The sequence below is a fragment of the Bacteroides ovatus genome (assembly GCF_001314995.1).
Taxonomy (GTDB): Bacteria; Bacteroidota; Bacteroidia; order Bacteroidales; family Bacteroidaceae; genus Bacteroides; species Bacteroides ovatus.
This window is the reverse complement of record NZ_CP012938.1, coordinates 5186857-5244527: the sequence shown is the minus strand read 5'-3', so window position 1 is coordinate 5244527 and position 57671 is coordinate 5186857. Positions and strand designations below refer to the sequence as shown.

Genomic DNA, 57671 nt, shown 5'->3' with positions numbered 1-57671 from the left:
TTATTTCCTGGCACATCCTGATCCGGTAATCAGTAAATTGAGTGTAGACTTGATTAATGTGCGTTATCAGCTTAGTAAGTATCACTCCAAGTCCCAAAAGATTGTGACGGATGAAGAGCGGCTCTATGAAATGGTTCCGATGTTAATGATTAACTTCAAGTATGCAATCGTAACAGAGGAATTGAAGCACATGCTTTATGCTCTCCAAGATCCTGCTCTTGCCCATGATAATGAGAAATGCGACTCACTTATGCAACGCTATAATGAGTTGAGAACCGTACAAAGCATCATGGCAAAGCGGTTGGGAGATCGCGTCGTTTTACGATAAACTTATTTGTTTAGTGAGCAGAAAATAGATTATACTCTTCCGTGTTGAATCAGATTCATAAACTCTTCACGAGTCTTTGCCTGATTGAAAGCTCCGGTAAAGTCAGAAGTAGTAGTAATAGAGTTTTGTTTTTCTACACCACGCATCTGCATACACATGTGTTTGGCTTCCACCACCACCATTACTCCCAGTGGATTCAGCGTTTCCTGAATGCACTCTTTGATTTGCAGTGTCATGCGTTCCTGCACTTGCAGACGATGAGAGAATATATCGACTACACGGGCAATCTTACTCAACCCTGTGATATAGCCATTAGGAATATAAGCCACGTGCGCCTTTCCGTAGAACGGCAACATGTGATGTTCACAAAGAGAGAAGAAATCGATATCTTTCACAATCACCATCTGGCTATATTCTTCCTGGAATTTAGCGGAGCGAAGCACTTCGTGAGGGTCCATGTGATACCCTTTCGTCAAGCTTAACATCGCCTTAGCCACCCGTTCCGGAGTTTTCAATAACCCTTCCCTTTCGGCATCTTCACCCAACAAAGTTATAATACTACGATAATGACTCTTTAACTCCTCCAGATTCGGAGAAACAATTTCTTCTTTTTCTAACATGATACAATTATAAAGGAATATTGATCTGGTCTCTTACAATAGAAACCTCTTTAAACACACCGGTAGCTTTCAACCGACGCATCATTGCGTCCGCTTCTTCAATGCTACGGAAATCACCTACACGACAAAGCCAACGAGGCGGATTGAACGAAGTATATACCGTCAATTCAGGAAAATACTCTTTCACACGCGATGCTACATGATAAGCATCATTCTTCGCCTGACGAGTATTGTTACCGGCATACGCCTGGATTCTGAATCCGGAAGTCTTTATTACTTTCTGTTCACCTGTTGCAGGACGTTCCATACCTATCAGAGCCTCGATGCGGGGATCTTGATGGATAGTCACCTTTCCTTGCCCCGGAATGTTACGTTCCAAACTCTTGATAATACTTTGCGCTTGCGCAAAAGTAGCTGTCAAAACAAACAATAGGGTAAGTAAAACTTTCATTATTAAACAGTTGATTGTTGATAAATGATAAATGACAGTTAGAGAATGACAGTCGGAAAATGATAGTTGAAAAGATAAACGATAGTCGATAGCAGGCTATACTACATAGCAACTATCAACTATCATTTATCAACTATCATTTAATTGAAGGCATCAATGATACCTTTGAAATCAGATACTTTCAAAGCAGCACCACCAATCAAACCACCATCAACGTCCGGGTTAGCGAACAGTTCTTTAGCGTTAGAAGGTTTGCAACTACCACCGTAAAGGATAGAAGTATTGTCTGCGATTTCTTTACCATACTTGTTAGCTACGATAGAACGGATGAAAGCATGGATTTCCTGTGCTTGTTCAGGAGAAGCAGTTTTACCTGTACCGATAGCCCAAACCGGTTCGTAAGCCAATACAATCTTAGAGAAGTCTTCAGCAGACAGAGAGAATACAGATTCCATCTGTGCAGCTACCACTTCGTTCTGCTTGTTAGCTTCGCGTTCTTCCAACACTTCACCGATACAGAAAATCGGAGTCAGACCGTTAGCCAAAGCCAATTTTACTTTTTCTTCCAGGATAGCAACTGTTTCACCGTAGTATGCACGACGTTCAGAGTGTCCCAGAATTACATATTTTGCACCTGTAGAAGCAACCATTTCAGCTGAAACTTCACCTGTATATGCACCTGAAGCTTTGTCTGCACAGTTTTCAGCACCTACACCGATCTTTGCAGCGTCTACCAACGGAGTAACAGAAGCCAGGTGGATAAACGGAGTACAGATGATTACATCACAGTTAGGCTTTTCGTTAGCCAATGCTTCGTTCAATTCTTTAGCCAAAGCGATACCCTCTTGAAGGGTTTTGTTCATTTTCCAGTTTCCTGCAACAATGTTCTTTCTCATTTTGTTTTTTATTTTAAAGGGTTAATAAATTTACGATTTCACGATTGACAATTGAACGATCGGAATTAGCGTTCGTTACAGAGGCCGCTCGTTATCATTTATTTTTTTTATTCTTGTTCTTCTATTTTCGGATTCTCCGTTTTTAATTCTTTGCTTTTCATCTCTTCCTCTTGTTGCTTCCGCTTCGCGTTTTTCCGTTCTCTGCGGCGAACGACCAAAACATCCACCCCAAGCACTAACAACAATGGAATAACAAACCATAAGAATACATATCCTACCGTATGAGTGTCACTGCTCACCTTCTGCTTTCCTAACGACAGATTTTCCAGTTTGTCCGTCAGCACATATTCATCCGGTATATCCTCATCGCTCCATTTATTCAAAATTGTTCCGTTCTTAATCAGTATCAATCCCGGATTGGAACGAACCATCGTCTTTAATGTAATATCATCCATCTGACAGAAAGGATATTCGGCTCCCGTCTTGTCCTTCCACAATTCGATCTGTTCTTCCGGTGAAGAAGTGAGGCAATAAAACTTATAGCCATGCTCCACCGAATAGTCATATATCTCATTAATCAAATCAATGTTACTATCATCCGCCTCTTCAATCCGATGGGCAACCAACAGGAAGGTGTATCCTATATCCGTCAATACATCGTCTGTTATATCCTCGCCCGTATTCAGATCAATCATAGAGAAATCGTGAATAGCCGGTTCATATCCTTTTTCCTTCAGGATTGTCCGTGTGTCGACAAATGTCCAGGTACTATCCGGATAGTTATCCAACGTAAATTCTTTCTTCTCTCCGTTCTTTTCCAAGATAAAGATGCTTTCATATACACTCGGTTTCGCTCCTTCGGGCATTGTCATTCCTTCCAGAATATTCTTTCCGATCTTGTAAGGACGAAAGTCTAAAACAGGCAGACGGTCCAGACAATAGAACGACAAAGTAAATACAAAGAACAACGTATAGAGAGAAACCAGCCACTCCATTTTCACACTGATAAAACGAACCAGCATCCTTCTGTGACGGAAAGCCATCATTGCTGCAAACAGCAGAACTATATTCTTACCGAATGTCTCCCAGTTCGTCAACACCCAGGCATCTCCAAAACAGCCACAGTCCGAAACCGGATCAAAGATGGCAAGATACAAGGTCAGTGGTGTCATGAAAATCATCAGCATCAAAGCCAACGAAGTAGCCAATGTTCTTCTGGTAGCAAAAAATAAGGAGATACCGATAAAAAACTCAACGGCTGACAAGATGATGCCTCCCAATAAAGGGAAGAATGAAGGGAACCAGGAAGCCATTCCGAATGCGGTCAGATAATCCTGGATCTTATACTGGAACCCCAGTGGATCAACTGCCTTTACAAATCCGGAAAAGATGAACGATGCCGCCAAAAGAAAGCGACACGTATTCGCCACTACCTCCTGAATGATATGTAAGTTCTTATCCTTCAAATTCTATCTTAATCAGTCCGAAAACAGAGTAATTAATCATATCCATATAATTGGCATCAATTCCCTCTGACACCAATGTGTTGCCGGCCAGGCTCTCAATCTGCTTGGTACGGTAAATCTTCATCAAGATCAAGTCTGTGTAAGAGCTGACACGCATGCTCCGCCAGGCTTCATCATAATCATGGTTTTTGGCAAGCATCAGGTCTAATGCCTCTTTTGCATACTTATCGTATAAAGCCATCGCTTCTTCATTGCTGATGTCGGCAGACTCGGCATAACCCAATTCCAACTGGATGAGCCCGACAATGCCATAATTGACAATCGCAATAAACTCAGCACGGATTCCCTCATCAATCAAGGTCACTCCTTTGGTTTCAATACTACGAATCCGATTGGCTTTAATAAAAATCTGGTCAGTCACCGAAGCCGGACGCAGGATACGCCATGCAGGCCCGTAATCGTGCAGCTTCTTGGAAAATAAGTCACGGCACAAAGCGATGACATGTTCAAATTGTTGCTTGGTATCTTTCATCTTCTTCCAAATAGTGCGCAAAGGTAACAATAATTAAGTAAAAACAGAAAGAGGGCACTCTAAATTATATTAAAGTGCCCTCTCCTAAAGATATTGTATTACTGTTTTATAAGCTATATTTTTTATGAACAACGCAAAACCTGTCCGATACGCAAAGTAGTGGTCGGTTTGATACGATTCAGTTTGCAAAGCGTGCTGACTGATACGCCACGCAATTTAGCAATGCGGGACAATGTATCGCCACTCTTCACCTTATGATAACGGATAGTACCGTCAGCCACTTGGGTATCATGAGAGCCTGCACGTTTCACACCTTTTGTTTTGCGGAACGTATAAGTATCGGCAACGATATCCTGTTTTGGAAAGTCAAACATATAAATCGGATTAATTGCAATTCCCAGGAAGCGGGTTTCGAAATGAAGATGCGAACCTGTAGAACGTCCGGTGTTACCACCCAACCCGATCGGTTCACCAGCTTTTACCAACTGATTTTCTTCAACCAACTGCTTAGACAAGTGTCCATATATAGTTTCCAATCCATTATCGTGACGAATGACTACATATTTACCGTACCCTCTGCGTTCATATTTCACAATACGTACCTTACCATCAAAAGCAGAAACAATCGTATCACCGATATTAACTTTTAAATCAAGGCCATTATGCATTCTTCTCCAACGCGGGCCAAAAGGCGAAGTTATTTTTGTACTCGGAGTCGGCATACGAAAACCCGTCAGGTCAATTGTATATGTTTCCGGAATAATCGCATTTCCATAAGAATGCGCATATTGATTATTCCAATTCGGATAAAGACTTAAAGCGGGATATTCGGATTGTTCGGCACGGATTTGCTTCTGCAATGCCAAAGAATCTACTGATTTTAATTTTTTGTCTATCGGTGCCTGGCGGGCAATCAGGTCTTGTGAGAAAGAGCTCAAGCTGACCATAGCCGCAACAGCGACCAATCCTGTTTTAATAATGCAATTGAAATTCATTCCTTTTTTATCAATTCTATTTAATATTCGTCATTTGCATACAGGTAGTTAAATGTTGCCTGCTTGTAATCGAATATTTCTTCCGGTTTAAAAAATCTCTTTAATTCAATAGCCGCAGTCTCCGGAGAATCAGAAGCATGAACTATATTTTCCTGAAAGCTCATGCTGTAATCCCCACGAATGGTACCCGGGGCAGCCAGACGTCCATTAGTTGGTCCCGCCAACGTACGGACTGTTTGAATAGCATCCACATCTTCGAAACAACAAACAATGACAGGAGCTGTCATCATCGAATCTTTCACACGCTGAAAGAAGGATTTGCCGCTAAGGTGGGCATAATGTTCGCTCAACAATTCATCAGTCAGTTGCATCATCTTCATGCCAGCCAACCGTAATCCTTTACGCTCAAAGCGATGAGTAATCTCACCAACCAATCCCCGTTGAAGGGTACACGGTTTTAAAATGACCAGCGTTTTTTCAAGCATAATACTCGACTTTGCAAATGGTTAAACAATACATTTACTAAAAAAATTCTTCCAAAGATAGTGTTTTCCTACGAAATGGCAAGGAAGTTATTAACTATTTTTCAGATGCTTAGAACGAAAAGGAAGAGGAATCAGGTCGTTAAACTCCTATAAATAGGGAGAATAGAGCCGAAATATGTTTTGCAACACATTTACGCAAATAAACTGCATGTTTAACCGTTTTTCAGCTTATGGCAGCCCAGTTAACATTCGTTTTCCGTAAGGCTTTAAGCTGTCGCCATAAGATTTCGTTCTCCGGACTTTGTGCTGCAGGGTCTTGTTCTACAATACTTTCAGCTATAGCACGAACGTATTGCAACAGTTGACCGTCGCGGACAATATCCGCGATCTTCAAATCGAAAGCGATACCGCTTTGCTGTGTACCTTCAAGATCACCGGGACCACGCAATTTCAAATCGGCTTCTGCTATTTCAAAGCCATCATTGGTGCGCACCATGATTTCCAATCGTTTCCGGGTATCCTCCGTCAACTTGTAATTCGTCACCAGAATACAATAAGACTGTTCTGCTCCACGCCCTACTCGACCGCGCAACTGATGTAACTGTGATAACCCGAAACGTTCTGCATTTTCAATAATCATAACCGAAGCATTCGGAACGTTCACTCCCACCTCAATGACAGTAGTAGCCACCATAATCTGCGCTTTACCCGAAACAAAAAGCTGCATTTGCTCATCCTTCTCGGCTGGTTTCATTTTACCATGCACTTTACAAACCGTACACTTCGGAAACTCTTCCAGAATATGCTGATACCCTTCTTCAAGATTCTTCAAATCAATCTTTTCGCTCTCTTTAATCAGCGGATAGACAATATAAACCTGGCGTCCTTCGTCGATCTGCTTACGTACCGAACGATACATGCTTTCCCGGCGATTGTCGAATTGATGGATAGTAGTAATCGGTTTTCTTCCGGGTGGAAGTTCATCGATAACAGACACGTCCAAGTCACCGTACAAAGTCATCGCCAACGTACGGGGAATGGGAGTGGCAGTCATTACAAGTACATGCGGAGGTTGAACATTCTTACTCCAAAGACGGGCACGTTGAGCCACGCCAAAACGATGTTGTTCGTCAATCACAACGAAGCCTAAAGAAGAGAAATTGACAGTATCTTCAATAACGGCATGTGTGCCTATTAATATCTTCACATCTCCGGTCAACAATCCTGTCAGAATCGCTTCTCTCCTTTTTCCTTTAATCGAACCTGTCAGTAGCTCAACACGAATGTCCATGCCAAAAAGCAATTCCTTGATGGTTTCGTAGTGCTGGTTTGCCAGGATTTCGGTAGGTGCCATCATACAAGCCTGATAGCCATTATCCAATGCCAGCAACATACTCATCAAGGCAACCAGTGTTTTTCCGCTTCCTACATCTCCCTGCAAAAGGCGATTCATCTGTCTGCCACTGCCGACATCGTTCCGTATCTCTTTCAACACCCGTTTCTGCGCACCCGTCAGTTGGAAAGGAAGATTCTTTGTATAAAATGTATTGAACACATCTCCCACTTTTTCAAAGATGTATCCACGATACCTTTTCTGCCTGTCTTTGGCATATCGGAGAATGTTTAACTGAACATAAAACAGTTCTTCAAATTTAAGACGGTATTGTGCCCGACGGAGGACGTCAGGATTGGTTGGAAAGTGGATATTCCAGAGCGCTTCCGTCAAAGGCATCAAATGATGCTCCGTCAGCAACTTGGGAGAAAGTGTTTCAGGTAGAGGCTCCTGTATCTGCTGAATCACCGTTGCCATCATCTTCTCAATCGCGTGAGAGTTGAGGAAACTGCGTTTCATCTTCTCCGTCGTACTATAATAAGGTTGCAGCCCCACCGAGGAAAGTTTCAAATCATCCGGTTTGTCTACATCAGGATGCGCCACATTGATACGTCCGTTGAAAACAGTAGGTTTGCCGAAAATAATATATTCCTCGTGAAGTTTATACTTTCCCAAGATGTACTTTATACCTTGAAACCACACCAAATCCACGACTCCTGTACCATCCGAAAAATGCGCTGTCAAACGGCGCTGCCGTCCTTCACCAATGGTCTCGAAACCGAGGATTTCTCCTTTCAACTGGATATACGGCATATTGCCATCTATTTCATGAATGTAATAGATGCGGCTCCGGTCAATATATTTATAAGGGAAATAATAAATTAAATCGTGCAAGGAATAGATTTCCAACTCCTTATTTAATACAGCGGCTTTTTGAGGGCCTACACCGGAGATAAATTTTATGTCGCGTGTGGCTAAATCGAACATTTATAAAAGAGCACTCCCTACTTTTAAATCGAAAGGAGTTGTTATTTTTATATTTTCACGGTTGCCTTCTGCCAGATAAACGGGCATTCCCATCGCTTCCACAACGGAAGCATCATCTGTAAAGAAGGGGGTAAATTCCTGGGCATAGGCTTGTTGCAGCAACTCTACATCAAACACTTGCGGCGTTTGCACCAGTTTATAATCAATCCGGCTGACTGTTTCACTTCCGGCATCTGTCAAATGGCGAAGCGTCTCTACTACATCCACCACAGGAATCACTGCTTTTTGCACCTCTGCCAACTCATAACAACGGCGAATCACTTCTACTGATACAAACGGGCGTACTCCATCATGCACTCCCACCAATCCCGGCTCTTGCACCAGTGCCAGCCCGTTCTTTACGGAATGGAAACGTGTTTCACCTCCTTCTGCAAGGACATGTTTTACCGTAAAATGATGTTCATCGCAAAGTTGCTTCCAGAAACTTTGTTGCTCCTGCGGAAGCACCAATATGATTTGAAGTGCCTCGTCATATCTCCTGAAGACTTCCAGGGTATGCATCAACACAGGTTTATCACCCATGGGAAGGAATTGTTTGGGAAGATCACTTCCCATTCGCAAGCCCTTTCCACCGGCGACAATGATTACATATTTCTTCATGGACGGTTTAGCGTTTAACGCACATCGCTTCTACCAGTTCGTCTACTTTTTCTTTACCTACCAACAGGTCAACGATTGTCAAGGCAAATTCCATAGCAGCACCCGGTCCCATACCCGTAATGATGTTTCCATCACGTACGACATGTGCATTTACACATTCGGCACCATCCAGATATTGTTCGAAACTCGGATAACAGGTAGCCTTCTTTCCTTTCAGCAGTCCCAGTTTACCCAACACCATCGGAGCAGCACAAATGGCAGCAATAGGTTTACCTTTTGCAGCAAAATCAAGGATCAATTTGCGCAATCCTTCGTGCTTGTCAAGTGTAGCAGCTCCCGGCATTCCTCCCGGCAACAACAAAAGTTCAGCATCAAAGAAATCACAATTCTCGAAATTGATATCGCAAAGAACGGATACATCATGTGCTCCTACTACAATTTCATCCGGTGTAACGGATACGATTTCTACATTCAGTCCGGCACGTCTCAACGTGTCAATAGCAGTAAAGGCTTCAATTTCTTCAAAACCATCTGCAAAAAAAGCGTATACAGTTCCCATAATGCTTAATATATTTGGTTAATGATACTATCTCAAGTTAAAATAATAGGTGATTGTCCCTGTCTGGTTATTCACTCCATCGATCGTATTAAAACGGGCTTTCTTAGCTGCATCCTCCGCTGCCTTACGTAAAGCAGAATTTACAGTGTTCGTTTGAGGACTGATGCTGGTAGACACCACTTGTCCTGCAGGATTCACTGTGATATTCACCACTACACGTCCTTCTTCCTGCACGTTATATGCAGGCTTCGGTAAACTGCCCGTACCTAAAGAACGTCCGCCAAGGTCAAATGTTCCATAACCTCCGGTTCCGGTCTTCGCTCCGGTAGAAGAGTTACCCTCCTTGCTACCTTCGGTTCCCGTGCCACTAGCCGCTGTTCCTTTATTTCCTGTCATTTGCGCTCCTTTTCCAAACGCACCGGACACCCTCTTTCTGGCAGCTTCTTCGGCAGCCTTACGTTCACGTTCCGCTTTTTCTTCTGCCAGTCGTTTCGCTTCTGCAGCTTTTTCCGCTTCCGTTTTTTCCGGCTTCTTCACCGGTTCTTTCGGCTTGACCACCTCTTTAGGTTTCACCGTCTCTTTTTTCGGTTCTTCCGTCTTAGGCTTCAAAGTGACCGTTTCCTCTTCAGTCTGTGTCAGTAAATCCTGTTCAGAAGGGAGTTGCGGTTCTGTTTCCGCAGGCGGTGCTGCCGCATCTTCATCCATAATATCCACATCTACCAGAGAAGGATCATCAAAGCCGCTCGCTGTATCCACATTCCCCAGCATCACAGGCACTCCGCCTGCATCTTCATCCGGTTGGGGGACAGTAAAGCTCACCAGAATCAAAAGAGCAATCACTGCCACATGCACCAACAGTGCACCGAGCGCTCCTATGTATTCACCCTTTTTTCTTCTGTCCATTGTTTCTTATTTATTTTCAGGCGGGCGGGTAGCCAGCACCATCTTAAAATGATTCTCGTTTGCAATGTTCAATACCCTTACAATCTCACGATAAGGTACCGATTCATCTGCATACAATGCCACATACATTTCCGGTTCCTTCTCTGCACAACTCTGCAAAAATGAAGTCAGATCGTTCAGCGCCACCGGCTGCTCTTTTTCATTGCCGAAAGCGGCATAGAAATTCAAGTCCTTATCGATAACCACTCTTGTCAGCGGCTTGGCCGAAGTCTGCTGCTTGCCTTGAGGCAACAATACCTTTATGGCATTGGGCGACACCACCGTAGAGGTTATCATAAAGAATATCAGCAACAGGAAGATGACGTCCGTCATGGAGGCCATGCTGAAATTGGGCGATACTCTATTTCTTCTTTTTAATCCCATCTGCCAATTATTTTGCAGGCTCGTTCAACAGGTCCATGAACTCCATTGTACGAGATTCCATTTTATTTACCACACGGTCTACCAGCATCACCAGATAATTATAGGCAAACATAGCGATGATACCGACAATCAGACCACCGACCGTTGTAATCATAGCTTCATAGATACCTCCCGAAAGCAAAGTGATATCAATGTTTCCACTTCCGGCATTCGCCATTTCGTAGAATGCACGTACCATACCGGTCACCGTACCGAGAAATCCGAGCATTGGAGCACCTCCGGAAATAGTTGCCATCACAGTTAGTCCTTTTTCCAACTTTGCAACTTCAATGTTACCCACATTCTCAATAGCTACCTGCACATCGTTAATAGGACGTCCCAGACGGCTGATTCCTTTTTCTATCATACGTGCCGAAGGGGTATTCATCGTACGGCAATAGTTAATAGCCGCTTTGATCTCTCCACTATGAATATAGTCTTTAATCCGTTCCATAAACATGGGGTCCTCTTTTCCTGCTTTGCGAATCATGTAGTTACGTTCAAACAGGATATAGAAACAGATAACCGACAGTACGCCCAATACAATCATAATCCATCCACCCTTGACAGCCATATCAAGCATGTTCATTTCCGGAGCGTTTACCTCCGTCAGCACGGGGTTGGCAGTAGCCAGTGAGTCGGCCATATTCATAGCCCCTTGGGCTAACAAGATCATTGCATTCATGAGCGTAAACAGTTTTTATATTCCTGAATGGTACGTTCGAGTCCCAGATACAGTGCATCGCTAATCAACGCATGTCCGATAGACACTTCATCCACCCAAGGAATGTTTTTATAGAAATAATTTAAATTCACCAGACTCAAATCATGACCGGCGTTCAATCCGATACCCAGTTTACGGGCAGTCTTTGCAGCTTCGATAAAAGGAGCGATAGCTGCTTCCGGATTCTTCGGATAGTCCGTTGCATAAGGTTCAGTATACAGTTCGACGCGATCCGCCCCTGCTTTTGCCGCATATTCCACCATTTCAGGATCGGCTGCCACAAAAACGGAAGTACGAATGCCGGCACTGTTAAACTGATCGAGAACTTCCGTCAGGAATTCCTGATTTGCTTTCGTATCCCAACCTGAATTGGAGGTGATCTGTGAAGGATCATCGGGTACTAAAGTAACCTGATGAGGTTTTACTTTCAACACCAAGTCAATAAATTCCGGAGACGGATAACCTTCAATATTAAATTCAGTCCGCAACAGAGGACGCAAGTCATATACATCAGAACGACGAATGTGACGCTCGTCAGGACGGGGATGAACGGTGATACCATCAGCCCCAAAAGATTCACAATCAAGCGCTACTTTTACTACATCGGGCACATTTCCCCCGCGAGCATTTCTTAGTGTAGCAATCTTGTTTATGTTTACACTTAATTTAGTCATAGTTCTACGTTATATTTGCCGCAAAAATACAAATATTATTATTAGTTGCCTAATAATACGAAACGCATTCTCTACTCTTTTTTGGTTATTTAAAGTAGAAATCCAAGAAAAAATGCCAAATTTGCATCCTGAACTAATGATGTTGCTTATGAAATTTGCCATTTTTGGAAATACTTATCAGGCTAAAAAGTCTTCTCATGCTGTCGCCTTGTTTAAACTTTTAAAGAAACAAGGAGCAGAGATTGGTATGTGCAGGGAATTTTATCAATTCCTAGTTTCTGAAAATATGGATATTGAAGCAGATCAATTATTTGATGGTGATGATTTTACTGCCGATATGGTAATCAGCATCGGAGGCGACGGAACGTTTCTGAAAGCTGCCCGCCGCGTAGGAAGAAAAGGGATCCCTATTTTGGGAATTAACACAGGACGTTTAGGATTTCTGGCAGATATTTCACCGGAAGAAATGGAGGAAACATTTGATGAAATCCAAAACGGCAGATATAGTGTGGAGGAACGGAGCGTACTTCAGTTAATCTGCAACGACAAACATCTCCAAGATTCTCCTTACGCCCTCAACGAAATAGCTATTCTCAAACGGGACAGCTCCTCTATGATTAGTATCCGGACAGCTATTAATGGCGCGTATCTGAATACTTATCAAGCTGACGGGTTAGTAATTGCCACTCCAACAGGTTCCACAGCCTACTCTTTGAGTGTAGGAGGCCCGATCATCGTTCCTCATTCCAACACTATTGCCATCACTCCGGTGGCTCCACATAGTCTCAACGTCCGCCCTATCGTTATTCGGGATGACTGGGAGATTACATTAGATGTAGAAAGCAGAAGTCACAACTTCCTCGTCGCCATTGACGGGAGGAGCGAAACTTGCAAAGAAACGACTCAACTAACCATTCGCCGGGCAGATTACAGCGTAAAGGTAGTGAAACGTTTTAATCACATTTTTTTCGATACACTCCGCAGCAAGATGATGTGGGGAGCTGACGGAAGACGGTAAGCAGTTCACATTATGCACCGTTATTCCTCATCGCCTAATTCAACTATACGGTACTTAAAAATAGAACTTCTAAAAAAAGGGACATTCAAGTTGTTGGGAATGCAACAAATTGGGTATAGATTCCAACTAAAGAGAAAAGGGGCCGGGATTTACTATCTTCAGAAATCAGATTAACATTATTTTCCCCTATATTTACTCAATAAGATTAAAATATACTGATTACACTTGCAAATCATTCTTTTATAGACAACAGTCATTCATTTTATCAGTTTCTCCTTACCTTTATTTACATACAAACTAGAGAAAAAAATAGCTTCTAATCATTCCTATATGAGTTCCTCACCGAGAAATGAGATGTCCCTCACCGAGGAACTTATCCTTTCTCGGTGAGGGACATCTCGTTGGTTTTAATCCAACGAAGGCTTCCATGATTAAAAAGCTGCATATTGTCTGCAAATTCATGCTGTGCTCGCCCTATTTTCTGTATATTATTGCAATTATTTATGCAGTTCTTTCCCCAGTTCATCCATAAAAGAACAACTGTTGCCCGAAGAAATATTAAAAACAGACCATCGGGTTAGCTAATATAGAAGAAAATAGAATATCGGTAGAGAAAAAGAATACCCCGATATTAATCTAACATAAAGGTCTGCGAACCAATCAGATTACCACCTTCGAAGATATCAACACGGTAGTTTCCGGCATACAAGAATTCTTCTACATCCCAAAACACATTGATATTCTGTTCTTCTCCGTTATATTCAATATACTTCTTAATTGAATAAACCAATGTACGGTTTTCATAAGGGAAAGTATTGGATGCACTCTTGGTCAGTACATCATTATCGGGTTTGGTTATACGTACATAGATGGTACGTTCACCGTTTTCGGCGGTTATATTCTTCACGACCGTGAAACTGATGGCTAACTTCACCACGTCTTTCACTTTCTTCGCCACTTTACCACGTTTATTGCGTGGTTCGATACGAATATTAGTTGCATCGAGTTGTGCGGCTAGCGTCACCTTCTTATTCAGATTCTTCTTTTCTTCAGAAAGGTTATCGATCTGTCGTGAAGCCTGATTATACTTTTGAGTCACTTCAGCTATGACCTGTTTCTGCTGTGCAGTCAGTTTATTCAGAGAGTCGATCTGATTAATATACCCAATCATTACCTTACGCAAAGTAGCCAACTCATTCTTTAAACGACGGATCTCTGTAGCATTCGTGCTCTTCACTGTACGAAGTTCTTCCAAGAGACGTTGAGTTTTCAATTGTTCCTGTTCCAGTAATTGAGATAAAGAGTCATTAGAAATCGTCATCTTTAACTCATCATATTGTTGTGCAAAACGGGTATATTCGTTTTCCAGATCTTCCTTATCTAATTGGAATTCCTGCACTAACTCCCGGTTAGCTTGTTTTTCGGTAAACAATAAATAAGTAATACCAATAATAGCTATCACCAAGATAGCCACGGCCGCAATAAGAAGGCTTTTTTTACTCATAGTTTCAGTTGTGAATTGATAACGTGCGCAAAAGTAATCATTTCGCAACAGAAGTCAAGCAGAAAAGCAGAGAGTTTTTTTATAACTCCCTGCTAATCCATATAATTTTAACTAATTAGTTTATCAACCCAGTCAAGTTAAGAGACATAATAAAGTCTATAGAGATTGAATCACACATTCCCCCCATCCTTTTATCAAAGAGACTGAAAGATTAATCCCTGCACATCTTCTACCAATTGCTTGAGATCATCCAAATCCAAATATAAAGCATTTTCGCACAATTCCTTATATCTCCGAACTCCAATCTGTTCTACTATATTCTGCACGACTTCTTCACAAGGAGAATTTATCCCATCGGATAAGTTCCACAATTCTTCCACCTTATCTATGCGCTTAGTAACAAACCGAAATCCCCTTTTCTTCAATTCCTGTACCAACTCTTCTTTCCCGATACGTGCATTCACATGTACGGTTTTATTCTCCAAGAGAACACCTTTTTCATAAGTATCCACCACTTTCTGTATATCACGTTTTATCCTGTCGATCGTTGATACAGGAGGAACAAACTGCCAAAACAATAATGGAATATATCCTTGAGTCAACTCATACAAAGGTTGTGATATTAAATATTCATTTAAATAAGTCCCCTGTACGGAAACCTTTGTTTGCTCCCGATTCTTATACATAAAATACATACCCATATTTGCACCGAGATTATACATATCCATCATATCATGAGTAGCAATCAAAGAATAAACTTGTGCCGGAGTATGTTCATAAATACCTTTTGATATATTATCAATCTGCCTGTTGACAACACCGCTCTCCCAATCGGCCAAGTCCTTACCTTTTTCAAGAGATAACGTATCATAGTCCACGACATTTCTTGATATCGTTTTGATGTCATGCTCTGAACCGGATTGGGTATATAAAATATAAAGAGAGCCGTCTGCATACTCCTGACCATCCACTCCGGTTTTACTAAGTTTCCGACAATAAGATTCACTTTTCACGTCTTCCCCTATGCCTGCGATAATTACATTTTCTACTTCATGTTCTATTATAAACTTCCGATATTCATCAGGCAAAGCCAATAATTTTATCCAGGCAACTCCGACATCATCCATGGAAGCATCATATCCCAATGTCGCATAACAAGGTACTCCAGCTTGCGAGGAATATTCTAATATGGAAGAAATTTCTTTGGTAGAATTGACAGAAACCAAAAAATGTAATGGCAATACAGGAGCCTCCATAGCTGCAGAAAGATAAGGTACCGTCGGTACTCCCGTAGCTATTATCACAGTTTTAAGTTTCTTCGACTTACCCAAATACTCATTATATAAATCTACTGTATGCTGAACGGATTGTTGAAGGAAATCAGGTGTCCCCCATACCGGTTTGGGACCTCCTCCCGGACCAATCTGCCATGTATGGCTCACACCTGCCGTCAGATTAGCTAAAGATTTTTGGACAGCATATTCCGCACTCATCCCACCATCGAGCATAAACACATTCAAACCTTTATATTCCTCTTTAGCGATCTGATAGGTAGTCAACATTCCGGGAATTACCACCCTAAAATAAGAAGAATATGTCAACTGTCCCTCCTCTTTTTGATAAACACCTACGGCTGCAGGCGTAAATTCTGAAGGAACTTCCCAAACAAATGGTTCTCCACCAATCTCCGCAAGAACCGGTTCTCCTTTCTTGGAGAGATATTTCAGTATAATCGTTTTACCTTCTGACTTCCCATCAAAAGTAAACACAACCTTCTCCCCTTGTGAATAAACGAATTTATCCGTCAGCACACGAGCTCCAATCTCTCCTCCTACCAATAGTGCAATGAAGAAAGTTACCATCAATTGTTTTATATTCATTTCGTTAGTTTAAATCTTAAATCCGATGTTATATCAATGTTCTACTAATCTCATATTTCCAACCTGTGCACAAATAGTACGAAGCTCCTCCAATGTCAGGTACTCCATCGACTTAACCGTATTCCGATACTTCTGCACTCCAATACGTTCAATTATATCATAAGCAAATTCTTCAGCCGAACCTATTTTATGATTAATGCGTCCCAAATACTCTTCCGTTTCTCCATCATCTTCCGGATTCCATTTATCTACACTCTGCCTAATTCTAATATTCTCCGAAGTGACACCTCTTGCTATCAGCTCGTCATAAAACTCATAGCGTCTCATATTAGAATTCAGATAGAAAGATCCCTCATACAGATGATCGACAACATCAGGAAAATACCCGGCAATAGCTGGCTTCAGATAACCATCAATACGTTCTACTGTAGAAGCCGCCGAATTAAATTGCCAATATAATAAAGGTACATATCCAACAAACGCTTCATATTGAGGGTGATTCGTAAGATACTCGTTAAAAATAACTCCATTCACAAAAGGTGCCTGCAACTTGCTTTGATTCTTTTTTATATATTGAAGCGTCAGGAAAGAAGATATATTGTACAAAGCCATCATATCATCAGTCTCAATCGTATAAGCTTTCACATTTGCCATCGCTTGCGCAGAGCCGGATATATTGGTTATCTGATCATCAACAATTCCGCTTTCCCAATCAGATATATACTGTCCTTCACCCAATTTTAACTGATTATAGTCATACAACCGATGTTTCAGTGCGTCAATATCGGCATCCGAACCAAAGTTAGTATACAATATATATAAAGAACCAGGTGCATATTCATCGGTAATTGTATTCTGCGTCAAAACCCTTCGGGAATAAGACTCTCCATGTCCTTCCTGACCTACTCCATAAATATAAACTTCTTCCACCTGATGGTCTTTTATAAATTGCTTATATTCTTCCGGCAAATCCAATAATTTTATCCAGGCAACTCCCACTCCAGGCATAGAACCGTCATAACCCAATGTGGCATAAGAGGCATATCCATTTTGATTGGAATAATCGAGTATAGCTTGTACTTCGGAAGCAGAATTAGCCGATACCAGATAATGAATAGGTAAATAGGCTGCCCCCATCATTGTTGCAAAGTAAGAAACAGATGCGATCCCCGTTCCAACCACCACTCTCTTTATCTTTGTGGCAGCTCCGATCTCCGAATTGTAAAGCTCAACAGTTTTGCGAACGGAACGTTGCAAAAACTCCGGAGTAGGCGCAACCGGATAAGTACCACCCTGCGGAGCCTCCTCCATGGTGGCAGCTATTCCCTGGTCGAAAGCAACTATCGTTTTTAATACACCGAACCCGGCACTCATATCTCCTATCTGACGATAAACAGGAAGTCCCTGATAATCTAACTTTTGAATATCGTAAGTCAACAGCGACTGCTCGTTGACAGCTCTGAAATATGTTCCGTCAATTGTAGTGGTTATCCCATCTTCAAAATCTAACAGGAACCTGACAGCACAAAAGGAAGAAGGCTTTAATGCAGCTGGAAGGGTATACAGTGTCCCGGCATCCACAGGAACAGATTGTCCCGGTTCTATTTGAATATGGGAAGCAACAGACTTTTCTATCAATACACACCCTCCATCATCCAAGTTCTGAATCACCACTTTTACTTCACGAATATCCATCGGATAGTTCGTTTCATTTTTCAAGGTAAAAGAGCAATTTACAGGATCTCCCGGCCAATAGGCAACTTTATTTAATTTCACATCAGAGGCTTTAGCCATTGTTGTACGAAAGCCGTCATCAACAACTTCCGAATCTTTGCATCCGCTCATAATAGCCAATGCAAAAAAAGTGATGATTATACTTGAAATATAACTAATTATTCTCATTGTGTTTTTCTTTTAAAATTGAATCCTTGTATTTATTCATCAATAAAGTAGCAATCTCAACAGCATTACCAACCGGTTCGGAAGGATAACGTTCATGTGACTTGACCCAGTCAATTTCAAACTGCGTCACTCTTTGATGAAAAGCATCAGCATTAAACGGCTGCTTGTTAGAAACAGAGCGAATAACTTCATCTATAAACATTTCCCAACGAGGCGCATAATATCCCGATACCAAACCTCCCCAAGTACGATTTGCATAATCGTTTAAACTTTGATCTTTATCTCCCCAGGTTGAAACGATAGTACGGGCATTTTCTTCGTAATAATTTTTAGAGGCTTCGTCTATACCTAATGAACGGGCATCTTCAATCCATTTTCCCAGTAAAAAAGAAGATTGTGTACTTAATAAAGTATTAACATCACGCAGTAGTTGTTTCATTTCAGCTCCTTTTTGTTTTAATAGCGGTAATTGCTTCCGGGAATAAGTTTCCGCAAATTCATCGCGAAGCTTCCCGAAATAATTCCCCAGCACTTGCCTTCCTATATTAACAACATCATATTCATAAGTAGAATGTCGATGTTCTCCGGCTTTCAACAACATCTCCCATACCTCAAACAAAGTTTCATTGGAATACGCTACCGTAGGCGTAGTCGTCCAATTGCCATTTCCTTTTAAACAAGGACGCGCATTCATCAATGTCCCCTGTCCCAAAGCAGCTGGTGCTGTATAAATACTGTCATAAAGCAATTTCCATGCCCGACGCATTTGTTGGTTTCTCAAGCCAATTCGCCTGTCTGCCAGTTGTTCTATCCATACAGAGTCCGGCAGATTACAATCCCATGCTTTACTGAAAACATATTCATACATGAAAGGATTTACATCAAACCCCTCCAAAGTAGAACCCAGTCCCGAAAAGTTTTCTCCACCATTGGTATATACATTTTCGATTCGTTTCCCCACTTCTTTGGTGTTTCCGGCAAGCATTGTATTTCCTCCGAAATTTCCTAAATAGCACCATAAATATGGTTGCCCGAAATACCGATCTGTCTGCTTCCAAACTTCAGTATTCTCACAATAATAGTCCAGTAGCAACAGTTTATTTTGAGGGACTGCTTTCAAGAAAGCTTCTACCCGTTCGTTTGTCCATAAATGTCGGTCAATATAGAATAACCATGTCATTTGTAACCAAGTAGCATCCGGATCGACATGCGTCATCGATTGATAAATATGCTTCGAGCAATTGGCTAAAAATTCCGGCTCCCAACTTGGAGGGGCTACTTCATTAAAAGGATCTGCCCCATAAATATGGTCTGTTCCGAACAACTTAGTTTGTTCTTCCAGAAACTCTTTCTGTATGGTTGCAAACAATGGGTCAAGCGGATCCAGAAAGTGGCTTCTGTATTTATCCTCGAAACCTCCCCAAGAGCTCATCCGGCTAATCTTAGCTTCCGGATAGATTCTTTTAAGTTCCGACGGTACATGTCCGGCAAATGCAGGAAGTATGGGGCGCATATTAAATTGACGTTCACGGGCTACGATTTGTTTCTGCAATGCTTCTTGTGTATCCAGCCATTCTTTAGGCAGAGGCCCCTGCCAATAATCCAAGTTAGACATACGATGCCAAGGCAAGTGAGCAGGCCCTGTGAAATAGTTCCGTATTTCCTCATCCGTCAATCCTAATTTCGTCCATACGCGATACCAGACAGATTCTTGTCCGGTGATTGCCAAAGGCATATTGATTCCATTTAAAGCCATCCAGTCTATCAACCGTTCCCAATCCTTCCATGTCCACCATGGCATTGTATAACCGAAGGTACAGTAATTAAGAAAGAATCGGTTCTTGCAACGGGCAGTCGAAATTATTTTTGCCGGTGGCATGGGTAATACTTCCGGCATCTCCACCGTATCGTTCACATACCAGGAAACAGAGGTAAGGCAGTAATGATTCAGATAATAGTTCAGCCCTACAGCCATCGAATTTGCGTTATTTCCCCGTATTCGTACTGTTCCTCCTTGCGCTTCTATTTCATACCAATCTTTATCAATCTTTTCTGATTGTTCAAAACTAAATTGGGAAGCATACTCCGGAAATAAACGTTCCACCATCTGTTGCATCGCTTTTTCATCTTCTGTACTTTCTTTGCAGGAAGAACACAATACGATCAACATCAGTAGAAATAAACATTTAATCTTACACATACTATTTATATTTTCATTTATATATTTCTTTTAAAAAACGAATGTATCCGATGTTACCCACTAGACACATTCGCTTGTCAAAGGGAGTAGTGTGATTACCGACCTAGTTGGTAATCGTCAGATGTGTAAGTCCCGCATCATCAAAATTCTTTTTAGTAAGCGGCACATCCGGTCCTATAATAACTGTGTTAAGTTTCTTCAGTTTCTTCAGAACTGTCAGGTCAACTTTCGGATTAATCGTTTTATCCACTGAGAAACCTTTACCCTTTATGATAGAAAGTGTTTCCAGATTAACAAAAGGTAAAATATCAACCAATGTTTGTATTTCTCCCTGAATCGTCAGTGATTTAAAGTTCTCTATATCCTGGCAAGCAGGCATACGGTCGGCAAATCCTATCAACCATGTATCCCACCAATCGAAATATTCAAAACGTAAATCGGTAGTGGACCAGTCTTCGCCGATTGTAGGACCATATATCAATGCCCATTCACCTGATAATGATTTTTTAAATTCCGAATCATTGTAGAAAGGAACATTTTCCGGACGAGTGTTTGAGGCAGGTACATATTTATCCGTCAAAGATTTAGTCTGTACTTCAATCGTTTGTTCCGGACCGGCAACTCCTTTCGCCAGAAGTTGTACTTTGATTGTACTCTTTTGATTATGAGGTAAATTGGCAACGTATGAATAATCCGTAGGTTTAAATTTATCCATCACCTCTTCACCATCCCGATCCGTATAAGAAACCTTTATCTCGTCAACAACGGGAGGAAATGCCCACTGCAAAACAGCAGAAGTGGCACTACTTACTCCGACAGCGGCTTCAATCGGTAAGGAAGACAAATCAATATCTGTCGTATTAATCACAGTCTGTTCTGAATAATTCCAGTAATCTCCTGCTGATTCCGTACGTCCCAAAGCTCTTAAATAATATGTGCTGTTAGGGTTTAAGAACAGAGTCTCCGTAAATTCTCCCGACAATTCTGTCAAATTCTTCTTTATTCGCTTGTAAGTATGTGAACCGCTTTCGCTTTCATTCATAGCCGTACGTTGTCCGGGATATTGCTCTTTGCCATATACCAATCCTATTTCCTGATTCTTGGAGCGTTCGTCATTTACCTGATAAGTAAAAGTGACGTTCGCTGTAATGCCGTACAACACTTCCACCTTCTTAATTTTCAATGTTACGTTGGGGGTAACAATCAAGTCCATTTTCTTAAAACTACGAATATCACCATAAATGGTATCCAACTCAAAGAACGGTCCGTTCGCCCATACTTTATAGCGGGAAGGATATACTTTGGTATTGCGATATGTTCCTTCAGGAAGTGTGTTATACTCCAAGGGAACCGCTACATTTCCATACTCCAGATCAAGTAACTTTAATTTAGCTCCATAATATTCGGTAGCCACCTTTTCACCGGTCAGCCTGTCAATAAAAGCGCCTTCGTAGCCACCGGTCAAGTCATCCACACGTTCGTCAAGTTCACACCCTGACAGATTCAGTGTTAACACTGCTAAAAGTAACAGTTTGATATTTATATATAATCTAGCTCTATTCATATTCTTTTCTTTTAGGGTTATCAATTCCAACCGTCATTCTGCACGATACCCGGGCTTTTGCTTAAAGGAAGCGGACAATAATAGTCTCTTTCCTCGAACCATTTCACTCTCGTAGCCAAATCCGGTGCTTCTACTTTCTCCAACGTATAATAAACGGAGGCAGGAGAAGTTGTTTCATCGATATGAAGAATGGGATAGAGAGCCTTCAACGTTTTATTGTGCATCTTTTCTTCCCCAATGCGCCAACGCTTCAAGTCCCAATAACGGAATCCTTCATACATCAAGTCTATCCGGCGTTCATGCCGTACAACCTCCAAGTCCATCGTTTTGGCAGGCAATCCTCCATGTATACTACGCAATAGGTCAAAAGCGACTTGGGCAACCGCTAAATAGTCATTCACTCCATAGGTTGAAAGCTCAACGGCAGCTTCAGCCAAATTTAAAATAACCTCGCCATACCGAATAACGACAGCATCCTGATCGTTTTCTTGTATAAGATAATCATCCAACCTCTTCACTCCATACAGTGTTTTTTTCAGAAAAAATCCCCAGTTAGTAGTTCCTGCGGCGGAAAGGTTCAAGAAGATACCATCTGCTCCACTTTTCATGTATTTTTCGTGACCGGGCACTTTCCCCGCTCCCATCCAATCTTCAGATTTTTCATAAGAATATTCTTCAGTAGTTCCATCTGTCCTTTTTACGAGTGTTTTCCGGTAAATAGAGAAACGTTCTCCCAAGAACTCTCCTCCCGGATAAATAACAGTGGCATCCAGACGTTTATCACGATTTGCAAAAAAATCTTCGGGATTATTCTTTGAAGCGGCATAATCCAATGGCTGAATCTTACCGTCTAATGTTTCAAATTGTTCGACAACATCTAAAGGAGGAACCATAAAGGCACAGTAACCGGCCCGTTTAATACGATAAGACTGATACCAGTAATCCTCATATACAGCCACTCCTGTCTTGGCAACATTAGCAAAACGGAAAATTATCTCATTATTATTTTCATCTTTTCCATTAAACAAATCGCCAAATTCAGTAGAGAGCGCATACTTACCATCATCAACGATTTCCTTTGCTGCTTTTGCCGCTTCCAATAAATATGTTTTCGCCATTTCTTTGCGGATTCCCTGGAAACTATTATTTGAAACTTTTCCATACTTAGCAATAGTCCCCGCATACAACATAGCCCTCGACTTCAACGCCAAAGCTGTATACCGATTGGCACGGTCACGATCTTCTGATGCAATACGCTGTACTTTCGGAAGCAATACAAGAGCCGAGTCCAAGTTATCTTTTATATAATCCCAGGATTTTTCCTCTGTAGAACGATTGTTGATGGAGCTTACATCATCCAACGGACTTGAATACAAAGGCACACCCCCATATCGTTTCACCATCTCAAAATACAGATAAGCACGAATAAAATAAGCCTCACCGACTGTACTCAACACCCCTTCATTATCCGAATTCTTATAAGTGGCGATAAACTTATTTACAACATTGATTGTCTTATAATTCCATACCGCCTCAAATATTTCACCTTTGCTTTGAGAAAAGACTCCTCCAAAAACAGTACCCGGAGTGTTATTTCTCATGACCCCATTCTCGTAGGTAATATTGCTCGCTCCATCATCGGTAAAAGCATCCAGATGATGTTGCCTGTACGACATTGCTCCGTCACCGATACAATGAATTGATTTACGTAATTCCGCATAATTGGATAAGAACTGTGCTTCTGCCAGTTCGGGATATTTGGCAATGTCCTCTTCACTAAGAATGGTTTTCGAATCGACAGTAAGCCAATCGCTACATCCACAGCACAAGCTCAATGCCAATACCATATATATGATAGATTTTACTTTCATAACCTGTTAGAATTTAAGATTTATACCTACATTAAATGACATGATTTGCGGATAGCTGGCAAACGAATACTGACTTTCAAGCTGTTCCGGATCAAAGAATTTCTGTGAGGAAAAGGTCAGGCAGTTATAAAGATTCGCATAAATCCTCAACTGTTTGATATTAGCCTTCTGGGTAATTCGTTGTGGCAAAGTATATCCCAATTCCACATTTTTCAGACGAATGTAACTTCCATTCCACATCCAAAAATTAGAACTTAGACGATTGATCGTTACTGATGTAAAATCTCGGACTGCCGGAAAATACCCGGGTATCCATTCAGAATTCGGATCAGTATAATCGGCACGATGCCAACGATCGCCAAAATATTCCCAAGTGTTCAGGTTGGTAGCTCCTTCCTGGAAAGCATCCATATCGAAAGCACCGATCTGGAAGTCCGACAATGCCCCTCCCTGCCAGAACATGGAGAAATCAACTCCCTTCCAGGAAAGTCCCAGATTAATACCATATACCAACTCCGGATAAGCATTTCTTCCGATAGGACGTTGATCATAATTGTCAATATAGCCATCGCCATTCCAGTCTTCATACTTTAAGTCACCCGGCAATATGGCACTGTTATTATTCGAATTATTATGCATGGGTGCATTGGCTATTTCTCCATACGACTGATAACGTCCAATACAGTTATATCCCCAACGTACGTTATTCCAATGTCCTTCAGTGTTCCATTTCCATTCGTCATAACCGCTTGTAAATCTTCCGTGCTCAATGTTCCCTTTCCGGGTTCTGGACCACGACATGTTTCCTCCGACAAAATAGTTGACTTCTCCTATTTTATATTGATGATTCAATGAGAACTCAAAACCGCGGGTGTTGTCATGGTCTAAGTTATACCAAGTAGCCAATGCTCCTGCATTATCATTGGCCTTTTGTGCCGGAAGTCCCTTACGCTGACGATAGAACACATCTGCCGATCCGCTAAGCAAGCCATTCCACAACTTAAAATCAACACCCGCATTTATCATTGACGAGGTAGCCCATGTAAAATCCGGATTAGGATTCAAGGTGGGATTTAATCCATAAATGGTGCGGTCACCAAAATTCATCGGAGTACCCGGATATTGATAGCCGCTTTGAAAATAGTATTGCTCATTATTAGCATAATATTGACTGGCAGCCGACAAGTCACCCAATTCTCCCCAGGAGGCACGAATTTTAAACTCATTCAAGACTTTCTTCAACGGGTTCATAAACTCTTCGTTTGTCAGCATCCATCCTACAGAGGCAGAGGGAAAGAAACCCCACTTATCGGCAAAATACTGGGCACCATCATATCGAAAGTTGAAATCGACAAAATACTTGGAACGGTAATCATAAGAGAAACGACCGATGAAAGAAGCCGTCCTGTATTTACGGAAAACTTCACTATTTGTCACTTGTTTATTGGCAATTCCACCCGCCATCATATCCAACACAGTAGAAGGAAATTCTCCACGAGACGTAACAGTAGAACGGTTTTCCGCATCCGAAAATTCAAAGACCAGTCCGCTGTTTATATTATGATTCCCGAACGAACGGATATAATTGATAAAACCTTGTCCGGTTATATTATAGGAAAAACCATCTTCCAAACTCAAACTTGCTTTATTGGCATTAGAGGCGGAAGCACTCTCATAATATTCCTGCGCATCCTCCCGATAGCCCATATAAACGATATTCATATTCCAGTTCTTATTCCACGAATCAGATTGCGTATATCCCATCGTAGCCTTCAAAGAAAGCCCCTCTACAAAGGGAACCTTATACTCTAAAGAAAAATCCACATTCAGATTCTTGGCTATTTTCTTGGAATATCCGGATGCCTCTTTATCCGCCAATGCCATCGGATTCACCGTACCTTCCCCACCAAAAGCATAATAGTCGTCATGCCCCGGCCACTTTACCGGAATATTCGGAGCCATATCTTTCATTTTGCGGGCTATCTCATACGAAGCGGATCTCGGATAATTCAGACTGTTAATGACAGCTCCCACTCCGACAGATAACTTCAAGTTTTTCAGTATATCCGCATCCAAATTACTACGGAAATTGAAACGATTCTTATCAGTAGAATTTGTTGACCAAATACCTCCCTGATATAAATAGCCGGCTGAAATAAAATAACTGACTTTATCTGTGCCTCCCGAAATATTGATATTGGACTGGGTGATGGGAGCGTTCTTTATCATTTCCTCATACCAATTGGTATTATAAGCATAGTCACGCGTAGCCATATCAGCGGGAGTAATTACCGCGTTCTTATCATTAATCAATTTCATATTAGCATAATATTCACCAACTAATGTCTGCCACAGCGGGGTTGATGCAGGCTGTGGATAGTTATGAGGCATTTGCAATCCGAAGCGCGTATTGATATCCAATGTCGTCGGTTTGTTTTTTCCTCCTCTTTTAGTCGTTACAAGAATAACTCCATTTGCTCCCTGCATCCCATAAACAGCGGCAGCCGATGCATCTTTCAATACGGAAACGGATTCAATTTCGGAAGGATCGATATCACTGTAATTTCTTCCCGGAATACCATCTACTACCACCAAAGCAGAACCAAAACCGCGAATTTTCAAATCGGCACCATCTGAACCCGGTTCAGCACTAGTCTGACGGGAAAAGACTCCGGACACACGCCCTGTCAACGCATTCTCCAGATTGGGGACTGTGGACTTAACTAATTCCTGATTGTTTATAGTCGAGACGGAACTGATTAATTTCTCACGTGTACGGGTCGTATATCCTACCACAACCACTTCATCAATTGTTTTTGTATCTTCAACTAACACCACTTCTGACAGCTTATTCATTTCTTTTGCCGAATAAGTCACAGGAGCGAAACCTATATAGGAGAAAATAATCTTCGAATCATCCGAAGGCACATGAATGGAATAAGCTCCATTAAGATCACTGACGGTCCCGATATTAGTACCTTGCACTACAATACTAACTCCGGGCAACGGTTCACGAGACTGGTCGAATACCACTCCTTTTACAATAGAGCTTTGACCTTCTTTCTTCGTTTTTTCCTGCAATACTTTCTTTTTAATAGTTATCTGTTTTTTATTAATGCTATAGGCAAGCTCCATGTTAGCAAAAACTTTATCCAGAATTTGCTCTACTGTCATGTTTTTGAAACGTGCAGGAACCTTCACATCCTTATCTATCAATACGTCATAGTAGAAAAAGACATAATCACTCTTTTCTTCTATCTTCTTAAAAAGTTCCATTAGTCCCAACTCTTTATAGTCCAAAGTAATTGTTTTCTTCTGGGCATACAATTCAGTAGGAAAAGCGGATAGCAGAAACACACCCAATGCTAGAAAAAAGCATATAAAGGGCCTTCTCACACTTAGGCAAGTGTGATTCTTTTTTTGATGTTTTTCATTCATCTGTTTAAGAATTAAAATTATACTTCAATATTTTAAGGCTATTCTATTACGAATAAAACTGGCTGGTATCCTTTCTCTCTCAAAAGGATAAATTAGAGTATGGTTTTTCACATATTAATCATAGGCTATTTTTTCTTTATTGTTACTTTATAAACATTGTTTTCCTTACTTATTATCACAGGAGCCGTTTCTGTGATAGTATTCAATATCTGTTCGATCGTATCGTCCAAATTCAGTTTTCCGCTACAAGTGATTTGTTGTTGTTTATCATAATCAATCCTTACGTTATAGTATCTGGACAGTTGTTTGAGTATTCCGCCAAGCTCTGTGTTTTTAAACGATAATCGTCCCTCCTTCCACGACACATAATCCTCCACATTCACTTTATCTACCACATATTTATCAGTGGATTGCCTGAACCGGTCATTGGGTAAAATACGTACAGATTCTCCATTAGATGCTGTTACCTCCACTTTACCTGTAACCAGCACAACACTTTTCTCTACATCTTCCCGATAAGCCGAAACATTGAAAGAAGTCCCCAACACTTTTACTCCCATATCCGACGTCTTAATAATAAAAGGTTTCTCCGGATTAGGAGTCACGTCAATATATATTTCTCCATCTACATATATTTCACGCTTCTTATCCTCAAAATGTGTTGGATATAGAAGCACCGTTCCTGCATTCGCCCATATTTTCGTACCATCGCAAAGAGTGACACGGGCACGTTTGCCATACGAAACAACTAATTTATTAAATTCCCCTTCACCAGCATCTGTCGCCATTTGATCGTAAGCCAAATCCGGATTACCTTCAAAAGTTTCTTTCAACTGATCGTCAACAAAAAGCTGCGTTTTACCACTCATAAACACAGAGTCATTCACTTGCAACAAAGCTAGATAATCAATTGCCGGAGCACTTTTCCAAATAACCTCTACCGAAACAAACAGGATAAGAATAGCTGCCGCAACTGAAGCGCTCCACCATCTCATCTTATACAATCGATATTTACGTTGAGACATTTTCCGATTTTGAATGGCTTGTTCCAGTTTCAAACAAGCATTATCCACTTCTTTTGGGGGTAAAACCGGCTTTTCCCACTTTAACGCCGCCAGTCTCTCCATCGCTTCTTTTAAATACGGCTCACGATCGGGACAATCGGCAATGATTTTTCGATAATAATCTCCTTCTCCGGAATAATACCAGAAAAGAAATAAATCATCGTTCAAAAAATCAGCTGTAGTATATGATGAATATTCTTTCATTATTTATTTCAATTAAAGACCTGTTTACTATATATACGAGATTCGTATGCCTTTCATCTCCTTTTTTCCTCAAAAAAATAAATAAAAAAGCAGAGAGGTATAGGTTTACGCTCCCCGCCTTCCGTATACAATACTCTTTTTCAATTATTTAAAGACAGAAACGCCATGCAGGTATAAGATAAGAAAAAACAGAAAATAATCTTTTGAATCCAGTTTTCTTAATTTCTCCATCGCTTTAAAGACTTGTCCGCGCACCGTTTGAATTTTCATATCCAGCATTACCGCAATCTCTTCATAAGGCATTTCCTCTATAAAATGTAAATAGACTATTTCCCGCTGATGATCTGTCAGCAAATCAAGAATTCTATTCACCCTTTTTTTCAGTAATAAGTCTTCTTCATCAGAAATAAAGCTTTCTTCAACGGATACGGATAATTTAAAACTCCTTTCCTCTTCTTCTATAGAAGATGTATCTTTCTTTGTACGCTCCCAATCAATCAGCTGATTCCTAACCGAACGCAACAAATAAAATTTTATTTTCTTCTCATCAATACACAGGCGCTCATTGAAATACAATTTTAGATATACTTCTTGAATTGCATCTTTCACATCTTCGGTATTGAACCCCAAACTCACTCCATAAGCATACAAATCTTGATAGTAAAATTTGTAAAGTGCAATAAATTGCATATCCCCTTCCTGAACAGATTGATGATTTGATTCCCAGAACTTCATTTTGATATTTTCGATATTTTCAGCAGTTCATTAAACTTTCAATTAACAGATTGGCACAAAGATAATAAGCTTTCGGACTTTATTCGTTCATTATTTAAAAAACTTGCCAGGTTCCCTGCCACTTTAATTGGTATCTTCTTTTTCCATACAAAAATGAATCAAGCATACGGTTGAAAGGTATTGCCAAAAATTCTCCATCAAGATACTATCGTTATTTCTTTCTCTGCCTAATATTATTAATCTCATTGCTTATTATTACTTCGTTCTACTATAGTTACTCTTGCGTTCCACTATAGTTATCCGTAAGGGACACTATAGTTATTCTTGCGGAACACTATAGTGGAACGAAGTAACAGTAACTAACGAAGTAACTCCGAATAGGCAAGCAATTATAAAAAAATAGCTGAATGAATCATTTGCCATAATAGTACATTCTTACGCAGCTACATTCTGTATATAACCATGCAAAAAACAGCTTCTTCCACCCAAACTTTTTATCATACCTATATATTATCGGGAACTTCGACCTTTAACTAAAATTATTACGGAAAAATTTCTTTAATCAGGATTATCGTTGTAATTTTGTCGCGCTAAAAGATAAAACAAATTATCAACTTTTTAAATATATAGTATTATGTCAAAAGTAACCGTAGTAGGCGCAGGTAACGTAGGTGCTACATGTGCAAATGTACTTGCTTTTAATGAAGTAGCAGACGAAGTAGTAATGCTGGACGTTAAAGAAGGCGTTTCAGAAGGTAAAGCAATGGATATGATGCAGACAGCTCAATTGTTGGGTTTCGACACTACATTGGTAGGCTGCACGAACGACTATGCTCAAACTGCTAACTCTGACGTTGTTGTGATTACTTCAGGTATTCCTCGTAAACCGGGTATGACTCGTGAAGAACTGATCGGTGTGAACGCTGGTATCGTTAAATCGGTAGCAGAAAACCTGTTGAAATATTCTCCTAACGCTATCATCGTTGTTATCTCCAACCCAATGGATACAATGACTTATTTGGCATTGAAAGCTCTGGGCTTGCCGAAAAACCGTGTGATCGGTATGGGTGGTGCTCTGGATAGCTCTCGTTTCAAATATTTCTTGTCTCAAGCTATCGGTTGCAACGCTAACGAAGTAGAAGGTATGGTTATCGGTGGTCACGGTGATACTACGATGATTCCTTTGACTCGTTTCGCTACTTACAAAGGTATGCCTGTAGCTAATTTCATCTCTGCAGAGAAATTGGAAGAAGTTGCTGCTGCTACTATGGTAGGTGGTGCTACGCTGACTAAATTGCTAGGTACTTCTGCATGGTATGCACCGGGTGCAGCAGGAGCATTCGTAGTTGAATCTATCCTTCACGACCAAAAGAAGATGGTTCCTTGTTCTGTATTATTGGAAGGTGAATACGGCGAATCAGATCTTTGCATCGGTGTTCCTGTAATCCTTGGCAAGAACGGTATCGAAAAGATCGTTGAACTGAACCTGAACGAAGACGAAAAAGCTAAGTTCGCAGCTAGCGCAAAAGCTGTTCACGGAACTAACGCTGCTTTGAAAGAAGTAGGTGCTCTGTAATTAAAATCCCCTTACTTTATATATCAAGAAAGGCTGTTCCTCGCCATGAGGAATAGCCTTCTTTCTTTTCAACAGAATCCATCCCCACTATATTTCTAAAAAAAGCTAATTCGTTTTGAGTTCTCACAGAAAGCACATACATTTGCATCGTTGTTTATGCAATTATTGTTTAAGTAAACAAGTACAAAAAAACAGACTACTTTAATAAACAAATTGCATAAGAACAGGGTTATTTAAAATAGAAGTACCACCTTATTAATATGCAAGATGCGATGAAAAAAGTTTTTCTTCTGACATTTCTGTTAAGTTTCACTTTTACAGTAAAAGCGCAGAGCTTTCTAAGTCTGGATAGTTGCCGCGCACTAGCTCTTGCCAACAACAAAGATTTGTTGATAAGCAATGAAAAAATAAGTGCGGCTCATTATCAACGGAAAGCTGCATTTACAAATTATTTGCCTAATTTCTCGGCAACGGGAGCTTACATGAGGAACCAGAAAGAGTTTTCATTATTAAACAATGACCAGAAAGCCGCGCTTTCAGGGTTAGGAACGAATCTGGCTGGCCCCATCCAACAAGCTGCAACCGAGATTGCAACAGCACATCCTGACTTGGCACCACTTATTTCTTCCTTAAGTGGAAAATTAGGAGCGGTGCTGCCCGCCCTCGATCAAGCGGGAAACTCTTTAGTGGATGCACTCCGTACAGACACCCGAAATGTCTATGCAGGTGCCATTACATTGACACAACCTTTATACATGGGCGGGAAAATCCGGGCGTACAACAAAATAACAAAGTATGCCGAAGAGTTGGCTCAAGAACAACATCACGGCGGTATGCAGGAAGTAATCATGAGTACGGACCAAGCCTATTGGCAAGTCATTTCACTGGTTAATAAGAAGAAGTTGGCGGAAGGTTATCTAAAGCTTCTGCAACAGCTGGACAGCGATGTAGAGAAAATGATTAATGAAGGAGTAGCCACCAAAGCGGATGGTTTGTCTGTACGCGTCAAGGTAAATGAAGCCGAAATGACACTGACTAAAGTGGAAGACGGATTGAGTCTTGCGCGAATGTTGCTGTGTCAACTATGTGGCATTGATCTTAGTTCTCCCATCACACTGGCAGACGAAAATATGGAAGACATTCCATTACTGACAACGGACCCTCATTTCGATCTATCCACCGCTTATGAGAATCGTCCGGAGATACGTAGCCTCGAATTGGCAACGCAGATTTATAAACAGAAAGTAAATGTAACCCGTGCGGAGCATCTTCCATCCATCGCATTGATGGGGAATTATATGGTAACCAATCCCTCTGTTTTCAACAGCTTTGAAAACAAGTTCAAAGGTATGTGGAATGTGGGAGTTATGGTACAGATACCTATATGGCACTGGGGAGAAGGTATTTATAAAACCAGAGCGGCAAAAGCCGAAGCTCGTATTGCACAGTACCAACTTCAGGATGCTCGTGAAAAAATAGAGTTGCAGGTCAATCAGGCTGCATTCAAGGTAAAAGAAGCTGGTAAGAAACTGGTAATGTCTTCTAAAAACATGGAAAAAGCGGAAGAAAATCTACGCTATGCAACACTTGGTTTTAAAGAAGGAGTGATTGCCACCAGCAATGTTCTTGAAGCACAAACAGCATGGTTGTCTGCTCATTCAGAAAAGATTGACGCGCAAATAGATGTGAAGCTAACGGAAATCTATCTGAAGAAGTCTTTGGGAACGCTGAAATAAATAAGATTCGGAAAAATAAAGTTAAGAACCCAATCAGAAACAACCCAATCTCTAACCAACTCACAATCTATAAATCACAATCCATAAATCATAATTCATAAATCATATGGCACCTATAAAATCACAAAACAGCAATATGCTTCTTGCATTCCTTACTCTGTTGGGAGTTATTGCAATCGTTGCAGTCGTTGGTTTCTTCATGCTCCGCAAAGGTCCTGAAATTATACAGGGACAGGCTGAAGTTACCGAATATCGCGTTTCAAGTAAAGTTCCGGGACGTATACTGGAATTTCGCGTGAAAGAAGGCCAAAGTGTCAATGCCGGGGATACGCTGGCCATTTTGGAAGCTCCTGACGTGGTAGCAAAAATGGAACAGGCACGGGCTGCTGAAGCTGCCGCACAGGCACAAAACGCAAAAGCAATCAAAGGCGCGCGTGAGGAACAAATCCAGGCGGCTTATGAAATGTGGCAAAAAGCCCAGGCAGGCGTTACCATTGCCGAGAAATCATATCAACGCATCAAGAATCTCTACGAACAGGGAGTGATGCCTGCACAGAAGCTGGATGAAGTGACTGCGCAACGGGATGCAAGTATTGCAACAGAGAAAGCTGCCAAAGCACAATATACCATGGCGAAGAATGGAGCGGAACGTGAAGATAAGATGGCTGCGGAAGCTTTGGTAAACCGGGCGAAAGGAGCTGTTGCCGAAGTTGAATCGTATATTAAGGAGACTTATCTCATTGCTCCGGCTGCCGGGGAAGTTTCTGAAATATTCCCGAAGGTAGGCGAATTGGTTGGTACCGGTGCTCCTATCATGAATATCGCTGAACTCAACGATATGTGGGTAACATTCAATGTACGCGAAGATTTGCTCAAGAACCTGACGATGGGGTCGGAGTTCGAAGCTATCATTCCTGCTCTGGATAATAAAAAGATCCAGCTCAAAGTATATTATCTGAAAGACTTAGGCACTTATGCTGCCTGGAAAGCAACCAAAACGACCGGACAATTTGATCTGAAAACATTCGAGGTGAAAGCTTCTCCGGTAGAGAAAGTGGAAAATCTCCGTCCGGGTATGTCTGTTATCATTGACAAGTAACCATGAAAGAGAGAGAAAAGAAATATATAGCTTTGTGGCAGGTTATGCAAAGAGAGTGCCGGCGATTGGTATCACGCCCGCTCTATCTCTTCTGTATGGTCATTGCCCCGCTGTTTTGTTATATATTCTTCACCACTTTAATGGATTCGGGGCTTCCCAAGGATCTTCCTGCGGGAGTGGTGGACATGGATGATTCGTCTACTTCCCGCAATATTGTCCGCAATCTGGATGCTTTTTCGCAGACAGGGGTTGTAGCTCATTACAGCAATGTAACAGATGCGCGTATTGCCATGCAGGAGGGAAAAATCTACGGGTTCTTCTATCTCCCCAAGGGTTTATCGGCAGAGGCACAAAGCCAACGACAGCCAACAATCTCTTTCTATACCAATTACTCATACCTGATTGCAGGCTCTCTATTGTTCAGGGATATGAAAATGATGGGAGAACTCACCTCCGGAGCTGCAGCCCGGACGATGCTGTATGCCAAAGGTGCGACAGAGGATCAGGCTATGGCTTATCTGCAACCGATCGTAATTGATACACACCCACTAAATAATCCGTGGCTGAACTATTCAGTATACTTATGTAATACACTGATACCGGGAGTACTCATGCTATTAATATTTATGGTTACCGTTTATTCAATCGGTGTGGAAATCAAGGATCGCACTGCCCGCGAATGGCTACGAATGAGTAACAACTCCATTTACATTGCATTGGCAGGAAAACTGCTTCCCCACACAATAGTCTTTTTCATTATGGGTATATTTTATAATGTATACCTGTATGGATTTCTGCATTTTCCTTGCAATAGCGGCATATTCCCGATGATATTCGCCACACTGTGTCTCGTACTAGCATCTCAATGTTGTGGTATTGTTATGATAGGAACTCTGCCGACTCTACGACTCGGATTAAGTTTTGCTTCCCTGTGGGGAGTCATATCGTTCTCCATTTCCGGTTTTTCATTCCCGGTCATGGCTATGCATCCTGTTCTACAGGCTTTGAGTAATCTATTCCCGTTGCGGCATTATTTCCTGATTTACGTCGATCAAGCACTCAACGGATATAGTATGGCTTACTCATGGACCAACTATATGGCACTATTAATATTTATGATGCTCCCCTTCTTTGTGGTTCATCGCCTGAAGGAAGCATTGGTTTACTATAAATATATACCCTAAATGAAAGATATAAAATTAAAAGACAAGATAGCCCAAGGCATCAATGACCTGTTTTATATCTGGAAGCGGGAGTTTCAAACAACTTTCCGCGACCAGGGGGTGCTGATATTTTTCATACTCGTCCCATTAGGTTATCCGTTGTTGTATAGTTTCATTTATGACAACGAAGTAGTGCGTGAAGTTCCTGCCGTTGTTGTAGACGATTCACATTCATCTCTTAGTCGTGAATATCTCCGTAAGGTAGATGCCACACCCGATATTCAAATCGTCTCTTACTGTGCTGATATGGAAGAAGCCAAACAAATGCTAAAGAACCGGCGTGCGTATGGTATCATTTATATCCCTTCGGATTTCAGCGACAATATTGCCAAAGGAAAACAGACACAAGTCAGTATCTATTGCGACATGAGCGGATTGTTATACTATAAATCGATGCTTCTTGCCAACACTGCCGTTTCTCTGGATATGAACAGGGATATCAAAATTGCACGTAGCGGAAACACGACCGACCGTCAGGATGAAATCACTGCTTATCCGATAGAATATGAAGAAATCTCCATCTTCAACCCCACTGCCGGGTTTGCCGCTTTCCTGATTCCTGCTGTATTGGTATTGATTATCCAACAGACATTATTGCTCGGCATCGGTCTCGCTGCAGGAACTGCTCGTGAGAACAACAGATTTAAGGATCTTGTACCTATTAATCGTCACTATAACGGGACGTTACGAATTGTATTAGGAAAAGGATTGAGTTATTTCCTAGTTTATATATTGGTAGCTTTCTACGTACTTTATGTCGTTCCAAGATTGTTTAGCCTCAACCAAATTGGGCAACCCAGTTCATTAATATTATTCGTTGTCCCCTATCTTGCGGCTTGTATCTTCTTTGCGATGACAGCTTCTATTGCCATTCGCAATCGGGAAACGTGTATGCTGATTTTTGTATTCACATCAGTCCCCCTGTTATTTATTTCAGGAATTTCCTGGCCGGGAGCAGCTATTCCTCCGTTTTGGAAGTATGTATCCTACATCTTCCCCTCAACGTTTGGAATTAACGGCTTTGTAAAAATCAACAATATGGGAGCCACTCTTAGTGAAGTAGCTTTTGAATATAAGGCTTTGTGGTTGCAAGCCGGCATTTATTTCCTGACCACCTGTTGGGTATACCGCTGGCAAATACTGATGAGTCGCAAACATGCAATAGAGAGATACAAAGAATTAAAAGAGAAAGCAAACTTATCCAAGCAGATAAGTGATTAATGAGTAAGAATTACAAGAGAGAGAATTAACGGTGTATCCTTTCAATGGGATATGCCGTTTTTCTTTTTATTAATAAGGATATAAAAAAATCCCCCGTTCCAAGAGAGTATAGAACGAGGGATTTTAGAGATATTATAAAGAGAGTATAATAAGTTTAGAACTTGTAACCTACGCCAATAGAGAAGTTCATGTTCTTCGGTGCACCGTCACCATCAGCCAATTTAGCCAAACCAAATTCTCCTGATAAGTCAATAAAGAATTTATTAATTTCATAAGCAACGCCTACACCGAGACCTGCATCAAATCTTTTTGCTCCAAATTGATCATCACCGTCACCAAAGAAATCAATTTTTTCATCACCAATTTTACACTTACCAGCAATACCAAATGCAAAATAAGGACCAGCTTTCACTACAATATTCTGGTTATCAGCAATTGCAAATCTTGCAGCAGCCAATACCGGAATCTCCAAATACATTGGATTCATTTTCACTTCATCCTGTTTAGCACCTTTTTGAGTGAACATCAACGAAGGTTGAATAGACCACATATCAGAGAACTGATATTCCATGCCAACGCCTACATTGAATCCAATCCTCATGTCAGTATCCATATCCCCAGTAAAGTTACTCATGTTCATACCAACTTTGGCATTCCAAGAAATCTGAGAATAAGAAACGATAGAAACAAGTGCAAATAGCACAAAAATCAAACCTTTTTTCATATCATTCATTTTTTAGTTTGCCTTCCTCTTCCCTTTGGTTGGCATTGTTAGTTAATAGTTCTGTTTGAAGTGTGGGGAATTATTCGCAACCGGTTAAAGTATTGAAACACACCCTTCCGTATTTAACGTATATTTTGTAGCCGCAAATATATTTCATTTATTTTATATAAAAAAATCCTTGATAGTCTATTTTTTGCATAAAGGTTATTAAAGAGTGACTATATAGAAAAAAATAATGTTCATCCGGTCTTTTTTTATGCTTAAATAATTTCCGAATAACAATGCAATTAAAATATTCTTGCAAGATTTATACATTTACAATTATTAACCGACTAGCTATTGCTTGTTTACGAAATATTCGTAGATTTGCGAAGTATTCGTAATTAAACAACATCTCCATGGAAAAGTTAACTATACAAGAAGAAGAAGTAATGATCTACATTTGGGAGTTACAATGCTGTTTCGTAAAAGACATTGTTGCAAAGTATACGCAACCGACACCTCCTTATACCACAGTAGCATCTATCGTAAAGAACCTCGAGCGGAAAGGATATGTCACACCGAAACGTGTGGGTAATACCTACCAATATACTCCTGCCATTCGCGAAAATGAATATAAACGCCATTTTATGAGTGGCGTAGTTCGTAACTACTTTGAGAACTCTTACAAAGAAATGGTTTCTTTCTTTGCCAAAGACCAGAAAATTTCGACCGATGATCTCAAAGATATTATCGAACTCATTGAAAAAGGAAAAGAAAATTAATAGAAAACATTCATCACCATGACTCCGGAACTAGCTTATTTTCTAAAGATAAATGTAGCGATAGCTCTGTTCTATGCATTCTATCGGTTGTTTTTCCATAAAGACACCTTCTTCCATTGGCGTAGGATGGCTTTGCTATGTTTCTTTGCCATCTCCATGCTTTATCCTTTACTGAATATTCAGGGATGGATAAAAGCTCACGAACCAATGGTGGCAATGGCAGATCTTTATGCAACCATCATCCTTCCGGAGCAAGTAGTTACTCCTTTACAAGAGCCTGTAATGAACTGGCAAGAGTTTATCATGCAGCTCGCGAAAGTTATCTATTGGAGCGGAATGTTATTACTAGCCACACGTTTCTTCGTACAACTGGGCAGCATCATCCGATTACACTTCCAATGCTCAAAAAGCAAGATACAAGGAGTACGCGTACATCTATTAAAGAAAAAAACCGGCCCTTTTTCTTTCTTCCACTGGATATTCATACACCCACAATCACATACGGAATCTGAAATCAGTGAAATTATTACTCATGAAGAGACCCACGCCCGTCAATACCATTCGGTAGACGTGCTTATCAGCGAGATAATGTGTATCTTTTGCTGGTTCAATCCATTTATCTGGCTGATGAAACGGGAAGTCAGAGGAAACCTCGAATACATGGCAGATCACCGTGTATTAGAGACGGGGCATGATAGTAAATCATACCAGTACCATTTGTTGGGACTGGCACATCACAAGGCTGCAGCAAATTTATCAAATAGTTTCAATGTTTTACCACTCAAAAATCGTATTAAAATGATGAATAAACGAAGAACGAAAGAAATAGGAAGGACAAAATATCTGATGTTTCTTCCCTTGGCTGCTATCTTAATGATTGTCAGTAACATCGAAATGGTAGCACGTACCACTGAAAAATTTGCCAAAGAAATGATGGGACAAGCAACAGAAGAAGTTGCCATGCAAGCTGAAACTACGGATATTCCGGAACTTCCTACAGAAGATATTCAAGGAACTACACTTCCACGGGATAAGCAAGAAAAGGAAATGGCGGAAACTCAAATCAAAAGTGTACCAGATTCCGTTGTCTTCCAGGTTGTAGAAGAAATGCCGGATTTTCCGGGAGGAGTACAGGCACTGATGGACTACTTATCGAAGAACGTCAGATATCCGGCTGAAGCACATGCAATCGGTGCACAAGGACGTGTGATTGTAAGCTTTACTGTCAAAAAGGACGGAAGCATAGCCGATACGAAAGTGGAGCGAAGTGTCAATCCGTATCTCGACAAGGAAGCCATGCGTGTAATTGCCGCCATGCCCAAATGGAAACCCGGCAAACAAAGGGGGGAAGCAGTGAACGTGAAATTTACAGTTCCTGTTGCTTTTCGGCTATCCGGTCCTGAACTTCCCAAAGCAGAAGAAGTAAAGCAGTCCGACATGGATGAAGTAGTGGTGGTGGGCTATGCTGCAAAAGATGATCCAACCCCAGAGGGAGGCAGTGTAAAAGGAGAAAATGAAGACGAAGTATTCACCATGGTAGAAGTAATGCCTAAATTTCCGGGAGGACAAGCCGGTCTGTTCCAATATCTGGCTAGAAGTATCAAATATCCCGTCATCGCTCAAAAAAGTAAGGAGCAAGGCAGAGTCATCATACAGATGGTTATTAGTAAAGACGGAAGTTTGTCGAATATCAAAGTCTTACGCAGTGTATCTCCGTCACTGGATGCAGAAGCCGTACGCGTAGTGGGTAATATGCCTAAATGGGAACCAGGAATGCAAAAAGGACAACCTGTTTCTGTCAAGTATACCATTCCTATCGTATTCAGGTTACAGTAATTTCTCTCTCCGGTGCCGCCCCCTTTCCTCATCGGTGAGGAACGGGGCGTTCATCGGTGGGAAACACCTTTCTCCCCGGAGCCGGATATATCCTTCTCCAGTACAAAAAAATCATTTCTTTTTTAGTTTTTTACAAGGATAGTTATAAAAAGATCCTTATATTTGTTCGTGTAATAAAACATTATTCACATGAAAAGATTCGTATGGATTATCGGTTTGATATTCTGCATAACCTGCACCATACAAGCCAAAGACAGAGTGATCGAGCGTCCTCCTTTTCTTGCATGGAGTTCCAATAGTATTGAGGTCGATAAAATTGTCATGAGTGATACAGTGACAACAGTGTATATAAAGGCTTTCTATCATCCTAAATATTGGATAAAAATAGCTACGGGCAGTTTCCTGAAAGACAACAATGGAATGCTTTATCCCATTCGAAGAGGAGTTGGAATCACATTAGATAAAGAGTTCTGGATGCCGGAATCAGGAGAAGCGGAATTCCAATTACAATTTCCTCCCATACCCGAAAATGTAACCAGTCTGGACTTCTCAGAAGGGGATTTTGACGGAGCATATAAGATATGGGGCATACAACTGGATAAGGACGCATTCTATAAACAGAAACTTCCCAAAGAAGCAGTCGTGCACAAAATAAATAAGAAAGCGATATTGCCGACTCCTAAGTTAGTCTATGGAACTGCCACCCTTAAAGGAAAAATACTAGACTATCAAAAAGAGATGATAAAGCAAGTGAAGATGCACATAGAAAGTCCTGCACTGAATATCCACAACGAACAGAATATCATAAAAATCAAGGAGGACGGCACTTTCCTGGCGGAAGTAAAGGTTGCATCTGTCACAAGCGTAGCATTGGAATTTCCTTTTGGTTGGATTGAATGTCTGATAGCTCCCAATGAAGAGACATCACTCATTATAAATACAAAGGAACTTTGCCGCAGACAAGCACATCTACAAAGAAAAGATAAAACGTATGGAGAGCCTGTATACTTCAATGGTTATCTGGCTAGCCTACAACAAGAATTAGCTTCAGTAGATATAGATATTGTATTAAAAAGCGTTTATTACATGGATATGTACAATGACATTGTCGGGAAAAGTGCAGATGAATATAAAGCTTATGTACTTGAGCGCCTTCCATCCGTTCGAAAAGAAATTGCGCAATCCCCATACAGCAATGCGTGCAAAGAGCTATTAAATATCCTGGTAGACCTGGATGCGACCGGCAAAATCGCCATGACGGAGAGAGAACTAAAATCAGCACATATTGCTGTTAACAAACTGAATAGAGAGCAGGCTGATGATTATTTTTATAATACCCGCATCGATACTCCTAAAGGCTACTATGACATACTGAAGGAATTCAGTTCTATCAACACTCTTAAAGCTTTATACGGCAAATATTACGCGTCAACGATATATTTAATAAACTTTCTGCCGAATTCTTTAGATGTACTTAAAGAGACACTAAGAACGGGACAGGGACCTCTATTCGATAACATTAAATTTAATAAGCTATATCAATCCATTAAGGATTTTACCCCGTTAACAGCAGAACAGAATGTTGAATTAAAGACTTTTTCTTCCCCGGTATATGCAGAGATGCTTACTCAAGTTAACAAAGAGATAATAAAAAAGATAGAATTAAACAAAAGAAAGACAGGCTTCACTGTTAACGAGACAGGACAAGTCTCCAATGAAGATTTATTCCCATCCATTATCTCTAAATTCCGGGGACACACACTGTTAGTTGATTTTTGGGCAACATGGTGTGGCCCTTGTCGCACAGCTAATAAAGCCATCACTCCAATGAAAGAGGAATTAAAAGACAAGGATATTATCTACCTCTACATCACAGGCGAAACTTCCCCCAAAGGTACCTGGGAAAACATGATTACCGATATTCATGGTGAGCATTTCCGTGTGACAAATGAGCAATGGAGCTTTCTAATGTCCAACTTCAATATCCGAGGAGTTCCCACTTATTTTGTTGTTGATCCGGAGGGTAATATCACCTTCAAACAAACTGGATTTCCCGGAGTAGACACCATGAAAAAAGAACTCATGAAAGCTTTGAATAAATAATTCAAACGTAAAAAATAGATCAAGCAGAAATCGTTGTTGATATACGCCATAAATAAATGCAAGACCCCTGATTGATATAGAAAAAATAGTGACGGTATATGCTTAGGATAGTGACGGTATCGTTGTCATATACCGTCACTATTTATATTGGATAGCGTCACTATTTTGTAGAAGAGAATCCGCCAACAACGGATTCTATATGATCCTAATAAATAAACGAGCCTCCATAGTCTTTGAAAAGACTACAGAGGCTCGCTCTATATCCTATGGATAACTTACTGCAAAGCTATCCAACTCCAGATTCCATTTATTTATGCATTTCCACGATTTGAGTCGGAGCCATCTCTACATTCCGGCGATCTACCTGACGAACAACACTGGCAGCCAGGGATAAGAAAGCGCGTCCGGTCACGGAGTCTTCATCCAATGCAACGGGAGTACCATTATCTCCTCCTTCACAGATGCTTTGCACGATAGGAATCTGCCCCAACAAAGGAACATTCATTTCTTCAGCCAGTTTCTTGGCACCTTCTTTACCAAAGATATAGTATTTATTCTCGGGTAGTTCAGCGGGAGTAAACCAAGCCATATTCTCAACCAAACCGAGAATAGGTACATTTACCTTATCGTTGGTGAACATATTGATTCCCTTACGGGCATCTGCCAAAGCAACCGCTTGCGGAGTACTGACAACAATCGCTCCTGTCATGGCTAATGTTTGAACAACCGTCAAATGAATGTCACTGGTTCCGGGAGGAAGGTCTATCAGGAAATAATCCAAATCTCCCCAGGCTGCATCAGCTATCAACTGTTTCAACGCATTACTTGCCATTCCGCCACGCCACAAAGTTGCCTGATCCGGATCGACAAAGAAACCGATAGACAATAATTTCACGCCATACTTCTCTACCGGAATAATCATGTCACGACCATCTATACGTTCAGCATAGGGGCGTGCATCCTCCACCTGAAACATCTTAGGCATGGAAGGACCGAAAATATCAGCATCGAGCAAGCCAACCTTATAGCCTAATTTAGCCAAAGCAACTGCCAAGTTCGCAGACACCGTAGACTTACCTACTCCACCTTTACCGGAAGATATACCGACTATATTCTTCACTTGTGGAAGGAGCTTGCCAACTTCCGGACGAGCGGCTTGCTTACTCTCTGCTGTGATTGTTACCTGCACATCAGGAGAGACATACGTATGAATAGCTGTTTCCGCAGCTTTCAACATTGATTTCATAAACGGATCAGTCGGTTTCTCAAAGATCAATGAAAAGCTGACAGTCATACCATCAATACGGAGATTATCGGCAACCATCTCCGCTTCCACCAAATTCTTTCCCGTACCGGGATAACGCACCGTTGCCAATGCATCCAATATCAATTTAGGATAGAGAGTCATTTTATTTACTATTTGACGATTTACAAATTACTATTTAAAGTCACTATTCAGATGGCTGCCGGTTCACTTTAGGGTGATTGTCCCGGCAAGCTATTTGCTTGTACTTAGACCGCTACGCTTGCTGCGGTTGTAGCTACGATAGGGATCAAGCTCTATTTCTACATCCGGCTCTTGCAGTTTACCTTCCTGCGGAAGCCGGAATTTGATATACTTTATATCTAAACCACGATCCAGCCATTGTTGTTCATAATAGGTTTTAATACCGAGAATATTATCTACCAGATCAGAATGATATAAATCTTCAGTCATAAACTCAACCGGAAGTTTGTTCGCCTCAATCATGTATTTTGTATAGGTAAACATAAAGTTGCTGTCCGTTTTCAGGTGGATAATACCATTCGGTTGCAAAAATTTGCGATACCTTTCCATAAAATAGGTAGAAGTCAGTCGCTTGGTTGCTTTCTTCATTTGCGGGTCAGAGAAGGTAAGCCATATTTCACTCACTTCGCCTTCAGCAAAAAAACGCTCGATGATTTCAATATTGGTACGCAGGAAAGCGACATTCTTCATTCCGGCCTGTAATGACTCCGTTGCTCCCGTCCACATACGGGCGCCTTTTATATCCACTGCTATAAAGTTCTTTTCGGGAAACATCTTACCCAGGCCAACAGTATACTCACCACGTCCGCAACCCAACTCGAGCACAATCGGATGATCGTTTTTAAAAAACTCCTTGTGCCATTTCCCTTTCATGCCAAAAGGCACGTTATCTACCGCCGAATAAGGATATTCGAACACGTGCGGATAACTCGCCATATCGGCAAACTTTTCTAATTTATTCTTTCCCATATCAATCCTGATTAGGTCGCAAAGGTACTGATTTTGAAGCAACCGACAAAAAGAAATGGAGCACAGATTTCTCTATGCTCCATTCTTCTATAGTACTGAATGATTCGTCTAATTAAATCTCAACATTCACTTCAACGTTTACCTCTACACTTCCGCCTTGTTGTGCTTTCAAATCCTCATAGAAAGCAGCACGCGAAATAGCAACATACGGTTGCAGGAAAAGAAGTCCAATACCCAAAGTGAAAATACAAAGAATAGCCCAGCCAATGAAACTTAAATCAAGCATGAACAGCTTCATCTTGTTCCCTTCCATCATAGCCATACTTTTCTCAATAGCTGCATTGTTTTTCATTTCCGGTTCATCTTTCAAGATAAAAGATGTCATTGCATAAGAATAAGACTTAATGATACCCGGTATAACCAGCAACAGTGACCACAAAATTGTATAGACAGCCTGAAGCAACATAGTTACAAAAATACGTCCATAATCCTGGAAGCCTTCGAACAAAACACCAAAATCAATGTCTTTGCCTCTACATACGCCAAGCATTACAATAGTAAAGCCGTATGCAACCGGAAGTCCAACAAATAATGAACATAATCCGCCAATCACAGGAATAGCAGATAATCCACCGGCAATTGCTGAATAAATAAGTGCAGCAACGGCTGCCATAGGCCACTTTCCTCGAAGTGCCTCACGCGCCTGCGCACGTAGTTCTGAGTTTAGTTTTAACATAGTGAATAATATTAATTGATAAATGTGTTATTTCATAATATACAATTACTCTACAATCGTCACCCAGCCATGTGTATCCGGTTCGTCGCCATACTGGATTCCACGCAACTTATTATACAATTTCGTACAGATAGGTCCCGGCTTGCCGTCTTTAGAAATCACATAAGATTTTCCATTTTCCAAATCATCGATACGCTGAATCGGGCTGATTACTGCGGCAGTACCACAAGCACCAGCTTCTTCAAATGTTTCCAGTTCTTCTTCCGGTATCGGACGGCGTTCCACTTTGATACCCATGTCTTCTGCCAACTGCATCAAGCTCTTATTGGTAATAGAAGGTAAGATAGAAGATGATTTCGGAGTGATATAAGTATTATCCTTAATACCGAAGAAGTTGGCAGCACCACATTCATCAATATATTTTTTTTCTTTTGCATCAAGGTAGAACTCGCAGGAATAGCCCAGATCATGTGCTTTCTTGTTAGCACGAAGACTGGCTGCATAGTTACCACCCACTTTATAAATACCTGTTCCATGAGGAGCGGCACGATCGAACTCACGAATGATAACGTACGGATTGGTAGAGAAACCACCTTTGAAGTACGGTCCTACCGGAGTTACGAATACCACAAACATATACTCTTCCGCAGGATGCACGCCTACCTGGGCACTTGTTCCGATCAACAGCGGACGAATGTAAAGAGAAGCACCGGTTTCATAAGGAGGAATAAAACGTTCATTCAGCTTCACCACTTTCAGGATTGCTTCTTTGAACCGTTCTGTCGGAAGTTCTGCCATCAGAATTCCCTGGCAAGTAGATTGCAAACGGGCAGCATTTTCTTCCAAACGGAAAATACGAACTTTTCCATCTTTTCCACGGAATGCTTTCAGCCCTTCAAAGGCTTCCTGACCATAATGTAAACAGGTTGCCGCCATGTGCAAATTAAGATGTTCTTCACTGCTTACCTCCAGTTCTCCCCATGCACCATTACGGAAATTGATTCTCACATTGTAATCTGTCTTCATATATCCGAATGACAGATTCGCCCAGTCTATTTCTTTCATATTGTTATGTATTAGTTTATTTTCTATGCATTGAAACGCAAAAATAACTTTTATTCTTCAGATTGCCTCTTTTCTTGCAATAATTTTTCGACTTCCCGGTCGGCTTTTGTCAGTTTATCCTTGCAAAAGGCAATAATTTCATTGGCTTCTTTTATTTTCTCACTCAAAATGTCGATATCCAGTTCGTTATTATCTATCTGGCGAACGATCTTTTCAAGACGTTCCATTGCTTGGGAATATGTTTCTTTTTTTGCTGCCACGATAATTGATATTTAATGGTTAATGATGAATGTTTTTACAAATACACGTTTGGTGGATAGTTACTTTTCTACCACCGATCGAACTTCTCCTTTCGATAGCCGGGTTATCAAATGGTCTCCCGGCTTCAGTGAAGAAGCATCCGTCACCGCTTTCCCATCCTTGATTGTAATACTGTATCCCCGGCTCAAGAGTTTATCCGGAGAGGCGTCTGCTATTCGCTGTTGCAAAAGTTCCAACCGGTGAGATTGACGGGCCACTAATGCTTTCGTCACCTGTAACAAATCTTTCTTTGCTGCCAGCAAAGAAAAACGGGCGTCCGCAAGTTTGCGATGAACAAGATTGGGAATACGAGTTTGGAGGGTTTCCAACCTCCGTCGTTCCAGATCAAGAAGCATATAAGCTCCCTGTTGAATCCGCATAGATAATTCTTCCAGATGCTCCGCGACTTCCGCTACCCGGTGAATCAGGAGTTCGGCAGCAGCCGTAGGAGTTTTTACCCGGGTATGAGCCACAGAATCAAGCACTGTATCATCGCGTTCATGCCCAATACCGGTAATAATAGGTAATGGGAATTGCGCACATGCAGCTGCCAATAGATAAGTATCAAAGCCGGACAAATCGGAAGTAGCTCCACCACCACGAATGATGACTACTACGTCAAATTCATTGATGCGGGCATTAATACGATCCAAAGCAGCCAACACGGATTCCTCCACCTGATTTCCCTGCATTAAAGCCGGAAAAAGCTCCGTATAGAAAAAGAACCCGCCCGAATTATGCTGCAACTGATGACAGAAATCTCCATATCCGGCCGCAGTAGCCGAAGAAATGACAGCAATACGCTGGGGAAGAATCGGTATCTCAAGCTCTTTATTCAGTGTCAACACTCCCTCCTCTTCCAACTGCAATAATATTTCCCGACGACGGCGAGCCATATCTCCCAACGTATAAGCAGGATCAATATCAAGCACCGTCAGACTATAACCGTATAGCTCATGAAACTGAACTGTTACTTTCACCAACACTTTAATGCCGGAAGTAAATAGCTGCCCTGTGGTTTCCTCAAAATAAGGTTTCAACAAGCGGTAGATATTATTCCAAATCATACCGCGTGCCTTGGCTACGAGATTGTTGCTGCGAGGATCTTTCTGCACAAATTCCAGATAACAATGCCCTGTCGTATTGGAACGGACATCGCTCAACTCTGCCTGTATCCAATATTCATCGGGCAGGCATTGCTCCAGACTACGGCGCACGAGTGCATTCAGTTCTAAAAGAGAAAGCCTCTCCCCACCCTCTCCCAAAGAGGGTGAGTCAGATTGCTTGGACTTATTCATAGCGTTTATCATACAACAGTCACCTTATTTCTCCTTGGAAGAAAAGTTTAGATAAGCCTTCCACAAATCGGGAATACCATATCCATATATGTTATCCGGGAAATCGGCTCTATCCCCCGATTGACGTACCAAATCAATAATCTGCTTCGCTGTCAGCTTCGGACAAGCCTGCCACAGACAAGCTACCATACCGCACATAATCGGAGAAGAAAAAGAAGTTCCGTTGGCACGGCGAAGATTACCATCCGTTCCCATCACATCCGAATTCAGACCGACAGCCACTACATCCGGTTTCACACGTCCGTCAGCCGTATTCCCAACAGAAGAAAACGGCGCCAATTCTCCCCTTTTATTGACAGCTCCTACCGTTATTATATTCTCTGCGTCTCCCGGAGGAGTAATCTTCTTCCACGAACCTGCACCCGAATTTCCAGCGCTACAAACAACGACCATTCCTTTATCGGCTGCCTTCGCAGCTTCACGAGACATCAACGCATAATGACCATTCAAGTCACGATATCTATAATTCTTCGCAGGATCATCAAATGAGTAATATCCAAGCGATGTATTCACCAAATCCACTCCTACACTATCCGCAAACTCAATGGCTGCCGCCCAGTAATCCTGTTCTACCAGATTCTCCGAATATTCGTCCTCGCTACGCAACAACCAATAAGAAGCTTCAGGAGCTGTACCAATCATCACATGCGGCTGATTCATGGCCATACAGGACAATACAGACATTCCATGACTGCTTTCCGCATAAATATCTGCCTCCGGATTCACAAAGTCACGCACCCCGAGAATATGGATATTTTTCATGGCATCAATCTTATCTACATTATGGAATCCGGCATCAATCACGGCAATGGTCATTCCCTGTCCCTTAAAGCCCGCATCATGCAGAAGATCAACACGACTCATTGCCGCCTGTGTTATTGCAGGACCGTAAAGGCTATCGGTACGCACCGGTTTATTTATTAGCGAATCTCTTTGAAAGGCTCTTTGTGTGATACCTTTCCACACTCTTTCCGTGGAATGTACAAAAGGTAACTTTGCTATTTCGTCAATCAGAGTACTATCATTACAAGAAACAGTAACAAAATTATCCCATTTCCCCGTCACAAGTACATGAACACCCGTCTTCCGTATAGCATCTACATATTTCCTGCAAACCGGTAAATCGGTAGAATCAATAGGCAATCCCTGTTTTTTTCTCCGCTCGATAGATTTCTTAGACAAATACTTTTCCGGTTTCTGCAAGGAATAGTCAGTAGCCGCCTTGTCTTTCAGACTAATTCGATATTTTAAGGTATCTCCCGGAGTAAACTGGGCAAACACACCCAAATACATATTTAAAGCGAGAATCAATACTATAAACTTCTTCATAAGTTATCTTTCTATTTTAATCAATCATAATTCTTCATTTTCCATAATCACCAGCCCGATTCCTCTTTGGGAAGCAATGAAAGCTCCTCCCAGCACCCGTTTTCCATCATAAAACACAGCTGATTGTCCGGGAGCAATGGCCGAAGCTATTTCAAGGAAACGTATCAACAAACGTCCGTCTTCCAATCTTTTCACCCGGCAGGGAATCGGACGACTCCGATAACGAATCCGTACCGTCAGATTCTCACATCCGAACAATTCCCGTTCATCCACCATTTTATCCTGCTCCGCCAACATGTATTCAGTTTCCAGCTGGTCGGCATTTCCAAGCATCACCGTATTTTTCTGCGGATTGATTTTCAACACATAAGCAGGCTTTCCTAAAGCGATCTCCAATCCTTTTCGTTGCCCAATCGTATAATAAGGTGCTCCTTTATGCTTCCCAAGCTTCACTCCTTCAGAGTTAACAAACCATCCCGGTCCAATTTCACTATCCAGTTCGGGGCACTGCTCACGAAGAAAATCACGGTAATCCCCCTTGATAAAGCAGACTTCCATACTTTCTCCTTCTTTCGACTTTGCTTCATATCCTTTCTCTGCAAGATACTCACGAACCTTCACCTTCGTATAATCTCCCAACGGGAAAATACAACGTTTCAGCACATCCTGCCCCAATCTCCAGAGAAAATACGACTGGTCTTTCTTATCATCGTCTCCGGCTACTATATAAATATTTCCGCTTTTCTCTTCCAATCGTGAATAATGTCCGGTAGCCACCCATGCACAATTCAACTTATCCGCCCACTCCGTCAAAACACGGAACTTAAACAACGGATTACACATCACGCACGGATTCGGTGTACGCCCCTGCTTATATTCGTCTATGAAGTTTTTTACGATGGTTTCTTTAAAAGGAATACGTTCATCTGCTACATAATGTTCGATCCCCATCCGTTCAGCCAACTCCCTGGCATCCTGTGGCTCATCTCCCCATACGCGCATGGTAACCCCTACAATCTCGTATCCTTGTTCCTGCAGCATCAAGCAAGTAGCGGTGCTGTCTATGCCACCACTCATACCTACCAATACTCTCTTATTTCGTTCTTCCATTCGAATTTTGAAAATTTACATGGATACAAATGTACGAGATTTCAAAGAGAAAAGTTGCTTTTCTGAAAGAAAATCCTTATATTTGAAATATACCAAAAGCGAGAACAATTATGGCTAACCCCAGATTACCGGGCATTTCCGAAAACGAGCAAGCCTTATTGTATGCCAAATTGAATGAGTACAACCGAGGCAGAGCCTCTTTTAAAGAGGTAGGAGTCTACCTGGTGGTGTTGCCCCGACCGGGGAAACCAAATTATTCCCTTTGGCTGTACTCTCCCCTGCCCGAAAAGCAATCCATTCTTTATATACATGACCTGTCACCAGACATCAACGAATCCCTGCGGATGGCCAGCACGATGTTTTATTATTCGAAGCGTTGCATCATCCTGGTAGATTACAATGAGAAAAGAATGCAGAGTAATGGTGACGATCTTATCTTCTTCGGAAAATACCGGGGACATTTTCTACATGAAATCCTCAAAATAGATCCCGCCTACCTAAGTTGGGTAGCATACAAATTCATTCCCAAAATACCGAAACAGGAACGTTTCGTCAAAATAGCACAAGCTTATCATTCCATACACCTGGATATAATGATAAGAAAATCGAGGGAGAAGCGTTCATCCAGCCGTTATCTGGGAGAATTAGGAGAAAAGCTGACAGACTTAAAATTAAAAGTCACCCGGGTAAGATTGGAAGATGATCCGTACAAAACAAGAGTGAACGGCACTACCCCACAGTTTTTTGTCAAGCAGGTACTGACTTTGACCGATGCCAGTGGAAATTTAGTCACCATGAGTATTCCATCAAAAAATCCCAGTGCGGTTTCATGCACTCTATCCGGGATAGAACATGAATACCGACTGGGAGATATTATCTACGTTGCATCGGCGAAAGTATCGCGCCGATACGAAAGCTATGGTTCAAAATACACGCGCCTTAGCCATGTGAAGTTCGCAAGTCTCAACGTTTAGTCCAATCGTCTTTGACAAAACTTGCCGGATAAGAGATTTTATCCACCACACCGTCTTTCTGACGAATCCAGGATGTGAATGTACGGGCACCCTCATCCAATACGATGATACGCGCACCATTCGGCAAATGGTTATATTCCGTATTTCCACCGGTAAAGCGTCCATAAGCCAGAAGGATATCTTTCCACATCACTGCATAGTCATTATCGTGGTCGTGTCCTACAAACATACCCATCACATCACCAGCTTCTTTCATCGCTGCAAACATTCCTGTATTCAATTTAGGCGCACAAGCTTCCTCCATACGAGTTCCACGAAGAATTGCATTTTCGCTACGGGCAGCTTCATTGTATTCAGGAAGAGGAATATGGAAAAAAGCAAGAGCCGGCAGAGGCTGTCCGCCGTTTTGCACTTTATAAGCCGCACTCTGTTGACGATACCAATTTATCTGGTCGAATGTAAGCCATGCATACCCCTTCACATCTTTCAAAGGAGAATAAGAGTGAGAATCCATGCAATATAGCAAAGCAGCATCCTTCTTTAGATTGGAAGACGATTTCACTGTCAATACATAATCCGGCGATAAAACTGTTCCGCGATCAGGCAATAAATTGCCGGGAACTTGACGGATGATATCATATAACTGTTCCCGTGTCATTCCCTGTTCATTGTCATGGTTACCAAAAGTGACCACAAAAGGTAGTTTACGTTTAACTACCGGTTCCAGTACCTGCAACATTCCGGAATCCGCCGGAGCAGAATAAACAACATCACCGGTAAATATCACCAAATCCGGACGTTCGTCATCAAGCACCTGATTAATACGTTCCAGAGCTATATCTGAAGCCCGATTTCCATATTTAAAATGCACATCGGTAAATTGCACAATCTTGAATTTACCATCTTTGCTAAATTTCAGTTCACTCTTCTGAGCCATACAAAAAGTCGTTACCAATAAGAAGGCAAGTGTTAAGTAAATTTTAAAAAGACGAATCATAATTATTTGTTTTAGGGGGTTAAGAAATCTTCTCTATCAGCACAGTAGCATAAGCCGATATACCTTCTTCACGACCTGTAAAACCGAGTTTCTCGGTAGTAGTCGCCTTAATGGAAATATCATCCATATCAATCCCCATAACAGTTGCCATCGTCTCCTGCATCAAAGGAATGTGCGCTTTTAACTTCGGGCGTTCGGCACAAATAGTTGCATCGATATTGCCCACTTTATATCCTTTGGTAGCAATCAACTCCACTGTTTTTTTCAGCAGTATCTTGCTATCTATATTCTTAAATTCTCCTGCCGTATCGGGGAAATGATAGCCAATATCACGCATATTCGCCGCCCCCAACAGAGCATCGCAAACAGCATGCAATAATACATCAGCATCCGAATGCCCCAGCAATCCTTTTGTGTGTTCCAAAAGAATGCCACCCAGCCATAACTCACGACCTTCGACCAACTGATGTACGTCGAAACCAAAGCCTACTCTTATCTTCATATTTTATATAACAAATGAGTACTAATGAATAAAAAAAGATCAACGAATATAGAAATCCAGCAGTTTTTCTCCCTCCAGATAACCTTGCAAACGCTGTCCGATACTAACAGGACCTACACCCACAGGAGTCCCAGTAAAGAGCAAGTCACCAATTTTCAAAGTTACAAACTGGCTTACATAAGCGATTATATCATCTATCTTGAAAAGCATATCTGCCGTACAACCGCGCTGCACTTCCTTACCGTCGATCAACAAATGAAAGTCAAGATTCTGAATATCCTTATAGTGCTCCACCGGAACAAAAGTTCCAATAGCAGCCGACGAATCAAAACCTTTGCAAAGCTCCCAGGGATTACCCTGCTCACGGAACTTTCGCTGAAGGTCACGAGCCGTAAAGTCGATCCCTACAGTCACTGCATCATAATAACGGTTAGCAAAGCGGGGAGCTATATTTTTCCCCAATCGATTAATACGAACCACCAGCTCCGTTTCATAATGTATCTCTTTAGAAAAGTCGGGAATGAAAAACGGTTTGCCATCCTTCAGAATAGCAGAATCAGGCTTCATAAAAATCACCGGCTCCGTATTTACTTGTGTATGTCCCAGTTCTTTGTTATGCTGGGCGTAGTTCATTCCTACTGCAATAATCTTCATTATTTCTCGTTAAAATTCAATCGGTTAAACATAACAGCCAAATGAGCATATAGAGACGTATTCTGCACCACTATATTCTCGGGTACACGGATTCGGAAAGGAGTAAAGTTCCATACGGCTTTTATGCCTCCGTCTACCATCTTATCTGTAATTTCCTGAGCAATATTAATAGGTACGGTCAATACACCGATATTTACATCGTATTCTTTCATCTTTGCCTCAAAGTCATCGGAGTGAAAAATAGGAATACCATTCAAGTCTTTTCCCACCAATTCCGGATTCACATCAAAAGCTGCCACAATCTCCAGCCCGAAATGATGCAAACCCGAATCCCGAAGCAAAGCAGCTCCCAAGCTACCTACACCAAACAAGAAGGCTTTGTGCATATTGGTAAATCCAAGAAAACTCTCCAACACTTCAATCAGCGCATCAATGTTATACCCTACTCTCGTGCGCCCGGAGATATTGACGTAGGATAAATCCTTGGCGATTTGAGAAGCGTCAATATTTATTTCTTTAGAGATTTGTGTAGAAGAGACGTACTGTTCTCCTTTTTCTTTCATTAGTTTTATATTAGACAGATACCAGGGAAGTCTGCGCAAGGTAGGCTCCGGCACTTTATCCGCCTCTTTTCGTATAGATGTGCTCATACTTCTTACTAAATTTGGTATTTTGCAAAAGTACAATCTTTTTTGAGACTGACAACCCTATAACAGAAAACCTTAATAGAGATTAAACAAAACAATGAAAAGAGGTTCAAATTTTGCTCTTTTCCATAAGTTTAATACTTTTGAAAAGGATTAAAAATGACGAGTATGAAAAATAATGATTGGAAAGATAGATTAAACGTAGTGTATTCCACGAATCCAGACTTCGGCTATGAAATGGATAATGATGAAGAGCAGGTCACCCTAGACAAAGCCAAACAAAACCTGCGAGTTTCCATTGACAAAAAGAATCGGGGCGGTAAAGTGGTCACATTAATTACCGGATTTATAGGTACGGAAAACGACTTGAAAGAGCTGGGTAAGCTACTGAAAAGCAAATGTGGAGTAGGCGGATCGGCTAAAGACGGAGAGATTATGGTACAAGGAGATTTCAAAACCAAAATCATAGAGCTGCTCATTAAAGAAGGATATGCCAGAACAAAAGGTATAGGAGGTTAAACTAAATAGCATTTTGTAACTAAATATTTTAAAGATATGAGAAAAGTAACATTATTCTGTGCAGTAACGTTATTCTCACTGTTGTCATTTGCACAAGACAACAATGCTGATATCGTCAAGGTAGGCGATAGTATGCCTGCTTTCACCCTTCATTCAACAGTGAACGGTACTGTAAACTCCGAGGACCTGAAAGGGAAAGTTGTATTAATCAATATTTTCGCTACTTGGTGTGGTCCTTGCCAAAGCGAACTGGCTGAAGTTCAAAAAACACTCTGGCCTAAATATAAGGACAACAAAGATTTCTGCATGTTAGTAATCGGACGCGAACATACCGACGATCAATTAACGAAATACAACAAGCGCAAAGGGTTTACATTTCCTCTCTACCCGGACCCGAAACGGGAAGTCACAGGTAAGTTTGCCAGTCAATACATTCCCAGAAGTTACTTAATCGACAAAGAAGGGAAAGTGATATCCGCCACTGTCGGTTATAAAAAAGAAGAAATGGACAAGCTGATGAAGGAAATAGACAAGGCATTGAAATAATCCTCCCCAAGAATGTGCCTCATGTTATACATGGCAGTTTCTTTAGGAATATTCCTTAAATATGAAAAGAAAAGGCAACTAACTCGTTATGAATTAGTTGCCTTTTTTACATCTTCAAATAGAGAGTCTTAATGAATACCTCTATTAAGTTAACGTGTTCCGTTTTTAAGGACACATTATAGAATTTGAATCTGATTGATTATTCAGCTTTCAAAGTGAAACGCTTGAAATCAACAATCTTCAGTTCAGGGTCAGCAGCAGCCAACACTTCTCTTACAGTTTTCTTACCGTCCATGATATCTTCCTGGTTCAATAAGCAAACTTCTTTCAAGAACTTGCCCAGACGACCTTTCGCGATGTTCTGAATCATTTGTTCAGGCAGATGTGCAGCCTTCTCTGCAGAAACAGTAGCAATGATTTCTTTTGCTTTCGCTACATCTTCAGCAGTAATCCATCCTTTAGCCATGTTGCTATCCATGTGTTCTTCGCTGTCCACATGAGCCGGGTTGATGTTAGCTTTCTTCAGAGCAGCCTCTACAGCTTTCTGTACCTGTTCTGCTTTTGTCTTCTCAATAGCAACTTCAATTTCTTTCTGTTTTACTTCTTCAGAAACGCCATCTTCATCAATAGCAATCGGGTTCATGGCAGCAATCTGCATAGCTATTTGCTTAGCCAACTGCTCGTTCACTTCCTTGTTGAAAGCAACAATCGTGCAAAGACCATTTCTGTTCATGTGATTGTAAACAGCAGTGCATACACCTTCTACAGTCATGTAACCATCCAGTTCCATTTTCTCACCTGTGATACCGCTACGGTCAGTCACTGCATCCTGTACAGTACCGTTACCCATCGGCAATGCTTTTACTTCGTCCAAAGTAGCGCATTTATTAGCCACAGCAAGATCAAGAATATCCTGAGTCAGTTTCACGAAATCAGCATTCTGAGCCACAAAGTCAGTTTCACACTTCAAAGCAACGATAACAGCACGGTCACCGGTAGTTTTAGCCAAAACGCAACCTTCAGAAGCTTCACGTTCTGAACGCTTAGCAGCAACAGCTTGTCCTTTCTTACGGATAATTTCCATTGCCTTGTCGAAATCGCCTTCAGCTTCAGTCAACGCGTTTTTGCAATCCATCATACCAGCTCCGGTCATTTTGCGCAGCTTGGTAATATCAGCCATACTTACAGCCATAATAATTTCCTTTATTTAAATGAATAATAATTTTCGAAACAAAAAAATGTGCCAATCTGCCAATCAAGATACAAGCGTATAAATATACTCTTGCACATTAGCAAATTGGCACATTTTATATATTAAGCCTCTTCGTCTTCCTTGATGAAAGCAGCAGCTTTAGCTGCGTTAATAGCTTCTTCGTCAGACTTGTCGAGTCTAGCTTTCACTGATTTCTTCTTGCCTTTGTTAGCAGGAGCTTCACCAGCAGCTTCCATATCGATCTTTTCAGCTTTTCTTTCTTCCAAACCTTCGATCATTGCAGCGCAGCAAGCATCCAAGATAACTTCTACTGATTTAGTAGCGTCATCGTTAGCAGGAATTACGAAATCTACGTTTGAAGGATCAGAGTTAGTATCAACGATACCAAATACAGGGATACCCAGACGGTTAGCTTCGCGAACTGCGATGTTTTCTTTCATTACGTCGATAACGAACAATGCAGACGGCAGACGAGTCAGGTCAGCGATAGATCCCAAAGTCTTGTCTAATTTTGCACGTTGACGAGAAATCTGAAGAACTTCTCTCTTAGAAAGGTTAGAGTAAGTACCATCGTTAGTCAATTTATCGATAGTAGCCATTTTCTTCACAGCCTTACGGATAGTCGGGAAGTTAGTCAACATACCACCCGGCCAGCGTTCGATTACATAAGGCATATTAACAGATTGAGCTTTCTCAGCTACAACTTGTTTAGCTTGTTTTTTAGTAGCAACAAAAAGAACTTTCTTGCCAGATTTGGCAATCTGTTTCAAAGCTTCAGCAGCTTCGTCTACTTTTGCAACTGTTTTGTGGAGGTCAATGATATGAATACCATTGCGTTCCATGAAAATATAAGGAGCCATTGCAGGGTTCCACTTTCTCTTAAGGTGTCCGAAGTGGCAACCAGCCTCCAATAATGTATCAAAATTTGTTCTTGACATCTTGTTTTTTCTTTAAATCGTTTACTTTCTTTTTTGTTTTTTCTAAACCAACCGCTGGGTAGTCTATGAGCAGAGTCCCAGTAGTTTAGATACTAAACATATTCCTCTATCAGGCAGCACATTAACGCTTGCTGAACTGGAATCTTCTACGAGCTTTCGGCTGTCCCGGTTTCTTACGTTCAACAGAACGAGGGTCACGAGTCATGAAGCCTTCTGCACGAAGAGCAGCTTTATCTTCAGCGTTCATCTTAACCAGTGCACGAGCGATTGCCAAACGCAATGCCTGAGACTGACCAGTGAAACCACCACCACACAAATTCACCTTGATGTCATACTTCTCAGCAGCACCCAGCTTGTTCAATGGTTGTTTTACAACATACTGAAGAATAGTTGATGGAAAGTACTCTGCAAGGTCTCTCTTGTTAATAGTAATCTTTCCTGTACCTTCGCTTACGAATATGCGTGCAATAGCACGTTTACGTCTGCCTAATGCATTTACTACTTCCATTATATCTTATTTATATGAATTAATATCAATCATTTTCGGGTTCTGTGCAGCCTGTTTGTGTTCGCTACCAGCGTAAACATACAAGTTGTTCAGCAATTTAGCTCCCAGAATGTTCTTAGGAAGCATGCCCTTCACTACTTTTTTCAGTAATCTCTCTTCACCGTTCGGTTTTGTAATCAAACGGGCAGGAGTCATTTCTCTCTGGCCACCAGGATAACCAGTATATGACAAATATACTCTGTCATTCCATTTGTTACCAGTCAGTTTTACTTTGTCTGCAT

General features: G+C 41.3%; 53 protein-coding genes (2 of these 53 only partly in view). 13 read left to right on the top strand and 40 right to left on the bottom strand.

The window, feature by feature from the left end:
• Nucleotides 1-328, top strand: partial view of a DNA primase gene (gene dnaG / locus Bovatus_RS19785; protein WP_004297262.1) — the 3' portion only. Its footprint begins 1754 nt before the window's first position; 328 of the gene's 2082 nt are visible here — the last part of the coding sequence; the start codon falls outside the window, past its left edge; it ends in the stop codon at nt 326-328.
• A 29-nt stretch (nt 329-357) separates the two neighbouring features.
• On the opposite strand, the gene folE is transcribed toward dnaG, so the two are convergent.
• From folE to Bovatus_RS19715, 14 genes are all read right to left on the bottom strand, one after another.
• A complete protein-coding gene (gene folE, locus Bovatus_RS19780) occupies nt 358-948 on the bottom strand; it encodes a GTP cyclohydrolase I FolE (protein ID WP_004297261.1) in 591 nt (196 codons plus the stop codon).
• A gap of 7 nt (nt 949-955) precedes the next feature.
• On the bottom strand, nt 956-1399 hold the full coding sequence (locus Bovatus_RS19775; protein WP_004297260.1) for an SPOR domain-containing protein: 444 nt from the start codon (nt 1397-1399) through the stop codon (nt 956-958).
• 140 nt (nt 1400-1539) lie between these two features.
• Nucleotides 1540-2295, bottom strand: coding sequence for a triose-phosphate isomerase (gene tpiA / locus Bovatus_RS19770; RefSeq protein WP_004297259.1), 756 nt, complete (start codon nt 2293-2295; stop codon nt 1540-1542).
• A gap of 107 nt (nt 2296-2402) precedes the next feature.
• A complete protein-coding gene (locus Bovatus_RS19765; protein ID WP_004297258.1) occupies nt 2403-3761 on the bottom strand; it encodes a BT_3928 family protein in 1359 nt (452 codons plus the stop codon).
• Nucleotides 3751-4293 (bottom strand): DUF1599 domain-containing protein, encoded by a 543-nt coding sequence (locus tag Bovatus_RS19760; RefSeq protein WP_004297257.1) that lies wholly within the window; start codon nt 4291-4293, stop codon nt 3751-3753. The genes Bovatus_RS19765 and Bovatus_RS19760 overlap by 11 nt, the downstream gene beginning before the upstream one ends.
• Nucleotides 4294-4415: 122 nt before the next feature.
• Nucleotides 4416-5288 carry a peptidoglycan DD-metalloendopeptidase family protein gene (locus Bovatus_RS19755; protein ID WP_004297256.1) on the bottom strand — a complete coding sequence of 291 codons (873 nt, stop codon included), beginning with the start codon at nt 5286-5288 and terminating at the stop codon, nt 4416-4418.
• A 20-nt stretch (nt 5289-5308) separates the two neighbouring features.
• Nucleotides 5309-5773 carry a nucleoside-diphosphate kinase gene (gene ndk, locus Bovatus_RS19750; protein WP_004297255.1) on the bottom strand — a complete coding sequence of 155 codons (465 nt, stop codon included), beginning with the start codon at nt 5771-5773 and terminating at the stop codon, nt 5309-5311.
• 223 nt (nt 5774-5996) lie between these two features.
• Nucleotides 5997-8093 carry an ATP-dependent DNA helicase RecG gene (gene recG, locus Bovatus_RS19745; protein ID WP_004323589.1) on the bottom strand — a complete coding sequence of 699 codons (2097 nt, stop codon included), beginning with the start codon at nt 8091-8093 and terminating at the stop codon, nt 5997-5999.
• Nucleotides 8094-8753 carry a 2-C-methyl-D-erythritol 4-phosphate cytidylyltransferase gene (locus tag Bovatus_RS19740; RefSeq protein WP_004297252.1) on the bottom strand — a complete coding sequence of 220 codons (660 nt, stop codon included), beginning with the start codon at nt 8751-8753 and terminating at the stop codon, nt 8094-8096. It lies immediately after the preceding gene.
• Nucleotides 8754-8760: 7 nt separating this feature from the next.
• On the bottom strand, nt 8761-9312 hold the full coding sequence (locus Bovatus_RS19735) for a DJ-1 family glyoxalase III (protein WP_004297251.1): 552 nt from the start codon (nt 9310-9312) through the stop codon (nt 8761-8763).
• Nucleotides 9313-9339: 27 nt separating this feature from the next.
• Nucleotides 9340-10215, bottom strand: a complete 876-nt coding sequence (locus Bovatus_RS19730; protein ID WP_004297250.1) for a cell envelope integrity TolA family protein — start codon at nt 10213-10215, stop codon at nt 9340-9342.
• Between the two features lie 6 nt (nt 10216-10221).
• Entirely contained in the window at nt 10222-10638 is a 417-nt protein-coding gene (locus tag Bovatus_RS19725; protein ID WP_004305499.1) for an ExbD/TolR family protein, read from the bottom strand.
• Nucleotides 10639-10645: 7 nt separating this feature from the next.
• Nucleotides 10646-11362 carry a MotA/TolQ/ExbB proton channel family protein gene (locus tag Bovatus_RS19720; RefSeq protein WP_004297248.1) on the bottom strand — a complete coding sequence of 239 codons (717 nt, stop codon included), beginning with the start codon at nt 11360-11362 and terminating at the stop codon, nt 10646-10648.
• Nucleotides 11359-12075: a pyridoxine 5'-phosphate synthase gene (locus Bovatus_RS19715; RefSeq protein ID WP_004297247.1), complete on the bottom strand. Its 717-nt coding sequence runs from the start codon at nt 12073-12075 to the stop codon at nt 11359-11361. The genes Bovatus_RS19720 and Bovatus_RS19715 overlap by 4 nt, the downstream gene beginning before the upstream one ends.
• Nucleotides 12076-12223: 148 nt before the next feature.
• On the opposite strand from Bovatus_RS19715, the gene Bovatus_RS19710 reads away from it, so the two are divergent.
• Nucleotides 12224-13093, top strand: a complete 870-nt coding sequence (locus Bovatus_RS19710) for an NAD kinase (RefSeq protein WP_052587876.1) — start codon at nt 12224-12226, stop codon at nt 13091-13093.
• A 631-nt stretch (nt 13094-13724) separates the two neighbouring features.
• On the opposite strand, the gene Bovatus_RS19705 is transcribed toward Bovatus_RS19710, so the two are convergent.
• From Bovatus_RS19705 to Bovatus_RS19665, 9 genes are all read right to left on the bottom strand, one after another.
• Nucleotides 13725-14597: a hypothetical protein gene (locus Bovatus_RS19705; RefSeq protein ID WP_004297244.1), complete on the bottom strand. Its 873-nt coding sequence runs from the start codon at nt 14595-14597 to the stop codon at nt 13725-13727.
• A gap of 194 nt (nt 14598-14791) precedes the next feature.
• Nucleotides 14792-16477 (bottom strand): hypothetical protein, encoded by a 1686-nt coding sequence (locus Bovatus_RS19700; RefSeq protein ID WP_004297243.1) that lies wholly within the window; start codon nt 16475-16477, stop codon nt 14792-14794.
• 33 nt (nt 16478-16510) lie between these two features.
• On the bottom strand, nt 16511-18379 hold the full coding sequence (locus Bovatus_RS19695) for a hypothetical protein (protein WP_004297242.1): 1869 nt from the start codon (nt 18377-18379) through the stop codon (nt 16511-16513).
• A complete protein-coding gene (locus Bovatus_RS19690; protein WP_004297241.1) occupies nt 18366-20579 on the bottom strand; it encodes an alpha-N-acetylglucosaminidase in 2214 nt (737 codons plus the stop codon). The genes Bovatus_RS19695 and Bovatus_RS19690 overlap by 14 nt, the downstream gene beginning before the upstream one ends.
• A 103-nt stretch (nt 20580-20682) precedes the next feature.
• Nucleotides 20683-22143, bottom strand: coding sequence for a DUF3823 domain-containing protein (locus Bovatus_RS19685; RefSeq protein WP_004323584.1), 1461 nt, complete (start codon nt 22141-22143; stop codon nt 20683-20685).
• 20 nt (nt 22144-22163) lie between these two features.
• Complete coding sequence (locus tag Bovatus_RS19680) at nt 22164-24014, bottom strand: RagB/SusD family nutrient uptake outer membrane protein (RefSeq protein WP_004297239.1); 1851 nt, start codon at nt 24012-24014, stop codon at nt 22164-22166.
• A gap of 6 nt (nt 24015-24020) precedes the next feature.
• On the bottom strand, nt 24021-27290 hold the full coding sequence (locus Bovatus_RS19675) for a TonB-dependent receptor (RefSeq protein WP_224440821.1): 3270 nt from the start codon (nt 27288-27290) through the stop codon (nt 24021-24023).
• A gap of 287 nt (nt 27291-27577) precedes the next feature.
• Nucleotides 27578-28720 (bottom strand): FecR family protein, encoded by a 1143-nt coding sequence (locus tag Bovatus_RS19670; protein WP_004297237.1) that lies wholly within the window; start codon nt 28718-28720, stop codon nt 27578-27580.
• A 144-nt stretch (nt 28721-28864) separates the two neighbouring features.
• Nucleotides 28865-29455 (bottom strand): RNA polymerase sigma factor, encoded by a 591-nt coding sequence (locus Bovatus_RS19665; protein ID WP_004297236.1) that lies wholly within the window; start codon nt 29453-29455, stop codon nt 28865-28867.
• Nucleotides 29456-30089: 634 nt separating this feature from the next.
• Between Bovatus_RS19665 and mdh the strand changes: the two genes are divergently transcribed.
• From mdh to Bovatus_RS19640, 5 genes are all read left to right on the top strand, one after another.
• Nucleotides 30090-31031 carry a malate dehydrogenase gene (mdh, locus tag Bovatus_RS19660; RefSeq protein ID WP_004297234.1) on the top strand — a complete coding sequence of 314 codons (942 nt, stop codon included), beginning with the start codon at nt 30090-30092 and terminating at the stop codon, nt 31029-31031.
• A 272-nt stretch (nt 31032-31303) separates the two neighbouring features.
• Nucleotides 31304-32767, top strand: a complete 1464-nt coding sequence (locus Bovatus_RS19655; RefSeq protein ID WP_004305509.1) for a TolC family protein — start codon at nt 31304-31306, stop codon at nt 32765-32767.
• Between the two features lie 106 nt (nt 32768-32873).
• Nucleotides 32874-33866 (top strand): HlyD family secretion protein, encoded by a 993-nt coding sequence (locus tag Bovatus_RS19650; protein WP_004297231.1) that lies wholly within the window; start codon nt 32874-32876, stop codon nt 33864-33866.
• A 2-nt stretch (nt 33867-33868) separates the two neighbouring features.
• A complete protein-coding gene (locus Bovatus_RS19645) occupies nt 33869-35050 on the top strand; it encodes an ABC transporter permease (RefSeq protein ID WP_004297230.1) in 1182 nt (393 codons plus the stop codon).
• On the top strand, nt 35051-36310 hold the full coding sequence (locus Bovatus_RS19640; protein ID WP_004297229.1) for an ABC transporter permease: 1260 nt from the start codon (nt 35051-35053) through the stop codon (nt 36308-36310). It begins immediately after the preceding gene.
• Between the two features lie 154 nt (nt 36311-36464).
• Here the strand turns inward: Bovatus_RS19640 and Bovatus_RS19635 are convergent, their stop codons facing one another.
• A complete protein-coding gene (locus Bovatus_RS19635) occupies nt 36465-37034 on the bottom strand; it encodes a porin family protein (protein WP_004314733.1) in 570 nt (189 codons plus the stop codon).
• 398 nt (nt 37035-37432) lie between these two features.
• On the opposite strand from Bovatus_RS19635, the gene Bovatus_RS19625 reads away from it, so the two are divergent.
• From Bovatus_RS19625 to Bovatus_RS19615, 3 genes are all read left to right on the top strand, one after another.
• A complete protein-coding gene (locus Bovatus_RS19625) occupies nt 37433-37798 on the top strand; it encodes a BlaI/MecI/CopY family transcriptional regulator (protein ID WP_004297225.1) in 366 nt (121 codons plus the stop codon).
• A gap of 18 nt (nt 37799-37816) precedes the next feature.
• A complete protein-coding gene (locus Bovatus_RS19620) occupies nt 37817-39634 on the top strand; it encodes a M56 family metallopeptidase (protein WP_004297224.1) in 1818 nt (605 codons plus the stop codon).
• 189 nt (nt 39635-39823) lie between these two features.
• Nucleotides 39824-41737 carry a TlpA family protein disulfide reductase gene (locus Bovatus_RS19615; RefSeq protein WP_004297222.1) on the top strand — a complete coding sequence of 638 codons (1914 nt, stop codon included), beginning with the start codon at nt 39824-39826 and terminating at the stop codon, nt 41735-41737.
• 307 nt (nt 41738-42044) lie between these two features.
• Here Bovatus_RS19615 and Bovatus_RS19610 read toward each other — a convergent pair whose 3' ends face one another.
• The 8 genes from Bovatus_RS19610 to mnmA all read right to left on the bottom strand — a co-directional run bounded on the left by Bovatus_RS19610 (nt 42045) and on the right by mnmA (nt 49892).
• Complete coding sequence (locus Bovatus_RS19610; protein WP_004297220.1) at nt 42045-43145, bottom strand: Mrp/NBP35 family ATP-binding protein; 1101 nt, start codon at nt 43143-43145, stop codon at nt 42045-42047.
• Nucleotides 43146-43235: 90 nt separating this feature from the next.
• Nucleotides 43236-43994, bottom strand: a complete 759-nt coding sequence (trmB, locus tag Bovatus_RS19605) for a tRNA (guanosine(46)-N7)-methyltransferase TrmB (protein WP_004297219.1) — start codon at nt 43992-43994, stop codon at nt 43236-43238.
• A gap of 112 nt (nt 43995-44106) precedes the next feature.
• On the bottom strand, nt 44107-44730 hold the full coding sequence (locus Bovatus_RS19600) for a DUF975 family protein (protein ID WP_004297218.1): 624 nt from the start codon (nt 44728-44730) through the stop codon (nt 44107-44109).
• Nucleotides 44731-44775: 45 nt separating this feature from the next.
• Nucleotides 44776-45795, bottom strand: coding sequence for a branched-chain amino acid aminotransferase (locus tag Bovatus_RS19595; protein WP_004297217.1), 1020 nt, complete (start codon nt 45793-45795; stop codon nt 44776-44778).
• Between the two features lie 50 nt (nt 45796-45845).
• On the bottom strand, nt 45846-46055 hold the full coding sequence (gene xseB / locus Bovatus_RS19590) for an exodeoxyribonuclease VII small subunit (protein ID WP_004297216.1): 210 nt from the start codon (nt 46053-46055) through the stop codon (nt 45846-45848).
• Between the two features lie 60 nt (nt 46056-46115).
• Nucleotides 46116-47405: an exodeoxyribonuclease VII large subunit gene (gene xseA, locus Bovatus_RS19585; protein WP_004297215.1), complete on the bottom strand. Its 1290-nt coding sequence runs from the start codon at nt 47403-47405 to the stop codon at nt 46116-46118.
• Nucleotides 47406-47417: 12 nt separating this feature from the next.
• A complete protein-coding gene (locus tag Bovatus_RS19580; RefSeq protein ID WP_004297214.1) occupies nt 47418-48782 on the bottom strand; it encodes a S8 family peptidase in 1365 nt (454 codons plus the stop codon).
• A gap of 24 nt (nt 48783-48806) precedes the next feature.
• Nucleotides 48807-49892, bottom strand: coding sequence for a tRNA 2-thiouridine(34) synthase MnmA (gene mnmA / locus Bovatus_RS19575; protein WP_004297213.1), 1086 nt, complete (start codon nt 49890-49892; stop codon nt 48807-48809).
• 110 nt (nt 49893-50002) lie between these two features.
• On the opposite strand from mnmA, the gene Bovatus_RS19570 reads away from it, so the two are divergent.
• Nucleotides 50003-50866, top strand: coding sequence for an exodeoxyribonuclease X C-terminal domain-containing protein (locus Bovatus_RS19570; RefSeq protein ID WP_004297212.1), 864 nt, complete (start codon nt 50003-50005; stop codon nt 50864-50866).
• Here the strand turns inward: Bovatus_RS19570 and Bovatus_RS19565 are convergent.
• The 4 genes from Bovatus_RS19565 to Bovatus_RS19550 are packed head-to-tail and all read right to left on the bottom strand — an operon-like array spanning nt 50856 to nt 53669.
• Complete coding sequence (locus Bovatus_RS19565; RefSeq protein WP_004297211.1) at nt 50856-51863, bottom strand: metallophosphoesterase family protein; 1008 nt, start codon at nt 51861-51863, stop codon at nt 50856-50858. The two genes, Bovatus_RS19570 and Bovatus_RS19565, sit on opposite strands and share 11 nt — an antisense overlap.
• A gap of 19 nt (nt 51864-51882) precedes the next feature.
• Complete coding sequence (gene ispF, locus Bovatus_RS19560) at nt 51883-52365, bottom strand: 2-C-methyl-D-erythritol 2,4-cyclodiphosphate synthase (protein ID WP_004297210.1); 483 nt, start codon at nt 52363-52365, stop codon at nt 51883-51885.
• Between the two features lie 39 nt (nt 52366-52404).
• Entirely contained in the window at nt 52405-53019 is a 615-nt protein-coding gene (locus tag Bovatus_RS19555) for a fumarylacetoacetate hydrolase family protein (protein WP_004297209.1), read from the bottom strand.
• Nucleotides 53019-53669 carry a redox-sensing transcriptional repressor Rex gene (locus Bovatus_RS19550; RefSeq protein ID WP_004297208.1) on the bottom strand — a complete coding sequence of 217 codons (651 nt, stop codon included), beginning with the start codon at nt 53667-53669 and terminating at the stop codon, nt 53019-53021. Before Bovatus_RS19550 ends, Bovatus_RS19555 begins: the two co-directional genes overlap by 1 nt.
• Nucleotides 53670-53834: 165 nt before the next feature.
• Here Bovatus_RS19550 and Bovatus_RS19545 point away from each other — a divergent pair, with 165 nt between their 5' ends.
• Complete coding sequence (locus Bovatus_RS19545; RefSeq protein WP_004323576.1) at nt 53835-54185, top strand: translation initiation factor; 351 nt, start codon at nt 53835-53837, stop codon at nt 54183-54185.
• 36 nt (nt 54186-54221) lie between these two features.
• Complete coding sequence (locus tag Bovatus_RS19540) at nt 54222-54731, top strand: TlpA family protein disulfide reductase (RefSeq protein WP_004297206.1); 510 nt, start codon at nt 54222-54224, stop codon at nt 54729-54731.
• A gap of 199 nt (nt 54732-54930) precedes the next feature.
• Here the strand turns inward: Bovatus_RS19540 and tsf are convergent, their stop codons facing one another.
• From tsf to rplM, 4 genes are all read right to left on the bottom strand, one after another.
• The gene (gene tsf, locus Bovatus_RS19535) at nt 54931-55923 is read right to left on the bottom strand and encodes a translation elongation factor Ts (protein ID WP_004297205.1); all 993 of its coding nucleotides are present in this window, start codon (nt 55921-55923) and stop codon (nt 54931-54933) included.
• A gap of 122 nt (nt 55924-56045) precedes the next feature.
• Nucleotides 56046-56882, bottom strand: coding sequence for a 30S ribosomal protein S2 (gene rpsB, locus Bovatus_RS19530; RefSeq protein ID WP_004297204.1), 837 nt, complete (start codon nt 56880-56882; stop codon nt 56046-56048).
• Nucleotides 56883-57003: 121 nt separating this feature from the next.
• Nucleotides 57004-57390 carry a 30S ribosomal protein S9 gene (gene rpsI / locus Bovatus_RS19525; RefSeq protein ID WP_004297203.1) on the bottom strand — a complete coding sequence of 129 codons (387 nt, stop codon included), beginning with the start codon at nt 57388-57390 and terminating at the stop codon, nt 57004-57006.
• A 6-nt stretch (nt 57391-57396) separates the two neighbouring features.
• Nucleotides 57397-57671: the 3' portion of a 50S ribosomal protein L13 gene (gene rplM / locus Bovatus_RS19520; protein WP_004297202.1), read on the bottom strand. Its footprint extends 187 nt past the window's final position; 275 of the gene's 462 nt are visible here — the last part of the coding sequence; its start codon lies off the right edge, out of view — the gene reads right to left on this strand; its stop codon occupies nt 57397-57399.

Coding starts and splice junctions, on each gene's coding strand:
- trmB (WP_004297219.1), bottom strand. CDS start 43,994: ATGGGAAAGAATAAATTAGAAAAGTTTGCCGATATGGCGAGTTATCCG.
- Bovatus_RS19775 (WP_004297260.1), bottom strand. CDS start 1,399: ATGAAAGTTTTACTTACCCTATTGTTTGTTTTGACAGCTACTTTTGCG.
- Bovatus_RS19740 (WP_004297252.1), bottom strand. CDS start 8,753: ATGAAGAAATATGTAATCATTGTCGCCGGTGGAAAGGGCTTGCGAATG.
- xseA (WP_004297215.1), bottom strand. CDS start 47,405: ATGATAAACGCTATGAATAAGTCCAAGCAATCTGACTCACCCTCTTTG.
- Bovatus_RS19615 (WP_004297222.1), top strand. CDS start 39,824: ATGAAAAGATTCGTATGGATTATCGGTTTGATATTCTGCATAACCTGC.
- rpsI (WP_004297203.1), bottom strand. CDS start 57,390: ATGGAAGTAGTAAATGCATTAGGCAGACGTAAACGTGCTATTGCACGC.
- Bovatus_RS19685 (WP_004323584.1), bottom strand. CDS start 22,143: ATGAATAGAGCTAGATTATATATAAATATCAAACTGTTACTTTTAGCA.
- Bovatus_RS19555 (WP_004297209.1), bottom strand. CDS start 53,019: ATGAAGATTATTGCAGTAGGAATGAACTACGCCCAGCATAACAAAGAA.
- ndk (WP_004297255.1), bottom strand. CDS start 5,773: ATGCTTGAAAAAACGCTGGTCATTTTAAAACCGTGTACCCTTCAACGG.
- Bovatus_RS19595 (WP_004297217.1), bottom strand. CDS start 45,795: ATGAAAGAAATAGACTGGGCGAATCTGTCATTCGGATATATGAAGACA.
- Bovatus_RS19730 (WP_004297250.1), bottom strand. CDS start 10,215: ATGGACAGAAGAAAAAAGGGTGAATACATAGGAGCGCTCGGTGCACTG.
- rpsB (WP_004297204.1), bottom strand. CDS start 56,882: ATGTCAAGAACAAATTTTGATACATTATTGGAGGCTGGTTGCCACTTC.
- folE (WP_004297261.1), bottom strand. CDS start 948: ATGTTAGAAAAAGAAGAAATTGTTTCTCCGAATCTGGAGGAGTTAAAG.
- Bovatus_RS19620 (WP_004297224.1), top strand. CDS start 37,817: ATGACTCCGGAACTAGCTTATTTTCTAAAGATAAATGTAGCGATAGCT.
- ispF (WP_004297210.1), bottom strand. CDS start 52,365: ATGAAGATAAGAGTAGGCTTTGGTTTCGACGTACATCAGTTGGTCGAA.
- Bovatus_RS19600 (WP_004297218.1), bottom strand. CDS start 44,730: ATGTTAAAACTAAACTCAGAACTACGTGCGCAGGCGCGTGAGGCACTT.
- Bovatus_RS19670 (WP_004297237.1), bottom strand. CDS start 28,720: ATGAAAGAATATTCATCATATACTACAGCTGATTTTTTGAACGATGAT.
- Bovatus_RS19565 (WP_004297211.1), bottom strand. CDS start 51,863: ATGATTCGTCTTTTTAAAATTTACTTAACACTTGCCTTCTTATTGGTA.
- Bovatus_RS19550 (WP_004297208.1), bottom strand. CDS start 53,669: ATGAGCACATCTATACGAAAAGAGGCGGATAAAGTGCCGGAGCCTACC.
- Bovatus_RS19545 (WP_004323576.1), top strand. CDS start 53,835: ATGAAAAATAATGATTGGAAAGATAGATTAAACGTAGTGTATTCCACG.
- Bovatus_RS19720 (WP_004297248.1), bottom strand. CDS start 11,362: ATGAATGCAATGATCTTGTTAGCCCAAGGGGCTATGAATATGGCCGAC.
- Bovatus_RS19610 (WP_004297220.1), bottom strand. CDS start 43,145: ATGACTCTCTATCCTAAATTGATATTGGATGCATTGGCAACGGTGCGT.
- Bovatus_RS19705 (WP_004297244.1), bottom strand. CDS start 14,597: ATGAGTAAAAAAAGCCTTCTTATTGCGGCCGTGGCTATCTTGGTGATA.
- Bovatus_RS19650 (WP_004297231.1), top strand. CDS start 32,874: ATGGCACCTATAAAATCACAAAACAGCAATATGCTTCTTGCATTCCTT.
- Bovatus_RS19570 (WP_004297212.1), top strand. CDS start 50,003: ATGGCTAACCCCAGATTACCGGGCATTTCCGAAAACGAGCAAGCCTTA.
- Bovatus_RS19715 (WP_004297247.1), bottom strand. CDS start 12,075: ATGACTAAATTAAGTGTAAACATAAACAAGATTGCTACACTAAGAAAT.
- Bovatus_RS19700 (WP_004297243.1), bottom strand. CDS start 16,477: ATGAATATAAAACAATTGATGGTAACTTTCTTCATTGCACTATTGGTA.
- Bovatus_RS19665 (WP_004297236.1), bottom strand. CDS start 29,455: ATGAAGTTCTGGGAATCAAATCATCAATCTGTTCAGGAAGGGGATATG.
- Bovatus_RS19635 (WP_004314733.1), bottom strand. CDS start 37,034: ATGAAAAAAGGTTTGATTTTTGTGCTATTTGCACTTGTTTCTATCGTT.
- Bovatus_RS19760 (WP_004297257.1), bottom strand. CDS start 4,293: ATGAAAGATACCAAGCAACAATTTGAACATGTCATCGCTTTGTGCCGT.
- Bovatus_RS19640 (WP_004297229.1), top strand. CDS start 35,051: ATGAAAGATATAAAATTAAAAGACAAGATAGCCCAAGGCATCAATGAC.
- mdh (WP_004297234.1), top strand. CDS start 30,090: ATGTCAAAAGTAACCGTAGTAGGCGCAGGTAACGTAGGTGCTACATGT.
- Bovatus_RS19580 (WP_004297214.1), bottom strand. CDS start 48,782: ATGAAGAAGTTTATAGTATTGATTCTCGCTTTAAATATGTATTTGGGT.
- Bovatus_RS19755 (WP_004297256.1), bottom strand. CDS start 5,288: ATGAATTTCAATTGCATTATTAAAACAGGATTGGTCGCTGTTGCGGCT.
- Bovatus_RS19675 (WP_224440821.1), bottom strand. CDS start 27,290: ATGGAACTTTTTAAGAAGATAGAAGAAAAGAGTGATTATGTCTTTTTC.
- Bovatus_RS19540 (WP_004297206.1), top strand. CDS start 54,222: ATGAGAAAAGTAACATTATTCTGTGCAGTAACGTTATTCTCACTGTTG.
- Bovatus_RS19690 (WP_004297241.1), bottom strand. CDS start 20,579: ATGTGTAAGATTAAATGTTTATTTCTACTGATGTTGATCGTATTGTGT.
- mnmA (WP_004297213.1), bottom strand. CDS start 49,892: ATGGAAGAACGAAATAAGAGAGTATTGGTAGGTATGAGTGGTGGCATA.
- Bovatus_RS19725 (WP_004305499.1), bottom strand. CDS start 10,638: ATGGGATTAAAAAGAAGAAATAGAGTATCGCCCAATTTCAGCATGGCC.
- Bovatus_RS19735 (WP_004297251.1), bottom strand. CDS start 9,312: ATGGGAACTGTATACGCTTTTTTTGCAGATGGTTTTGAAGAAATTGAA.
- tsf (WP_004297205.1), bottom strand. CDS start 55,923: ATGGCTGTAAGTATGGCTGATATTACCAAGCTGCGCAAAATGACCGGA.
- tpiA (WP_004297259.1), bottom strand. CDS start 2,295: ATGAGAAAGAACATTGTTGCAGGAAACTGGAAAATGAACAAAACCCTT.
- Bovatus_RS19655 (WP_004305509.1), top strand. CDS start 31,304: ATGAAAAAAGTTTTTCTTCTGACATTTCTGTTAAGTTTCACTTTTACA.
- recG (WP_004323589.1), bottom strand. CDS start 8,093: ATGTTCGATTTAGCCACACGCGACATAAAATTTATCTCCGGTGTAGGC.
- Bovatus_RS19710 (WP_052587876.1), top strand. CDS start 12,224: ATGAAATTTGCCATTTTTGGAAATACTTATCAGGCTAAAAAGTCTTCT.
- Bovatus_RS19625 (WP_004297225.1), top strand. CDS start 37,433: ATGGAAAAGTTAACTATACAAGAAGAAGAAGTAATGATCTACATTTGG.
- Bovatus_RS19695 (WP_004297242.1), bottom strand. CDS start 18,379: ATGAGAATAATTAGTTATATTTCAAGTATAATCATCACTTTTTTTGCA.
- Bovatus_RS19680 (WP_004297239.1), bottom strand. CDS start 24,014: ATGAAAGTAAAATCTATCATATATATGGTATTGGCATTGAGCTTGTGC.
- Bovatus_RS19645 (WP_004297230.1), top strand. CDS start 33,869: ATGAAAGAGAGAGAAAAGAAATATATAGCTTTGTGGCAGGTTATGCAA.